Source organism: candidate division WOR-3 bacterium, from assembly GCA_039804025.1.
Classification (GTDB): Bacteria; Hydrothermota; Hydrothermia; order Hydrothermales; family JAJRUZ01; genus JBCNVI01.
In genome coordinates, this window is record JBDRZP010000013.1 from 1 (window position 1) to 57671 (window position 57671).

At 29.6% G+C, this 57671-nt stretch carries 58 protein-coding genes and 3 tRNA genes (1 of these 61 running past the window's edge); 15 read left to right on the forward strand and 46 right to left on the reverse strand.

Annotated elements, in window-relative coordinates:
* The 7 genes from ABIN73_05795 to ABIN73_05825 all read right to left on the reverse strand — a co-directional run.
* Positions 1–411, reverse strand: a 411-nt coding sequence (locus tag ABIN73_05795) for an OB-fold nucleic acid binding domain-containing protein (GenBank protein ID MEO0269235.1), incomplete at its 3' end; no start/stop codon positions are given.
* Positions 412–414: 3 nt separating this feature from the next.
* Positions 415–1281, reverse strand: a complete 867-nt coding sequence (locus ABIN73_05800) for a hypothetical protein (GenBank protein ID MEO0269236.1) — start codon at positions 1279–1281, stop codon at positions 415–417.
* On the reverse strand, positions 1257–2045 hold the full coding sequence (locus tag ABIN73_05805) for a purine-nucleoside phosphorylase (GenBank protein MEO0269237.1): 789 nt from the start codon (positions 2043–2045) through the stop codon (positions 1257–1259). Before ABIN73_05805 ends, ABIN73_05800 begins: the two co-directional genes overlap by 25 nt.
* Before the next feature lie 4 nt (positions 2046–2049).
* On the reverse strand, positions 2050–2523 hold the full coding sequence (locus ABIN73_05810) for a DivIVA domain-containing protein (protein MEO0269238.1): 474 nt from the start codon (positions 2521–2523) through the stop codon (positions 2050–2052).
* Between the two features lie 35 nt (positions 2524–2558).
* Positions 2559–3251, reverse strand: coding sequence for a YggS family pyridoxal phosphate-dependent enzyme (locus ABIN73_05815; GenBank protein MEO0269239.1), 693 nt, complete (start codon positions 3249–3251; stop codon positions 2559–2561).
* Positions 3211–3606, reverse strand: coding sequence for a hypothetical protein (locus tag ABIN73_05820; GenBank protein ID MEO0269240.1), 396 nt, complete (start codon positions 3604–3606; stop codon positions 3211–3213). The genes ABIN73_05815 and ABIN73_05820 overlap by 41 nt, the downstream gene beginning before the upstream one ends.
* 9 nt (positions 3607–3615) lie before the next feature.
* Positions 3616–4848 carry an aminotransferase class I/II-fold pyridoxal phosphate-dependent enzyme gene (locus ABIN73_05825; GenBank protein MEO0269241.1) on the reverse strand — a complete coding sequence of 411 codons (1233 nt, stop codon included), beginning with the start codon at positions 4846–4848 and terminating at the stop codon, positions 3616–3618.
* 61 nt (positions 4849–4909) lie between these two features.
* Between ABIN73_05825 and ABIN73_05830 the strand changes: the two genes are divergently transcribed.
* On the forward strand, positions 4910–5323 hold the full coding sequence (locus tag ABIN73_05830) for an EamA family transporter (GenBank protein MEO0269242.1): 414 nt from the start codon (positions 4910–4912) through the stop codon (positions 5321–5323).
* Here the strand turns inward: ABIN73_05830 and truD are convergent.
* The 3 genes from truD to ABIN73_05845 are packed head-to-tail and all read right to left on the reverse strand — an operon-like array spanning position 5303 to position 9494.
* The gene (gene truD, locus ABIN73_05835) at positions 5303–6454 is read right to left on the reverse strand and encodes a tRNA pseudouridine(13) synthase TruD (protein MEO0269243.1); all 1152 of its coding nucleotides are present in this window, start codon (positions 6452–6454) and stop codon (positions 5303–5305) included. The genes ABIN73_05830 and truD overlap by 21 nt on opposite strands.
* Positions 6454–8427 (reverse strand): T9SS type A sorting domain-containing protein, encoded by a 1974-nt coding sequence (locus ABIN73_05840; protein ID MEO0269244.1) that lies wholly within the window; start codon positions 8425–8427, stop codon positions 6454–6456. The genes truD and ABIN73_05840 overlap by 1 nt, the downstream gene beginning before the upstream one ends.
* Positions 8415–9494 (reverse strand): hypothetical protein, encoded by a 1080-nt coding sequence (locus tag ABIN73_05845; GenBank protein ID MEO0269245.1) that lies wholly within the window; start codon positions 9492–9494, stop codon positions 8415–8417. The genes ABIN73_05840 and ABIN73_05845 overlap by 13 nt, the downstream gene beginning before the upstream one ends.
* Before the next feature lie 38 nt (positions 9495–9532).
* Here ABIN73_05845 and ABIN73_05850 point away from each other — a divergent pair, with 38 nt between their 5' ends.
* On the forward strand, positions 9533–12190 hold the full coding sequence (locus ABIN73_05850) for a hypothetical protein (protein ID MEO0269246.1): 2658 nt from the start codon (positions 9533–9535) through the stop codon (positions 12188–12190).
* On the opposite strand, the gene ABIN73_05855 is transcribed toward ABIN73_05850, so the two are convergent.
* The 7 genes from ABIN73_05855 to ABIN73_05885 are packed head-to-tail and all read right to left on the reverse strand — an operon-like array spanning position 12161 to position 18557.
* The gene (locus ABIN73_05855; GenBank protein MEO0269247.1) at positions 12161–13084 is read right to left on the reverse strand and encodes a TIGR01212 family radical SAM protein; all 924 of its coding nucleotides are present in this window, start codon (positions 13082–13084) and stop codon (positions 12161–12163) included. The genes ABIN73_05850 and ABIN73_05855 overlap by 30 nt on opposite strands.
* Positions 13085–14374, reverse strand: a complete 1290-nt coding sequence (locus ABIN73_05860; GenBank protein ID MEO0269248.1) for a tetratricopeptide repeat protein — start codon at positions 14372–14374, stop codon at positions 13085–13087.
* The gene (locus tag ABIN73_05865) at positions 14371–15519 is read right to left on the reverse strand and encodes a GDP-mannose 4,6-dehydratase (GenBank protein MEO0269249.1); all 1149 of its coding nucleotides are present in this window, start codon (positions 15517–15519) and stop codon (positions 14371–14373) included. Before ABIN73_05865 ends, ABIN73_05860 begins: the two co-directional genes overlap by 4 nt.
* A complete protein-coding gene (locus ABIN73_05870) occupies positions 15516–16262 on the reverse strand; it encodes an ABC transporter ATP-binding protein (protein ID MEO0269250.1) in 747 nt (248 codons plus the stop codon). The genes ABIN73_05865 and ABIN73_05870 overlap by 4 nt, the downstream gene beginning before the upstream one ends.
* On the reverse strand, positions 16247–16546 hold the full coding sequence (locus ABIN73_05875; GenBank protein ID MEO0269251.1) for a hypothetical protein: 300 nt from the start codon (positions 16544–16546) through the stop codon (positions 16247–16249). The genes ABIN73_05870 and ABIN73_05875 overlap by 16 nt, the downstream gene beginning before the upstream one ends.
* On the reverse strand, positions 16543–17727 hold the full coding sequence (locus ABIN73_05880; GenBank protein ID MEO0269252.1) for a DUF4384 domain-containing protein: 1185 nt from the start codon (positions 17725–17727) through the stop codon (positions 16543–16545). The genes ABIN73_05875 and ABIN73_05880 overlap by 4 nt, the downstream gene beginning before the upstream one ends.
* Positions 17728–17738: 11 nt before the next feature.
* The gene (locus ABIN73_05885; GenBank protein ID MEO0269253.1) at positions 17739–18557 is read right to left on the reverse strand and encodes a hypothetical protein; all 819 of its coding nucleotides are present in this window, start codon (positions 18555–18557) and stop codon (positions 17739–17741) included.
* A gap of 108 nt (positions 18558–18665) precedes the next feature.
* Between ABIN73_05885 and ABIN73_05890 the strand changes: the two genes are divergently transcribed.
* Positions 18666–18749: transfer RNA gene (locus tag ABIN73_05890), tRNA-Leu, on the forward strand.
* 18 nt (positions 18750–18767) lie between these two features.
* Positions 18768–19037, forward strand: a complete 270-nt coding sequence (locus ABIN73_05895; protein MEO0269254.1) for a 4Fe-4S binding protein — start codon at positions 18768–18770, stop codon at positions 19035–19037.
* Between the two features lie 47 nt (positions 19038–19084).
* Here the strand turns inward: ABIN73_05895 and ABIN73_05900 are convergent, their stop codons facing one another.
* The 7 genes from ABIN73_05900 to ABIN73_05930 all read right to left on the reverse strand — a co-directional run bounded on the left by ABIN73_05900 (position 19085) and on the right by ABIN73_05930 (position 26098).
* Positions 19085–19975 carry a thiamine pyrophosphate-dependent enzyme gene (locus ABIN73_05900; protein ID MEO0269255.1) on the reverse strand — a complete coding sequence of 297 codons (891 nt, stop codon included), beginning with the start codon at positions 19973–19975 and terminating at the stop codon, positions 19085–19087.
* A 1-nt stretch (position 19976) separates the two neighbouring features.
* Positions 19977–21728 (reverse strand): 2-oxoacid:acceptor oxidoreductase subunit alpha, encoded by a 1752-nt coding sequence (locus ABIN73_05905; protein MEO0269256.1) that lies wholly within the window; start codon positions 21726–21728, stop codon positions 19977–19979.
* A gap of 262 nt (positions 21729–21990) precedes the next feature.
* The gene (locus ABIN73_05910) at positions 21991–23028 is read right to left on the reverse strand and encodes a DUF5700 domain-containing putative Zn-dependent protease (protein ID MEO0269257.1); all 1038 of its coding nucleotides are present in this window, start codon (positions 23026–23028) and stop codon (positions 21991–21993) included.
* A gap of 86 nt (positions 23029–23114) precedes the next feature.
* Positions 23115–24053, reverse strand: coding sequence for a thiamine pyrophosphate-dependent enzyme (locus ABIN73_05915; GenBank protein ID MEO0269258.1), 939 nt, complete (start codon positions 24051–24053; stop codon positions 23115–23117).
* 10 nt (positions 24054–24063) lie between these two features.
* Positions 24064–25254, reverse strand: coding sequence for a pyruvate ferredoxin oxidoreductase (porA, locus tag ABIN73_05920; GenBank protein MEO0269259.1), 1191 nt, complete (start codon positions 25252–25254; stop codon positions 24064–24066).
* Positions 25251–25532, reverse strand: a complete 282-nt coding sequence (locus tag ABIN73_05925) for a 4Fe-4S binding protein (GenBank protein MEO0269260.1) — start codon at positions 25530–25532, stop codon at positions 25251–25253. Before ABIN73_05925 ends, porA begins: the two co-directional genes overlap by 4 nt.
* Positions 25529–26098, reverse strand: coding sequence for a 2-oxoacid:acceptor oxidoreductase family protein (locus ABIN73_05930; protein MEO0269261.1), 570 nt, complete (start codon positions 26096–26098; stop codon positions 25529–25531). Before ABIN73_05930 ends, ABIN73_05925 begins: the two co-directional genes overlap by 4 nt.
* A gap of 132 nt (positions 26099–26230) precedes the next feature.
* Here ABIN73_05930 and ABIN73_05935 point away from each other — a divergent pair, with 132 nt between their 5' ends.
* Together ABIN73_05935 and ABIN73_05940 are read left to right on the forward strand one after the other, a co-directional pair.
* Positions 26231–26611 carry a response regulator gene (locus ABIN73_05935; protein MEO0269262.1) on the forward strand — a complete coding sequence of 127 codons (381 nt, stop codon included), beginning with the start codon at positions 26231–26233 and terminating at the stop codon, positions 26609–26611.
* Positions 26608–27804 carry an EAL domain-containing protein gene (locus tag ABIN73_05940; GenBank protein ID MEO0269263.1) on the forward strand — a complete coding sequence of 399 codons (1197 nt, stop codon included), beginning with the start codon at positions 26608–26610 and terminating at the stop codon, positions 27802–27804. The genes ABIN73_05935 and ABIN73_05940 overlap by 4 nt, the downstream gene beginning before the upstream one ends.
* A 30-nt stretch (positions 27805–27834) precedes the next feature.
* On the opposite strand, the gene ABIN73_05945 is transcribed toward ABIN73_05940, so the two are convergent.
* From ABIN73_05945 to rpsT, 5 genes are all read right to left on the reverse strand, one after another.
* Positions 27835–29733, reverse strand: coding sequence for an OmpA family protein (locus ABIN73_05945; GenBank protein ID MEO0269264.1), 1899 nt, complete (start codon positions 29731–29733; stop codon positions 27835–27837).
* A gap of 19 nt (positions 29734–29752) precedes the next feature.
* Positions 29753–29827, reverse strand: a tRNA-Glu gene (locus ABIN73_05950).
* Between the two features lie 45 nt (positions 29828–29872).
* Positions 29873–30379, reverse strand: coding sequence for a cyclic nucleotide-binding domain-containing protein (locus tag ABIN73_05955; protein ID MEO0269265.1), 507 nt, complete (start codon positions 30377–30379; stop codon positions 29873–29875).
* 21 nt (positions 30380–30400) lie between these two features.
* Positions 30401–30476 (reverse strand) — tRNA-Val (locus ABIN73_05960).
* Positions 30477–30520: 44 nt separating this feature from the next.
* On the reverse strand, positions 30521–30784 hold the full coding sequence (gene rpsT, locus ABIN73_05965) for a 30S ribosomal protein S20 (GenBank protein MEO0269266.1): 264 nt from the start codon (positions 30782–30784) through the stop codon (positions 30521–30523).
* 98 nt (positions 30785–30882) lie between these two features.
* On the opposite strand from rpsT, the gene ABIN73_05970 reads away from it, so the two are divergent.
* The 7 genes from ABIN73_05970 to ABIN73_06000 all read left to right on the forward strand — a co-directional run bounded on the left by ABIN73_05970 (position 30883) and on the right by ABIN73_06000 (position 37321).
* A complete protein-coding gene (locus tag ABIN73_05970) occupies positions 30883–31752 on the forward strand; it encodes a hypothetical protein (GenBank protein MEO0269267.1) in 870 nt (289 codons plus the stop codon).
* 190 nt (positions 31753–31942) lie between these two features.
* Positions 31943–32317 carry a phosphatidate cytidylyltransferase gene (locus tag ABIN73_05975; protein ID MEO0269268.1) on the forward strand — a complete coding sequence of 125 codons (375 nt, stop codon included), beginning with the start codon at positions 31943–31945 and terminating at the stop codon, positions 32315–32317.
* Positions 32318–32368: 51 nt separating this feature from the next.
* On the forward strand, positions 32369–33535 hold the full coding sequence (locus ABIN73_05980) for a peptidyl-prolyl cis-trans isomerase (GenBank protein ID MEO0269269.1): 1167 nt from the start codon (positions 32369–32371) through the stop codon (positions 33533–33535).
* Positions 33528–34688 carry a tyrosine--tRNA ligase gene (gene tyrS / locus ABIN73_05985; protein ID MEO0269270.1) on the forward strand — a complete coding sequence of 387 codons (1161 nt, stop codon included), beginning with the start codon at positions 33528–33530 and terminating at the stop codon, positions 34686–34688. Before ABIN73_05980 ends, tyrS begins: the two co-directional genes overlap by 8 nt.
* A gap of 1 nt (position 34689) precedes the next feature.
* Positions 34690–35784, forward strand: coding sequence for a 1-deoxy-D-xylulose-5-phosphate reductoisomerase (locus ABIN73_05990; GenBank protein MEO0269271.1), 1095 nt, complete (start codon positions 34690–34692; stop codon positions 35782–35784).
* Positions 35784–37040, forward strand: a complete 1257-nt coding sequence (gene rseP, locus ABIN73_05995; GenBank protein MEO0269272.1) for an RIP metalloprotease RseP — start codon at positions 35784–35786, stop codon at positions 37038–37040. Before ABIN73_05990 ends, rseP begins: the two co-directional genes overlap by 1 nt.
* Positions 37037–37321 (forward strand): hypothetical protein, encoded by a 285-nt coding sequence (locus tag ABIN73_06000; protein ID MEO0269273.1) that lies wholly within the window; start codon positions 37037–37039, stop codon positions 37319–37321. The genes rseP and ABIN73_06000 overlap by 4 nt, the downstream gene beginning before the upstream one ends.
* Here the strand turns inward: ABIN73_06000 and ABIN73_06005 are convergent.
* The 14 genes from ABIN73_06005 to ABIN73_06070 all read right to left on the reverse strand — a co-directional run bounded on the left by ABIN73_06005 (position 37307) and on the right by ABIN73_06070 (position 53783).
* Positions 37307–39451: an N-acetylmuramoyl-L-alanine amidase gene (locus tag ABIN73_06005; protein MEO0269274.1), complete on the reverse strand. Its 2145-nt coding sequence runs from the start codon at positions 39449–39451 to the stop codon at positions 37307–37309. The genes ABIN73_06000 and ABIN73_06005 overlap by 15 nt on opposite strands.
* A gap of 2 nt (positions 39452–39453) precedes the next feature.
* A complete protein-coding gene (locus ABIN73_06010) occupies positions 39454–39645 on the reverse strand; it encodes a hypothetical protein (protein MEO0269275.1) in 192 nt (63 codons plus the stop codon).
* A gap of 39 nt (positions 39646–39684) precedes the next feature.
* Positions 39685–40626: a DNA recombination protein RmuC gene (locus ABIN73_06015; GenBank protein ID MEO0269276.1), complete on the reverse strand. Its 942-nt coding sequence runs from the start codon at positions 40624–40626 to the stop codon at positions 39685–39687.
* Positions 40627–41056: 430 nt separating this feature from the next.
* Entirely contained in the window at positions 41057–43363 is a 2307-nt protein-coding gene (locus ABIN73_06020) for a T9SS type A sorting domain-containing protein (GenBank protein MEO0269277.1), read from the reverse strand.
* A gap of 100 nt (positions 43364–43463) precedes the next feature.
* Positions 43464–46529 (reverse strand): efflux RND transporter permease subunit, encoded by a 3066-nt coding sequence (locus tag ABIN73_06025; protein ID MEO0269278.1) that lies wholly within the window; start codon positions 46527–46529, stop codon positions 43464–43466.
* Entirely contained in the window at positions 46526–47398 is an 873-nt protein-coding gene (locus ABIN73_06030; GenBank protein MEO0269279.1) for an efflux RND transporter periplasmic adaptor subunit, read from the reverse strand. The genes ABIN73_06025 and ABIN73_06030 overlap by 4 nt, the downstream gene beginning before the upstream one ends.
* Complete coding sequence (locus tag ABIN73_06035; protein ID MEO0269280.1) at positions 47398–48696, reverse strand: TolC family protein; 1299 nt, start codon at positions 48694–48696, stop codon at positions 47398–47400. The genes ABIN73_06030 and ABIN73_06035 overlap by 1 nt, the downstream gene beginning before the upstream one ends.
* A gap of 1 nt (position 48697) precedes the next feature.
* Positions 48698–49291, reverse strand: coding sequence for a TetR/AcrR family transcriptional regulator (locus ABIN73_06040; protein MEO0269281.1), 594 nt, complete (start codon positions 49289–49291; stop codon positions 48698–48700).
* A 45-nt stretch (positions 49292–49336) separates the two neighbouring features.
* Entirely contained in the window at positions 49337–49993 is a 657-nt protein-coding gene (gene nth, locus ABIN73_06045) for an endonuclease III (GenBank protein MEO0269282.1), read from the reverse strand.
* The gene (locus ABIN73_06050; protein MEO0269283.1) at positions 49990–50478 is read right to left on the reverse strand and encodes a methylated-DNA--[protein]-cysteine S-methyltransferase; all 489 of its coding nucleotides are present in this window, start codon (positions 50476–50478) and stop codon (positions 49990–49992) included. The genes nth and ABIN73_06050 overlap by 4 nt, the downstream gene beginning before the upstream one ends.
* Positions 50459–52264, reverse strand: a complete 1806-nt coding sequence (gene uvrC, locus ABIN73_06055) for an excinuclease ABC subunit UvrC (GenBank protein ID MEO0269284.1) — start codon at positions 52262–52264, stop codon at positions 50459–50461. The genes ABIN73_06050 and uvrC overlap by 20 nt, the downstream gene beginning before the upstream one ends.
* A complete protein-coding gene (locus tag ABIN73_06060; protein MEO0269285.1) occupies positions 52264–52836 on the reverse strand; it encodes a hypothetical protein in 573 nt (190 codons plus the stop codon). Before ABIN73_06060 ends, uvrC begins: the two co-directional genes overlap by 1 nt.
* Positions 52833–53315: an RNA polymerase sigma factor gene (locus ABIN73_06065; GenBank protein ID MEO0269286.1), complete on the reverse strand. Its 483-nt coding sequence runs from the start codon at positions 53313–53315 to the stop codon at positions 52833–52835. Before ABIN73_06065 ends, ABIN73_06060 begins: the two co-directional genes overlap by 4 nt.
* 6 nt (positions 53316–53321) lie before the next feature.
* Positions 53322–53783, reverse strand: a complete 462-nt coding sequence (locus ABIN73_06070) for a periplasmic heavy metal sensor (protein MEO0269287.1) — start codon at positions 53781–53783, stop codon at positions 53322–53324.
* Between the two features lie 95 nt (positions 53784–53878).
* Between ABIN73_06070 and ABIN73_06075 the strand changes: the two genes are divergently transcribed.
* On the forward strand, positions 53879–54919 hold the full coding sequence (locus tag ABIN73_06075; GenBank protein MEO0269288.1) for a polysaccharide deacetylase family protein: 1041 nt from the start codon (positions 53879–53881) through the stop codon (positions 54917–54919).
* The gene (locus ABIN73_06080) at positions 54880–55443 is read left to right on the forward strand and encodes an orotate phosphoribosyltransferase (GenBank protein ID MEO0269289.1); all 564 of its coding nucleotides are present in this window, start codon (positions 54880–54882) and stop codon (positions 55441–55443) included. The genes ABIN73_06075 and ABIN73_06080 overlap by 40 nt, the downstream gene beginning before the upstream one ends.
* Here ABIN73_06080 and ABIN73_06085 read toward each other — a convergent pair.
* The 3 genes in view from ABIN73_06085 to ABIN73_06095 are tightly spaced (at most 52 nt apart) and all read right to left on the reverse strand, a layout consistent with a single transcriptional unit that may run on beyond the window.
* Positions 55436–56467 (reverse strand): kelch repeat-containing protein, encoded by a 1032-nt coding sequence (locus ABIN73_06085; GenBank protein MEO0269290.1) that lies wholly within the window; start codon positions 56465–56467, stop codon positions 55436–55438. The two genes, ABIN73_06080 and ABIN73_06085, sit on opposite strands and share 8 nt — an antisense overlap.
* 52 nt (positions 56468–56519) lie before the next feature.
* Entirely contained in the window at positions 56520–57524 is a 1005-nt protein-coding gene (locus ABIN73_06090) for a prenyltransferase (GenBank protein ID MEO0269291.1), read from the reverse strand.
* Between the two features lie 4 nt (positions 57525–57528).
* Positions 57529–57671, reverse strand: the 3' end of a protein-coding gene (locus ABIN73_06095) for a hypothetical protein (GenBank protein ID MEO0269292.1). It continues 544 nt past the right edge of the window; the window shows 143 of its 687 coding nt (coding positions 545–687); the start codon falls outside the window, past its right edge; the stop codon is at positions 57529–57531.

A 57671-nucleotide genomic window follows, 5' to 3' on the forward strand; every position in this document is an offset into this window, starting at 1 on the left:
TATCTCATGCCTTATTCTCATTATTGCCCACTGCTTTCTTGACCTCAACCATAAATGCCTTATTGGAAGTAAAAAGGAAACTCCGTGCTCCTTTTTCTGAACCGGGTAATCTTCAGATTTATGAACCAATTCTATATCCTTAATTAAAATTTCATAATTATAAGGAGATCTCCTATCCTCTCTAAGTATTCCACTTACTATAATTGAGGATTCCTGAGTAATTTCATCATACATTTCAAAAACTCTATCATCAACCTCTCCCTTTGCCACTACTCCCTGAATAAAACCTGTCCCATCTCTTATTATAAGAAAATGAATTTTACCTTTTGATCTTTTATTATAAAGCCAACCCTTTAACTTTACTTCCTTTCCAATATGTTTTGAAGCTTCTGATATCTCTATAATATCCATTTTTTAAAATCCTTTTAATTTTAATTCTTTTATAATTTCACGCGCTTCCTGAGCTATTCCAGAATTTTTAAATGGAAGTATTTCAAGAACTTTCCTGAAATCATAATAGGCAGACACTGTATCACCTTTTTCTAAATTGATCTTACCTCTTAAAAAATAAGCTTTTGGCAAATATATAGGAGGTTCTTTCATAGTTATATATTTTGAGAGATAAGTATATGAAGAATCAATTTTATGTTCTTCAAAATATTTTTTTCCGTATTCAAAATAAGTTAAACCTATATAAAATGTTATATTCAAATTTAATTTTGAAGCACTTATTTTCTCACTGAACTTTTTATAAAGATTTAAAATCTTTCTGTATTCATTTTTATCAAAAAGATTTTTTATATATTCAAGAAAAAGCTCATCATCAAACTTTTCCTCAAGAACTTTTTCTACAAAATTTTTTCCTTCTATTTGCTCTCTTTCAATAAAGTAAAGAGCAATAAACTTTTTTTCTTCAAAAGTTAAATTCTCGGGTTCAAGAAGATATATTAAAAAAAGCGAACGTCTTGCTATCTCAGGTCCTTTATTTTTTGTTTCTAAATAAATATCTCTTAAATTTTTTAATAATCTTTTTTTATATTTATTTTTATCAATAACCTTTTCAAAATAATAAAGGGCTGATAGATAAAATTTCTTTTTTATATTTATCTCTCCAAGCAAAAGATAAATTTCAGGTTCTTCTTTTCCCTTTTTTAAAGAATAAAGAAGTATACTCTCAGCCTCTTCATACATACCTTCCTCAATGTATTTTTTACTCCTTGAAATGGGATCTGAACAGTTATAAAGAATTAAAAAAATTAAAAATAATATTTTTTTATCCATTCTTTTAAAATCTCTCCTGCTTTTTTAGCACAATTCTCAGCTATTTTTAAAACTTCTTCATGACTTATATCTTTCACCTTTTCTCCGAGCCCCATATTTGTAATTGCAGAAAAACCCAAAACTTTTAAACCAAGAGCTTTTGCCATAATTACCTCTGGCACTGTTGACATACCCACAGCATCAGCACCTATTATTCTTAAAAATCTATATTCTGCCTTTGTTTCAAGGGAAGGACCCTGCCAGCCAACATAAACTCCCTTTTTTATCTTTATTCCCCTCTCCTTTGCTATCTCCTCTATTTCCTCTATAATTTTTTCATCATAGGCATCAAGCATGGACGGAAATTCTGTTTTTCCTCTTAAGGGATTTTCAGGAAATAAATTTATGTGATCAATTATTATCATAAGATCTCCAATATCAAAGGAAGGATTTAAACCACCGGCAGCATTTGTAACCACAAGAATTTTACCTCCTAACTCTTTAAGAATTCTTACAGGCAAGGTAACTTCTTTCATACTGTATCCTTCATAATAGTGAAATCTACCCGAAAAAATTAAAGCACTTTTATTTTCAAATATACCAAACAGAAGCTCACCTTTATGTCCTTTTACACCTGAAACAGGAAAACCTTCTATTTCAGAATACTTTATTCTCTTTTGAACATTAATAAATTCTTCAATTTTTGACCAACCTGAACCTGTAATAATACCTATTTCAGCAAAATCAATGCCTTTATCCTTTAAAAATTTAATTATTTTATCCATTAACTCAAATTCTTTTCTTCTGCTCTTCAAGTATTCTAAATTGACTGTTTAACCACTCCAATTGAGTTTCAAGAAGGGACTTTAATTCCCAGAGAAAACCTTCCTTTTTTGACTTTAATAGCTCTATTTCTTCTCTTAACTTCTGGAGTTCCCTTCGTGTATTTTCCAGAATTTTTTCTGATTCAATTTTTGCATTGGAAATTATAAGTTCTGCTTCCCTCTGAGCATTCTTTTTGAGTTCTTCTGTTGTCTTTTGTGTGGTAAGTAAGGCTTCTTTCATAATATTTTCCATTCTTCTGTAATCTTCAACCTTACTATCAAGATCCCTTATTCTTTCATTTAAAGTTAAATTTTCCCTTATAAGTTCTTCCATCTGCTCTGCCACTGTTTTTAAAAATTCCCTCACCTTTTCAGGATCATATCCTCTGAGCGACCTTGGAAAATCTGCGTTTCTTATTTCTATTGGTGCAATTTTCATAATTAATTAAAAAATTTATGGGATTTGAACCCTTTTTAAAATCTTTCTCCAAATAAAATTCTTCCAAGTCTTATAATACTTGCACCCTCTTTTATAGCATAAATAAAATCTTCACTCATTCCCATTGATAGTTCCTGTAATTTCAAATTATACTCTTTTTCTAAATAATCTCTCAACTCCCTTAATTCAGAAAAACTCTTTCTTGATTTTTTCTCTTCTGGTGGATAAGGACCTATGGTAAAAAGACCTTTTATTTCAATATTTTTTAAATCAAGAAATTTCTCAAAATTACTTAAAAGTTCTTCTCTTTTAAATCCATACTTTGTTTCTTCACCTGAGGTATTAACTTCTATAAGCACCTTGATTTTTTTGTTTAATTTGTTTCCAATTTTATCTAACTCCTTTCCAAGTTTTAAGGAATCAACACTTTCTATCATGGTAAATAGATAAGAAGCCTTTTTAACTTTATTTGTTTGCAAATGCCCTATCATATGCCATTCTGGTTTATCAAAAATTTTTATTTTACCTTCAGCTTCTTGAACCCTATTTTCACCAAAAAGCCTTATTCCATGTTCAAAGGCAATTTTAATTCTTTCAATATCAATACCCTTTGTAGCACCTAAAATTTTAATTTTTTCTGGATTTTCAGATTCCTTATAGATAATTTCCTTAATTTTTTCTATTCTTTCAGGTATTGTTAATTTTTCTAACTCTCTCAATAAATTCATAAACTTTTTCCCTTTCCTTTGTAAAAAGTGTTATTCCCCTTAAATTATCAAGAAAATTTTTTCTAAAATAAGGGGACACAAATAAACCTTGAGTTATTTTTTCAACTCTTTTTATATTCTTTACATCAATTTCCCTTTTCCAGAAAATTTTCTCAATAATAAGCTTTTTATCATCTATTTTATATTTAATCGGAAAAAGAAAATCATTAATTGAAAATAAAAGTATAAGGATAGATAAAAGAGAAAAAAAGGAACCATAAGAAATAAAAATAAGAAATGAAACTAAAAGTATTAAAAAGATTACAAAAAAGCCTTTTAATTTATTATCCTTTAAAAGCCAAACCTCCCATTCCATTAATAATTTTTAAAATTTTTCTCTTTTATATTTTTCAAGAACACTCAAAACATAATCAATATCATAATAGGTATGATCTGCATTTACTTGAAATCTTATAGTTTCATCCCCTCTTGGAACTATTGGATAGGTAAGACCTGTTGCTAAAATTCCATTTTCAATTAAATAATTAACAAGATCCCTTGTTTTCCATGTATCCCTTATTAAAAGAGGAACAATGGGATGGGAGCTTAAAATCGTCTCGTATCCAAGCTTTAAAAGGTTTTCCTTGAAATACTTTGTTAATTCTCTTAAGTATTCAAGCCTTTTCCTACCTTCTTTGCTATCAAGAAATTCGATAACTTTAAGAGCACAAGCTGCCTCAGCTGGTGTTATAGGATTTGAGTAAACATATGTTATAGCAACTTCCTTTAAGTAATTTATTATCACTTCATCAGATACAACATAACCACCATTTACTCCGAATGCCTTACCAAGTGTTCCTATCAAAATATCACATCTTGCACCTGTATATTCCTCAGTTCCTCTTCCAGTTTCACCAAAAGCACCAACTCCATGAGAATCATCTACAACTACTATTATGTTTTCTTCAAAATATTCATCATATTTATTTGAAATCTCTTCTATTTCCTTTAAAGGTGCAAAATCACCTCTCATACTGAAAACTCCATCAGTAACAATAATAAGTCTTTTTGCCTTTCCAAGAACACCTTTAACTTTTTCCTCAAGATCCTTCATATCAAGATGCTTATAAATAAGTCTTTCCTTGGGTCTTGATAACCTTATGGCATTTATAATACAGTTGTGATTTAACTCGTCACTTAAAACAATTGTTTCAGCATTTATAAGAGCAGCCAGAACACCAATAACCGTGACATAGGCTGCACTGTAAATCATACAGTCTTCCCTTTTATGAAATTCTGCCAGCTTTTTTTCAAGCAATCTATGGGGTTCAAAGGTTCCACTTATAAATCTCACTGCACCTGGACCAACACCAAATTTTCTTGCATATTCTTCTTCTATTTTTATTATATCTTCAAGAAGCGACATTCCAAGATATGAATTAGAATTCATTCTTATAAATTCCTTATTTCCAAAACCCTTCAAGAAATACCTTGGTCCTTTACCATTTTCCGGTTTTTTAATTCCTGTTATAATATATTCCTTTCCCTTTAATCTACCTTCTTCCTTGAGTTTTAATAATTCTTTTTTTAAAACTTCGTTTAATTTATTGGTAGCCACTTTTATCCTCCTTTTTAATTTTAAATATAATTATAAGAAAAACTTATCTTAAAATTTATAGATGAACTATTTAATTTTATCAATAATTACACTTATTGCTTGGGGATTTTGGGGATTTTTTTCAAAATTTTCTACATATTATTACAGGTGGTATGAATACTTCATTTTCTCAAGTATTATGTCGCTTTTTTTCTCAACATTTCTTTTTTTCCTTTATAGAAAAGATTTGAACTTTAGACCAGAAGGATTAGTTTACCTTTTACTTGCACTATTCTCAGGAACCATAGGAACGGTATTTTTTTATCTCGCACTTACAAAAGGAAAAGCATCCATAATAGTCCCTTTAACATCCCTTTATCCTGCTTTTACTCTTATACTTGCAAGGATATTTTTAAAAGAAGAATTAAGTCTACAAGGGTATATTGGAATAATACTTGCCATATTCGCTATTTTATTACTGTCGAGAAGTTCTTAAATTAAGCCTCCTCATTAAAATTTTTAATAAAATTGTAGCATAGGAACCAGGAGGTAAAGAAAAAGAAAGCAAAAGTTTTTCTCTGTCGTAATCAAAACTCAAATCCATAGGATATACCCATAATTTTCTTTTAAACCCTTTAAAGGAAAAATTTTCCAAAAATTCAGGGACTTTTAATGGATAACTGAGATTCTCTTTTTTTAATTCTGAAATTAAAATTTTTTCAAATTCAGGATGAGAGGGAATTCTTTCTGTTCCAGGAACAGGAAATATAGATTCACTCAAAATATCCTTTACCTCATCGTTAACAATCTCAGGAACAAAAAGGAAAAGATTTTTTATCTTAATAGCAAAACCCTTTTTAAAACTTATTTTACCTTTTTTAAGAAATTTACTGGCACATTTATCCCATATAAGGGATGAAAATTTTTCAAAATAAATTTTTAACAAATCTTCTTCTATCTCTTCTATAATTCCCCTATAATCACCCTTAATTAATTTTTTTATAGTTTCTCTATCCTTATCAGAAGGTGCATAGGGAAGAATTCTCTCTGGTTTATCAAAAAATCTTTTTACATATTTTTTGAACCTATTTAAATTCTTTCTTCCCTCAGGTGAAAGGGATAAAAGGTGAACCTTTATTGCCTCTTTAAGATTTCCTTTCATTAACAGCGAGAAAAAGAGAGAGGAAACATCTGAGGACAATCTCTGTATATCAAAATAATTGGGGAAACCATTTTTCTTAATATCCTCAAGAATTTGAAAAATTTTATTTAATTCCCTTTCCTTTATACCTCTTAAAGTTATTTTGAAATTATTCTTTTCAAGATCATAGGAGTTTAACTCTTTATCAGAAAAACCAACAAGTTCAGCAGAAAAGTTTTTAAATTTTATATAATTTGGAATATTTCCTTTTGCAGAAAAATAAAAAATGCTCAAAGACTTTTTATCCTTCAAACCTAAAAAACTTATTTTTGCATTAAAGGTTTTCTCAAGAAGACTCTTTAAATAAAAACTTTCAAGGTCTATTTTTCTTGCTTTAAAAACTTTATATAACCCTTTATCTTTTAAAACATCCTTCTTTAAAACCTCTTCCACCACAAAATCCTCTGGATAAGTTTTAAATTTCATCACTCACAAATTATTTTTTTTATCTTCATACCCTTATCAGACTTTATAACTAAAAGGTAAAAACCCCTTTCAAGGGCCAAAGCATCCACCCTGACTCTATCACCTGAACTTACAAAATTCAATTTTTTAATCCTGCCTGATGGTGAATAAACAAAAATCTCCTTTAAGGCATCTTTTGTTTTTATGTAAAAGAAACCTGTCTCCTTTTTAAAGGGATTGGGAAAAACAAGGGGTTCTTCTATTTCCTGGGGCCCAAAAACATTTATATTCATAATTGAGACTCCATCCTTTGTACCTATTATAATTTCATTATTTAAATTATCATAATATAAAAGGGAAGCAGAGCACTGTGAATTAAAATCAACATTTTCAGTCCTTGTAAGAGTATTATGGGAAGATTCAAAAATTTTTTCATCACCACTCCTTGAAATAAAAATTAACCCACTTCTTGTAATAGCATAAGTATTTCCATATTTATCATTTATTACTGAAACAGTATAAGAATCAAAAGTCCTATAATTTTTAATAAATTGAAAATCAGGCAATTTATATTCAAATAACCCTGAATTTGTTGCAAAAAAAATCTTATTTTCATAAATTGATATATCATAAACAGGATAACCTGCATTCATAACAAAATTGGCATTATAATTTTTATCAATTTTATAAATATTACCATCTGTATTGGAAACAAAATAAAAATCAGCACATTTTTCTATATCTGTTGCATAACCAAGGTTAAAAATTTCTTTAATTTTCTCATCCTTTAAATTCCTTATTTCTATTGAATTCTGTGCAGGCTTTAAAACAAAAAAGGTAGAATCATTAAAAAATTTTAAAAGCTGAATACAGGTAGAAAGATTTAAAGTATCATATATATTGAAAAGAGAATCAATCTTAAAAATTGGACCACACCAAGGGGAAGTGATTATAATTTTAGAATTTACATCAAGGGTTCTTATCCAACCACTTAATAATTTATTTAACCTTTCATATTTTTCATTAAAAATATCAAATCCTCTATCATGGGAAAAAAGGTAATATTTTCCAAATTTTTTAACAGAAGAAATGGAATTGGAAGTTAATTCTTTAAAATAATTTTTGAAATTTAAAAAAAGAGAATTTTTATAATCATAAATTACAATACCTTTTCCAAGGAGATAAATTTTATTTTTAACCTTAATCAAACTTTTTGTATTGAAATTACTGAATTTTAATTTTTGACCATTATAAAAAATATATGAACCACCTTCTGTCCCTACAAATAATGTGTCAGAATTCCCATTTAGAGAATTTATAATATATGGAAATTTAGCTAAAAGAGAATCAGGGTATAAATACAAAAAACTATCAGAAGAAACAAAAATTTTATTATTAAAGATAAAGATATCACCTATTTTCCCTGTCGCAATTCCAGAATGGAAAGTTGGGGGGATCCTTCCCAGTAAATCAATTTTAATTTTATAAAGACCTAATTTTGTTCCAACAAATAAGGTATCTTTTATTATTTCAAGAGAAATTACGGTATCCTTAGGAAAATAATTTTTTCTTTCAAAGAAAAGTGAATCATCAGAAGTATCAATTGTTTTATTTCTATATATCCCCTTTAAACCCCTATTACCTGCTAAAAAAACTGTATCACCTTTTATCTTTATTTCCCTGTAAATATCTCTTTCAAGAAAAAGAGGAGGATAAAAATACTTTTTGTTATTTTTTAAATTTATAACAATAAGATTTTCAGAATTTGTTAAATTTAAAAGGCTATCTTTTAAAAAAATAGCATAATAAGGGTATAGGGGAATTGAATCAGAATTTGTAAATTTGTAAAAAACTGAATCCTTATTAAAATCAACAAGATAAATACCGTGATCACCTGTTATAAAAATTGTATCATTCCTATTACAAACACTGTAAAAAGTATCTGAATGTGTAAAATTATTAAAAATTGAAAAAAATAAAATTAACTCAAACATCTTTCAATTACCTCCTTTATTTTTTTCATATCATTAATATTATAACGGTGATCGATAGGTAAAGAAAGTATTTTCTCAGGAATTTTGTGAATTTCTGGATAATTCTCCTTCTTTATTAAAGGGTGAATATCTGGCCATAGTGTTGGTGGGTATATCCTGTTTTTAATCAGAAAATCTTTTATTTTATGTTTATTGTTACTAAAAAATGGGAAATTCAAGGGACATATACCCTCTGGCAGGTCTGTGTAAAGTGGCTGTATTTTTTCAAAATTAAGGTTTTTTAAAAGATAAATAAAATTTTGCCTTCTTTTTTCTATTATAAATTCATATGGAATTCTTTTTAAAATGTAATTTGTTAAAAAAGAGAGTTTTTTGGAATCTTTATTATCTGTTAATTTTTTTTCATAATTTCTATCAAGAACATCATAGGCAAAGGAAAATAAAGGCTTTGTTAAATCAGGAAGAAAATTGTGAAAGTTTCTTATAAGATAAGCTGATAATTTAATTAAAAAAGTTTTATAATCAAAGTTTTTAACAGAATCCTTAATCTCTCCATCAAAAAAAAGAACACCTCCATCAGGTAAGGGTAAAATTTTCCTCAAAGAGCCAAAAATAAAGGATGGTTTTATTTTAAAATTTCTTTTTTTAAAGGTTAAAAGAGAATGACTTATATCAAGTATAAAGGGAATTTCAAGTTCATAATCTACTGGAAACCCAAAATATTCAATTATTATAACAATAGGATTTTTATACCTTGCTGCTTTTTTCTTTATATCATCAAAATCAATTTGGGGTTTTGGGTCAAAATAAACTCTATAAAAATCAAAATCAAGGGATAATTCCTCAAAAGGTCTTATAACTTCATAGCAGGTATAGCTTGGTAAAAGATAAAAATATTTTTCTTTTAAATTTTTAAGAAGAAAACGAAGAGCATCTCTTCCTGAAAAAAAGAGTTTAAAATTTTTCAAATAACTCTTCCAAAACTTAAAAATATTTTTCTTTTTTTTAAAAAGAAATGAAAATTCAAAATAGTAGTCAGAACCAATAGGATAATTTTTTGTTCTCATTATAGGATATTTTAAAGTTAATTATTTTAAAATAAAAAATGATTTTCTTTCTTTTATTTAACTTCCTTAATTATGAAGAAGAATCACTTATAAAAGATATTCTATCTTATAAATACCTTGAAATTAAAGACCTTTCCTTTGAAAAGGATAAAAGTATATTTACAAATTTAAAGGATTCTCTAACCCTCCTTTTTCTTAAAGAACCTTTTAAAATTCCTGAATACGCAGAAAAAATTTTTAAAGATTTTAACTCAGATGAAAGGGAAATTATTGAAAAAATTTTTAAATTAAAAATCAAAGAAGAAAATTTTGAGAATATCTTAGAAGAAACGATAAATAATTTAAAAAGGGCTAAAGAAATTATCAAAAATTCCTTTTCAAATATTGAAAAAGAAAAACTTGATACATTGATTTACAATATAACTCTTCTTTTTGAAGATGAAAATGATAAAAATGATGATACTTTATATGCTATTTTTGAAAGAGAAAAGGGAAATAAAATTAAGGCAAAAAAATGGAAGGAGAAGAAGATTGCAAAATATTTATTAAAAATAAATAGAGAAAAACTCTTTCAAGGTTTAAAAATTTCCTTTGAAAATTTAATTTTTTTAACCTATTCACTTATAAATGCAGAAAATTTAAGGGATACAGTAATAAAAACAGAGCTTGGATATATTGTGATAAACAGTAAAGAGGAAGATAACATATATAAAGGTGACAGTTTTTTTATTATTTTTGATTTAAAAGGTAATGACAAATATTTAGATAGGGTAGGTTCCTCAAATTTGTTTTATTCTATACCCTTTTCAATTTTAATCGATAAAGAAGGAAACGATTCTTATATTTCAGATAAAGCCCTTTCCATCTGCTCATCCTTTTTTGGAGTTTCAATTCAATTTGATTTAAAAGGTAATGATTTAAGAAGGGGAAAATTCTTTTCAATTTCTTCATCTATGTTTGGAATTAGTTTTCTTTTTGATAAGGAAGGGAATGATATCTATGAATCAGATTTTTTCTCACAATCTGCTTCCTTCTTTGGAAAATCCTTTTTATTTGATTTTGATGGCAATGATTTATATAAGGTAACAGAAAAGGGCCAAGCTTTTTCAGGAACATTGGGATTTTCAATTCTCTATGATAGAAAGGGTATGGATTCATATATAGCTTATGGTAAGAATTATCATATACCTCTTTTGCCTGATGAAACAAGGTCTTTTGCACAGGGGTTTTCTCTTGGCATAAGACCCTATCTTGGTGGTGGTGTTGCTCTTTTAATTGATGGAGAAGGAAATGATATATATTATTCAGAAGTATATGGACAGGGCTCTGCTTATTGGTATGGAACAGGAATTTTAATTGATGGTAAGGGAAATGATTTATATCACTTAGCAGAATACGGTCAGGGGGCAGGCATTCACTTGGCCTGTGGAGCACTTTTTGATTTAGAAGGTGATGATGAATATATTTCAAGATTCGGTCCTGCTCAGGGTGAAGGGCATGATTACTCTGTTGGTATACTTATTGACAAAAAAGGGCATGATACTTATAAAGTTTCAGGAGGTCAAGGAATAGGTTTAAATACCTCAGTTGGTATATTTATTGATTCAGAAGGAAATGATATCTATGTAACAACTGAGGAATTCGGTCAGGGTGGAGGAAAAATGTCAAGGGGGAAAATTGGAATAGGTATTTTTATTGATTTAAAAGGAAAGGATTTTTATAAGGGAGAAAATTTAAAAAAAGAACCCTTTTTAATTTCAAAGGGAGAATTTGGATTAAGTTATGATTCTGACACAGTTGAAACTCGCGAACCGGAAGAAGAAGGAGTAGATATGGAAATTCCCCTTGATTTAGATATTGATTCTTTATTTAAACTTGCTTCTGAATGGGAGGTAGGTAAGTATAAAAAGATTGTTCCAAAGGCAAGAAAGGTTTTAGCGCAGAGAAAAGAGGAGGCACTTATTTATATTTTTAATAATAAAATAAAAACACTTAACAGTTTAGAATTAAGGGCAATTAAGGAAGTTATAAAAGAAAATAAAGAGTTAAGTGCATTCTATATGAGGGAAGCTTTAAAAGAAAAAAATGATACATCAAAATTGAATATTATCTATCTAACAGGTGAAGCAGAAGTTAAAGATATGGAAAAAGAATTATGGAAATTGTTAAGAAAAGAAAAAAGAGATTTATTTAAGGCGAATATAATCTATTCATTATCAAAATTAAAAACGGAGAATTTTGAAGAGTTATTTAAATATTTAAATAAAAATAGTCCTGAAATAAAAATATCACTTATAAGAGCATGCGGAGAGATAAAAAGAAAAAAAATTTTAAAAAAAATAGTTCCCTTATTACAAGACAATGATGCTCTTGTTAGATTTGGTGCAGAAAAAATTTTAAGGGATAATGTGGATTCTGTAAGGTCTTATTTAATTGAGAAAATTAACCAAAAATTTAGCGATAGAACTTTATTTCATCTTTTAAGGGTTTTAAAAGGAATAAAAGAAATGGATTCTGAAGTAAAAGAAGTTTTTTTAAAATTCTGTGAAAATAAAAATAAAAAAATAAGGGCAGAGGCTATTGAATCACTATTAAATTTTAAAGATGATGAAGAAATAATAAAAAAATTAAAAGAAATAAAAGAAAAGGAAAAAGAACCTTATATTTTATGGATTTTTCAGAGTAAAGGTTTTTAAATCTTCAAGGTATTTACCCTGGAAACTCTCCCTTTTTTCCAGTTCCCTTTCAATTTTATTTAATACAATCATTTTATTTTTACACCAATCAGGTGCGACCAATAAATTGTCAGGGGCTTCTCCTGTTAATCTTGCGATTAAAATATTTTCTTTGAGTCTTTCAATAAAATCACATACAGCATTTATATACTCCTCAATTTCAAGGGGTTTATATTTTCCTTCTTTATACCATCTCTCAAGTTCAGTATATTTAACAATATGTAATGGATGAATTTTAACTCCGTCAATTTTCAATTTATTTAAAAAGAAAGCAGTATTCATCCAGTCATCGTATGTATCTCCAGGTAATCCTATAATAACATGAGCCATAACCCTAATATTATTTTCCTTTAATTTAAAAACAGCTTCCTCAAAATTTTTAACATTGTGCCCCCTTTTTGTTATTTCCATTGTTTTATCATTTGCTGATTGAAGACCCAGTTCAACCCATAAATAAGTTTTCTTATTAAGTTCAGAAAGAAGTTCCAAAACTTCATCTCCTACGGTATCACTTCTTGTTCCAATTGAAATTCCAACAATATCAGGATGGGTATTTAATGCTTCATAATAAACTTTTCTCATAAATTCTATATCACCATAAGTATTTGTAAATGCTTGAAAATAAACAATGAATTTATTAACCTTTCTTTTATTTCTAATTATTTCCATACCCTTTAAAATTTGCTCTTTTAAAGGAACTTTTCTTCTTGCTGTCTCAGGGACAAAAGATGGGTTATAGCAATAAATACACTTCGCCTGTGGTGGACATCTAAAACCTGCATCCACTGAAATTTTCCAAACTTTTTCTCCAAAAAGATTCTTAAGATGTTCTGAAAATTTATTATACCTTTTCATTTAAATAAAAAATCTTGAAAATCTTTTGATAATATCAATATGAGTCAAATCACTTTTAAATTTTCCCTTATCATTAAAAAAATCTTCAAAGACAGAAGGTAAATTTTGTTTGAGAGTTAGTTCTATAAAATTTTTATCACCTTTACTTAAAAGATAAAAAGAATAGATGAAATTAATTAGTTTTGAAATAAATGAAAATTCAGGTGCAATATAGGAAGCTTTTCTATAATACTCTTCTGCTTTTAAGAAGTCTTTTTTATAATAATAAAAAATAGCCGAATAAAGAAAATATTCCGATAGAAAAAGGTGATTATCTGATCCTTTAAAATTTGTTAAAAATTCCTGAACTTTTTCAAATTCTTCTTTTATTAAGAAATACTTAATGAGAGTTAAATCAATATTAGAATTGATATCCATGAAGCAATACTTATTTCTAAATTTGACTAATTTTTTTACATATTTTTCTGCTTCACGAAATTTATTTTTATTAATGAGGATATCAATATAATCTATATAAATAAAAATCTTATAGAATTCAGGACCTTTAAATTTTTCAATATTTTTAAGTGCTTCAATTATAAATTTCTCAGCTTTTTCAAAATCTCCAAGATTTAAAAAACTTGCACTAATTTTTCTAAAAATTCTGTAATCATAATTTCTTTCCTTTGTTTTTTTTAAAACATCCTCACATATTTTTATGCATTCTTCAAAATCACCTCTTACAAAGTGAATCATTGCAATATTTTCCATAATTCCCCTTCTGCTTGATTCAGAAATATTCATTTTTTCTGAAAGAATATAAGAAGTATTGAAGTGTTTTAAAGCATCTTCATAATTTGAAAAATGAAAGGATATTATACCTCTTAAATTCTCTATCTTTGATTTTATATAAATATCAGTTTCTTTTTCTCCCTTTTCTGTAAGTTCATAGCCATTTTCTAAAATTTTTAGAGCAATGTTAAATTTTTTTCTGTTAAAATAATATAGAGCAACGGTAAAATAATAAAAACTGTGATATTCCTTTTCAAGAGTATTTAAATCAAAATTCTTATACACCTCTTTGATTGATTCTTCTTCATGTTTAACACAATAAACTCTTGCAAGAAGAATTTTAAAAAGATTATCTTCAATATCTTTAATCTTATCAATTTCCTTTAAATAAGATTCAATTTCAATAAGAATATACACATTCTCATAAAGAAAAACAAAATTTTTTCTAATAAATTTAAAAATTTCTTTTAAATTTTTTTTCTTTAGATTATAATCAAAAAATTTAACAATATCTTTCATTTTCGCAATCTGCTGTACCACGTTTCCAAAAAATTCTTAACTTTTTTATTTAGAAGTAATTCTCTATAAAAATAAAAATTTTCCTTATAAAATTCAAAAGTTTTTTTAAGAGCATCTTTAAATTTCCATTCAGGCTTAAAACCGAGTTCAAATATTTTCTTGCCATCCATTGAATATCTCCTGTCATGAGCAGGTCTATCCTTAATAAACTCAATCCCTTCCTCCTTATTTAATCCTCCTAATTTACAGATAAGTTCAGCGAGCCTGATGTTTTTTACTTCGGTGCTACCAGGTATGTTATACTCCTCACCAATTTTACCCTTTTTATAAACAAGGTATATAGCCTTTACAGCATCTTCTATATAAATCCAGCTTCTTTTCTGATTTCCATCTCCATAAAGGGGAATTTTTTCTTTCATCAATACCTTCATAATAGAAAGGGGTATAAATTTTTCAGGAAACTGTCTTTCTCCAAAAACATTAGCAGGTCTTACTATGATTACAGGTATTCTGTAAGTTTTATAATAAGAATAAACAATCCTATCAGCACTTGCCTTACTTGCAGAATATGGACTTGAGGGATAAAAAGGGTGATTTTCTTTTGCTTTTCCTTTTAAAATTTCCCCATAAACTTCATCTGTTGATATATGAATAAACTTTCCCTTTTCTCCGTGAATTTCTCTGAAAGTATCAATTAAAAAATAAGTTCCCAGTATATCTGTAAAAATGAATCTATGTGGATAAAGAATTGACCTATCAACATGGGTTTCTGCAGCAAAATGAAAAATATTATTTGAGTATTTCATAACAAGTTTTAATGGCTTTACATTTGTAACGGAAGCTACAAGAAGAAAAATCTTTTCCTCACCTTCAAGAAATTTTTTTATTTCTTTTTCGAGATCTTTTTCTTTCAAAACTTTATAATTACTTTTTAGAAAATTTTTTTTACCCTTGTAAATATCCTTGCCAAAGCCAGCATAAAAGATATTTTCCTCATTCAGATAAGGATAAAGGTTAAAAGGGTGGCCTGAATATTCAAGAGAATCATAGACAATTATTTTTGCATCCTTTTCCTTTTTTATCAAATATCTCACAAAATTAGAACCAATAAAACCAGCTCCACCTGTTACAAGGTAAATATTCATCTATAAAAGATAAAATTTTCTCCTTGTAAATTAAAAATTTTAACATTAAAGCCAAGATATTCACTAATAATTTCTTTTTTCTCAAAAATTTTATTTTTTTCCACAAAAAGCGTATTTCCATTTTCTTTTAGAAAAAGAAAATAATCAGAAAATTTAAGAGCAATATTAATATCATGTATTACAAAAATTAAATTTTTATTTTCTCTTTTAACAATATTCTTCATAATATTAAAAATTAAAAAGGTATTTTCAAAATCAAGATGAAGACTTGGCTCATCAAGGAGAATAAGTTCAGGGTCCTTAACAAGAGATCTTGCAAGAAGAACCTTTTGTTTCTGACCACCTGAAAGTTCTGTAAATTTTTTATTTTTTAATTCATAAATATCAAAAATTCTTAAAAAATAATCTAACTTTTCTTTATCAACTTTTGTATAAGGATAAAAACCGAGTTCAACCATTTCATAAACTGTAAAAGGAACATCAGATTCATAAAACTGGGGCAAATAGGAAATTTTTTTTGCCCTTTCAAGAGGATCCATTTTAAAAATATCTTTTCCATCAAAATTAATCTCACCTTTTAAGGGTTTTAATACACCGGAAAGAACCCTTAAAAGTGTTGTTTTACCTGTTCCATTTTTACCGAGAATTGAAAGAATATCACCCTTTTTTAAATAAAAGGAGACCCCCCTTAATACAGGGGGGTCTTTATAACCGGCGTAAATAGATTTTACCTCGATCTTGATTTTGGTTTTATCCTTTGTATATCCCTTTGTCTTTCAGATTCCTTTTTATTATTTTCAGTTTTTTCCTTGTAAGGAGTGTAAAATTTTCCTTCCCTATCCCTTAATCTTTTAAAGAATTTATCAGTTATTCCGTCACCATCTCTATCAAGAGTATCTCTTTTAACTTTATAAATTATTTCACTTTTGAGCTCTACCCTTTTAGATTTTGATGATTCTGACTTTTTATTAATCTCTATTGAATGAAGTAGAAAAGGTGCAATAAGTAAGATTAAAATTTTTTTCATCTCCTTGTCCTTTTTGTTTCTGATTTATTTTGAGGCAAAACTCCACCTTTTTTCAAATCAGTTTCAACTTTTTCCCTGTGAATTCTGGCTCCTTGTTCTCTTTGAATTCTACTTTCTCTTTCCTTTCTTAACTCCTGGCTTTTTATAGGATTAGAAACTCTTTTTCTGTAATCTTCTGATTCTTCCTTTTCCATCTCTTTATTCTCTTTTACTTTTTTGATATCTGACTCATAAATATTTTTTCCTTCATATTCCTTATATTCCCTTTTCCTTTCAACTTCAGTTTCTCTGATTCTTTTTTGTTCATGTTCTGGTCGAGTCTTTATTTCTCCTTTAGATTCCCTTATTCTTTCTTTTTCCATGTCCTTCCTGATTTCTCTTTTTTCAATCATCTCCCTTACAGGTTTACCTTCCACAACCCCTTTTTCTCTTACTCTTATCCTTGTTTCCTTTTCTATTTCCTGGAGACGGGTTCTTTTTTCAGGTGTAATTTCTCTTGTAAATTCCCACCTTGTTCTTATTCTGTATCTGGGAGGTGCATATTTTACATACCTTGGAACATAAACATATCTATATTCATAAACTCTTATTTCATATAAGGGACAAAAATCAAAATAAAAATGAACAAAAACATGCGGATGATGGCAATCGTAGCAATACCATGGTGCCGGATGATATACATAATACCTTGGAATTACATAATAACTTGTCCATGCGCCAAAATAAACCCTTGGAAACCAGAAGGGTGGTCTGAAACTGAAAACGAGAGCAAATCTTATATCATCATAATCATAATATATATAAGATTCAGGAGGCAGAGGTTCAAAACAATCAAGGGGCATATCATAAATTGGATAGGGAACAACAACAGCATAAATATATTCAATACCTGGATCATAAGAAGAAGTCCATTCAATATCATCGTAAAAATCATCGGGTAAAACATAATGGACACCTGCATGTATATATACAGGTCTTCCGGCAGGAAATATTAATTTAGTTCTTCCATTGGGGTCAATATTATATAAGTAAAGATAACCATCTACTTTTGAAATAACATTAATTTTTAATCTTTCACCAGCTGTATATATAGACTTTGGACCACCTTCAACCCAGACATCCACCATCCCTGCCTTTAAGGCAAGGAATTGGAAAGCTAATATTAAAATTAACTTTTTCATTTCATACCTCCTTATTTAATTTTAAGGGGTTTGAACCCTTCAGAGGGTAAAGAAAGCTCCCTATTTCCCTCGTCTATTTGATAAGCCCACTCAAAAGCTAATTTATTACCTAAACTCAAAACTCTTATTTTTGCAAAATGATTATCTCTTGTCCAGAAAACATAAATATGACCTTCGATTGCTTCAAGAACACCTATCTTTGACCATCCGTATAAAGGTGCATAACTTATTTCATCAAAACTTTCAGCGTACCCCATATCCTGAATCCATGTAAGTGTATCTGGTACAATTATATAGCCTACTTTATCTGAGGTATCGTATTTATAATAAAAATCACAGTTTGGAGATAGATAGGAACATACAGACTGATTTGAAAAATCAAATCCAGAAAAATCAGGATAAATAAGATAACTCCATAAAACATCCTCACCATCAGGTCTTGGAGTATCAAACACTTCCTCAGGAGAAAGGTCTGACTCATTCCCTGCTGTATCATAAGCGGATACAGCATAATAGTAAGTTATTCCATTTTGTACATTATAATCAATAAAGCTTGTTTTAGAGGGGGGGAGATTTGCAATTTTTTCATAGGGTCCTTCATAGGAGAAACCCCTCCACACATAGTATCCTGCGAGGTCTTTTTCAGTATTAGGAATAAAGTAAAGATAAACTTTCTGATCACCAGTAACAGAATAAAGTCCTCTTGGTGCTGAAGGTGGTATAGTATCAACTTCAACAGGGTAATTAGTATAAATATTTTCTTCTTTTATTATGCATCCCCATAAAAGGGGAATCAGAGTAATTATACCGAGTATCTTTATTTTTCCCATTTCAAACCTCCTTTTTCAATTTACAAAAATGCAATTTCTATTCCAAATAAAAATAAGAAAAATTGCACATAATAAGTTCAAAAGGGTATAATTTTTATTCAAAAAATAGCCGGAGTGGCGGAACGGAAGACGCGGCGGACTCAAAATCCGCTCTCCGTTAAGGAGGTGAGGGTTCAAATCCCTCCTCCGGCATGAAATAAGGAGGGAATAATGGCATATATTATTTGCGAACCCTGTATTGGAGTTAAGGATACAGCTTGTGTAGAAGTTTGCCCGGTGGATTGCATACATCCAAGAAAAGATGAACCAGAATACGAAAGCTCAGATCAGCTTTATATAAATCCACAGGTTTGTATTGATTGCGGAGCCTGTGAATCAGTCTGTCCGGTTCAAGCGATCTATGCGGAAGATGCTGTTCCAGAAAAGTGGAAGAGCTTTATTAAAAAGAATTACGAACATTACGGTTTAACTGCTCCTTAAAATAGTATTTTTTTAAATTTTTAAAGGGGGGTAAAATCCCCCCTTTTTTATTTTTTGTTTTCTATCAACTTTAAAAGTTCTTCCTTTGAAAGCATTTTTTGTGTTTTAAATTCTTCCACTATTGAGTAATCTTCTTTTCCAAAGATATCCAATTCATAATGCTTTTTCTCTTCAACATAAAAAATTCCAACAGGAATCTTACCTTTTCTCCATGTTTCCATAATTTTAGCAATGGCCTCTTCTCTCCTTGCAAATGGTCCATTTAATAACTCTATATTTTCCCTGAAATAATCATAAGAATATTCTTCATTAAAAGTAACACAAGGAGAAAGTACATCAATATGGGAAAAGCCTTTATGTTTTATACCTTCTTTTAAATATTCCTTTAAATTTTTTGTATCACCTGAAAAACCCCTTGCTACAAATGTTGCACCTGCTGAAAGAGATATTAAACAGGGCTCTATAGGATTATCCTTTGAACCATAAGGAGTTGTCCCTTTTACAAAACCGTAAGGAGAGGTAGGTGCAACTTGGCCTTTAGTTAGAGCGTAAATTTCATTATTCATAACAATATAAGTAAGGTTTATATTCCTCCTTGCGGCATGCATAAAGTGGTTACCACCTATTCCGTAACCATCACCGTCTCCACCTGTAACTATTACATTTAATTTCTGATTTGCAAGTTTAACTCCGGTAGCAACAGGAAGAAGTCTTCCATGGATTGTATGGAAGGCATTGGTATTTATATAATCAGGAAATTTTGAAGAACAGCCAATTCCACTTATAACTGCTGCATCATAAGGTGAAATTCCAAGTTCAAAAAGTGCTTGTTTTAAAGCAGCAAGAACTCCAAAATCACCACAACCAGGGCACCAAGTACTCTTTTTACCCTCATAAGCCTTAACTGAAGTTATCTCAAAGTTTAAAAGTTTTTCCATCTTAATTCTCCTTTTTTAGAATTTTTTTAACTTCACTTATTATCTCAGAGGGTTTAAAAGGAAAACCTGAATATTTTTTAATTGAATAAACATTTTGCTTTCTCCCCCATATCCTTGAAAGATAGTTTTTTAGCTGTGAAAATGAATTTAATTCACATATAAAAACATTTTTGTTATAGGTTAAAGAGTAAATATAGTCTTCATGAAGTGGCATAAGGGTTCTTATTCTGAGATATGACATTTCTATACCTTCATTTTTAAGTCTAATAAGAGATTCTCTCATTGGTCCAAGTGATGAACCAATACCAATCAGTATATTTGGTGCGTTTTTATTGCCATAGAATTCAGGTTCAGGAACATCTTCAATAATTCTTTCAAGTTTTTTTAACCTTTTTTGAACCATTTGAACCCTGTATTCATTCTCCTCATCTATGAATCCATCAGGTGTTTTTTCATTGGAATTATATCTAACTATAACCCCTTTTGTTCCTGGAATAGCCCGTGGAGAAATCCCATCCTCAGTTAATTCGTATCTTTCATAAACTTTACCAGCTTTAACATACTCGAAAACTTCTTCTTCACTTAAAATTTTCCCTCTTTCCCACTTTAAATTACCATCATAGGGAATATCATCAATTGTCTGCTGATTCTGGGAAACTGCCTGTTCTGATAACACAATAACAGGAATTTGATATTTTTCTGCAATGTTAAAAGCCCTGAAAGTAAATTCAAAACTTTCTTCAGGAGTGGATGGAACAAGTACAGCTCTTGAGACATCACCGTGCCCTGCAAAAAGAATATGATTTATATCTTCCTGACCAGTTTTTGTTGGCAATCCTGTTGATGGACCTCCTCTCTGAGCATGATAAATAACAAGAGGAACTTCTGCCATTGAAGCAAGGGAAATCGCCTCAGTTTTGAGATCCATCCCTGGACCGCTTGTTGAAGTCATAGCTCTCAATCCAGCAAAGGATGCACCAATAGCCATATTAATTGAGGCTATTTCATCTTCACACTGAATTGTAATTCCTCCGAATTTTGGCATGTATTTTGCGAGAAATTCAAAAACCTCTGTAGAAGGAGTTATAGGGTATGCAGCAAAAAATCTGCATCCAGCAGCAATAGCACCAAGAGCTACTGCTTCATTTCCAGATAAATAATATCTTCCTGGATCAATAGATTTTTCAATTTCATATCTCTTTTTCAAAAGATTTTTAGCAAGGGAATAACCCTCTTCTAAGGCTTTCATATTATTTTCTATGATTTCACCACTTCTCCCTTTTAAATAGAACATAATAGAGTTTTTAATTTCCTCAGGTTCAATATTGAAAACATAACCCAGAAATCCAAGTGCTATTATATTCTTAAAAATTTCCTTTTTAAACATTTCCCTTGCTTTTTTTCTCAAAGGAAGAGGATATAAATAAACATCATCTCTTCCAAGATTTTCGGATTTAAACTCCTCATCTATTATAATAACACCTTCAATTCTTATATCTTTTAAGTGACTATATACTGCCTTTGGTTCGAGTGCAATAAGTGCGTCTATATAATCATTCCAGGAAAAAATTCTTTCCACATTTGCCCTTATAGTTAAACTTGTAGGTAAACCCCGTATGTTAGAAGGGAAATCTCTTACAGAAACTGTGTAAAGTCCCCTTCTTTTTAAAGCATAGGCAAGGACTTCCCCTGCTAAAAGGGAGCCATCACCTGCAAGTCCTGCAATTCTAACTGAAAAATCCTTTAATTTCATACATACCTCCTTTTAAATTTATTTTGCTTTTAAAAGAAAATATAACAGTAACTTAATAAAATTTCAAATAATTTTTAAAATTTATTCCAGTTTAATTTTAGAAAATTTCTGGTTCTAAAGTAGAACTTTCCTATTTTATTTAACTTTATATCTTTGATTTTATATTAAAAAAGGCACTTTAATCCTACTCATCAGCCTTTATTAGTATACTTAAAATTGTTAGTGATTTTGTAAAATACCATAACATTTCAGTCTATGAGGATTATTCAGGTTTTCTTATTTCCCACTTTAATTCCTTAATTTTCTTTACAGTCAATTCATCAAAAATATATACGATTTCAGGATTATTTATTTTTTTGGCCGCTTCCTGATATTTTAATAAAAACAATTTAGGTTTTCTCGCGCAATTTTTAAGTTCAGTTATTCCAAATTGTTCTTTAATAATGTGTGCCATTACTTTTCCAACATCGTGCGCCGTTGGATTATCTATAGTTTTCTTTAAATTATCAAATTTTTTCTTTTGATTACTTTTAAATGCGATCTTGAGAATAAAATCAAATCTCATTAAATAAGCGTTAGCAAACTCAATTTCCCGTTCATTTATAGATGGATCTGAAATAGCTGTTGCTATACCTTCATCAACTAAATAATAGAGTATTTTATTTAATGTTTCATAAGTTGAATCTACAATAGTTTCATAAGGTAGTCTTAAGGTGAAACAATGATATAATTCATGTGCAAGCCATAAATATGTAGATTCATTATTGGATGCATATAATATTTCAATTCCTGCATAGTTTCCTTTTACTACACCCTGAGCAAGACCAACAACAAAGTATATTGTTATATCTATATCTATATTTTCTTCCGGAATGTATTTTAAAGTAATTCGTTTAATTGAATCTACATCAAAGTTATTTTTTAATTCGATTATTTTTTGATGCAAAATTTCTGGATTTGATTTACCATTTTTAATACATTCAATCATATAAGAAATCATTTGTCCACAAAAATCATCAGTTTTATATTTTTTATCTAAATCGTAATTTAATAGTGCATGATAGAATATGTTTTTTAAATCAACCATATTAAGTCTTAAACCGGACTTAGTCCATTCACACATTTTTTGATATGGTTCTGTTGATAATAATCTGTTTATTTTCGAAGTATCAATAGAATCTGATTGAACCAATTTCAAAAATTCTTCAGCACCAGAAAAATTTAATCTTAATCTTATATTTTGCGATATAAGTATGTTTGGAATAAGGAAAATTAAAACAATAATAAACTTTGTATTCATAGTTTTAAATTTTATTCCACCATTTTGGATTAAGTCACACAATACGCAAGCCCCTGTTCAAAATTTTTCTATGAAACCTTATAATTTTAGAAAATTTTTTGTCCATCAAGTCTTAAAAGTCTCTCCCATTCTTCATCAACTCTTTTTTGAATTTCCTCAATTAAATCCTCTCTATTTTTCAAATGGCTGAATCTCTCTTGTTTTAAAAGCCATTCCTTAACAGGCAATTTTTCTTTAGGTTTATAATTTACTTTATAAACACCATGATCAATTTCATATAATGGCCAGAAACATGTTTCAACAGCTAAGAGGGCAAGTTCCACTGTTTCACTTTCATTATAACCCCAACCTGGCACACAGGGTGAAAGAACAGCAATAAATTTTGGACCCTCAATTTCAAAGGCTCTTCTCACTTTCCTTATCAAATCCCCAAAATGTGAAGGTGACGCCTGAGCCACATAGGGGATTTCATGGGAAGCAATAATTTCTATTATATCTTTTCTATGCTGCATTTTACCAGACATTTTCTTGCCTGGAGGAGAAGTGGTTGTATTTGCACCAAAGGGTGTTGCTGAAGACCTCTGAACACCAGTATTCATATAAGCCTGATTATCATATAGAACATAAAGAAAATTATGACCCCTTTCAATAGCCCCTGAAAGTGCCTGTAAACCTATATCATAAGTTCCACCATCCCCACCAAAAACAATAAAATTTATTTTTTCATCCTCAGGTATCAATCCTTTCCTTCTTAAAACCTTATAAGCAGATTCAACACCTGATATAACAGCAGCTGCATTTTCAAAGGCTACATGAATCCAGGGCACATTCCATGCTGAATATGGATATATTGTTGAAACAACCTCAAGACAGCCTGTAGCATTAGATATCACAACAGGATAATCAGATGAAGCAACAACCATTTTTATAATTGAAGGAAAGGCACAACCACTACATGCTCTGTGCCCTGAGGTTAAACCTGTATTCCTCTCAGAAAGCTCTTTTAAGGAAAGTATCTTTTTCATTTTTTTCCTCCTATTCCCTTAATCCTATGTATATAAACTCTTCCTCTATCTTGTTCTCTTTTTTTATCTTCTTCAAAATATCAAAAACTTTAAAGGCATCATCTAAGCTGAATTCCCTCCCACCGAGCCCAAACATAAAACTCTGAATTACAGGTTTTTTTATGGCAGGATACAATGCAGCTTTTACCTCTATTGAAACAGGACCTCCCATTGTACTGAAGGTCTCAGCTCTATCCATCACTCCAGCTACTTTTACATTTTCAAGCTTTTTTCTTAAAATTTCATAAGGGAAAGGTCTTGTAATCTTAAGTTTTAAAATACCTACCCTTTCACCTTTTTCTCTTAATAAATCCACTGCTTCTTTAAGTGTCCCAGCAGCTGAAGACATCGCAATTACTGCTATTTCAGCATCATCTAAAAAATACTCTTCAATAAAGGAAGGAATATTTAGTTCAAATTTTCTATTATATTCCTCAAACACTTCATCTATAATTTTCTTAGATTTTAAAATTGCCTCAAGTTGTGATCTTTTATGCTCCATATAATAATCATAAAGGGCAAGGGGGCCAACAGTAATTGGATTTTTCACATCTAAAATAGAATATAGAGGCTCTCTTTTTCCTAAAAATTCTCTAACTTCTTCATCTTCAAGAAGTAAAACATTTTCCATTCCATGAGTAACTATAAAACCATCCATCGTCACCATACATGGAAGATTTACCTTTTCAGAAATTTTTACAGCGTTAATAATAGTATGGTAAACTTCATTGGCATTCTCACAGTAAATCTGTATCCAGCCGGAATCTCTTGAACCCATAGTATCAGAATGATCACAATGGATATTTATGGGGCCAGAAAGAGCTCTATTACCAACTATCATAACAATAGGTAATCTTAAAGAAGAAGCTATATAAAGAATTTCATGCATCAGGGCAAGACCCTGGGAACTTGTTGCAGTCATTACCCTTGCACCCGACGCAGAAGCTCCTATACAAACAGAGATAGCAGAATGTTCTGATTCAACAGGAATAAATTCTGTGTCAACTTCCCCATCTGCTACATATTTTGAAAAAATCTGTATTATTTCTGTTGAAGGTGTAATTGGATAAGCGGCTACTACATCAGGATTTATCTGTTTCATTGCATAAGCAGCTGCTTCATTTCCAGTCTTTGCAACTATTTTTTTTGTTTCTGTTTTCATATTTTTTCCTCCTTCATTAAAATAGCTTCTTTGGGGCATACCTTTGCACATATACCACAACCTTTACAATAATCCAAATCAAACTTATAAATCTTTCCATCTTTTACTTTAATAACAAAATCAGGACAATAAAGCCAGCAAAGTAAGCAATGAGTACACTTCTCTGAATCATAGAGAGGAGATTCCCTTTTCCATTCACCTGTTTTATATTCAAGGGATGTAGGAACATTTCTTATAACAGCTCCTTCTTCAAGCTCCCTCCAGGTTTTAAGTTTCATCCCTTAACCTCCTTATAAGCCAATTTAATTGCCTCAATATTTTTATTTACTATACTCTCCTCATATTTATTTTTTAACCTTTCTCTTACAAAATTAATAAATTCCTCAAGAGTTAAAAAACCAGTAATCTTTAAAAGTGCACCTAAAAGAGGTGCATTGGGCATCTCCCTACCAAAAATTTTTTTTGAAATACCTGTCGCATCAACGGTTTTAATTTCAGATTTTAAATTTAAACTTCTTTTTAGGTCTTCAGGTCTAACATTTGTATTAATAAGAAGGATTGTATTATTTTTAATAAAATTTTTAAAATTTTCAGTCTTTAAAAGCCTTGGGTCAATTATAACAACAATATCAGGGTCCTTTATTCCATAATGACCCTTTATCTCATATTCACTGATTCTCGTAAAAGCAAAAAGAGGAGCACCCCTTCTTTCAGGTCCATATTCTGGAAAAGCCTGGACAAATTTACCTTTATGAACAAATGCTTCTCCAAAAAGCAAAGCAGCTGTTTTAACCCCCATTCCTCCTCTTCCAAACCAAACAATTTCAATTTTATTTTTTTTCATATTCCCTCCTCCTTATAAGATTTAAAATAAAATATAATCGCTCTTTTTATTAAAATTCAAATAATTTATTTCTTCTATTTTAATTGAATTTAAAAAAGAAAAAAATATAAAATAATACAAAGGAGGTTTTTAATGGATAAAAAAAGAATTTTAATAATTGATGATGAAGAAGATATGGTCTCTTTAGTGGAAGAGATCTTAAAGGATGAATATTCAGTGGAAAAAGCATATTCACCTTCTCAGGCAATTGAACTTTTGAATAAAGACAGTCAATTTGACCTTATTCTTCTTGATATAATATTACCTGAAAAAGATGGCTGGGAATTATTCCGTGATTTCAAAAATCTTTTAAAAGAAAAGGATAAAGAAATTCCTGTTGTAATTTTTTCAATTTTAAAAGAACCACAGGATATGCTTAAGGCAATTAAGGAAGGTGCTGTTGCTTATATTGTAAAACCTTTTGAACCTGAAGGTTTAAAGAATAGAATAAAAGAAATTTTTGAAAAATTATGAAAGATGAAATAACTGGACTTCCACTTTTAATTACTGTCCTTGATTCAATAAAAGACCGTATTGAAAAAGAAAAAGAAGTAAATATACTTATAGTTCAGATTCTTGAATCCTCAATTTACGAAGAGGAATTCGGGTTTGATGTATTTGATTCATGGATAAAAAACCTTTCAAATCTATCAAAAAAACTAATTTCAATGGAATTTACACCTTATGAAAATCCCATTATATTCACAACAGAACCTTATTCCAGTTTAATCTGTTTTGTTTTTCCGAAAAATCACGATGTAAAAAAATTTATAAACAAATTTAAAAATGAAATTGAAAAAATTATTCCTGCTCCAACAGCTATAACAGTAAAAGAAATTAGATTTGACCCTTTAAAAAGAACAGAAAGAACAATATTCCAGGTAATAAATGAGGTTAAAATTGAACATACAAAAACAGAAACAAAGATGAAATCCAACATAAAGTCTCTATTCAGAAAAATATTGAGAACTAATGAAATAAGAATGGTATTTCAACCCATATACAATATCGCAGAAAATAAAGTAACATACGGATATGAAGCCCTTGCAAGGGGTCCAAAAGAAACAGAATTGGAAATGCCAACTGCTTTATTTTCTGTAGCAGATGAGCTGAATGAACTTGAAAATTTAGAAAAACTCTGCAGATGGAAAGCTCTTTTAACATCAAAAAAATTACCTGACGATAGATATAAAATATTTTTAAATGTTTCATCAAAAATTCTCCAACATAAAAAAAATATTTATGTTGAAGAGCTATTTGAAAATATTAAAGAACTGGAAATAAATCCAGAAAGATTAGTAATTGAATTAACTGAAAGATTTGCTATAACTGATTTCAATGTTTTAAGGGAAAATATAAACTTTTTAAAAGAAAAAGGAATTGAACTCTCAATAGATGATGTAGGAGTCGGCTATTCCTCTTTGCAAACCTTAGCAGAATTAAATCCAGATTACCTTAAATATGATATGGTGCTCGTCAGAAATATCCATGAAGATATGGTTAAACAGAATTTACTTGAAATGGTATTAAATTTTGGTGAAAAAATAAAAGCAAAAGTTATTGCAGAAGGAATTGAAAAAGAAGAAGAACTTGAAACATTAAAGAAAATAGGTGTTAAATACGGACAGGGGTTTTACCTATCCTTACCTTTTGAAGTAGAGCTTTAATGCTTAATTTTTTGTATATAAAATAAATTTTTATTCCCCTGCACTTAAAACTTTAAACTCAACTCTTCTATTCATAGCTCTTCCTTCTCTTGTTGTATTATCACCTATTGGCATTGTCTCTCCGTATCCTTTTGCAATGAGCCTGGAAGGATCAATTTGATGGAAAGTTATAAGATAGTTCCTAACCGACTCTGCCCTCGCCTGAGAAAGAGCCATATTATAACTATCTGAACCAACGGAATCAGTGTGACCCTGAATTTCTACAACAGCTTTTGGATTTGATTTTAAAAATTCTGCTACTCTATCCAGAATTGGATAAGATTCAGGTTTTATTGTGGCTTTACCTGTATCAAAATAAATATTCTGCAATCTTATAGTTACACCCTTTTCTGCTTTCTTTTTAAGCCTAATATCCTTTACTAAAGGTTCACCCTCTTTAAGAACAATTGGTACATTTTCCACTAAATAACCTTCAGCTTCAACTCTTATAATATACGAACCTGGTGGTAATTTTAACTTGTAAATTCCTGTCTCCGGATCACTTATTGTGCCTTCAAATCCGGTCTCAGGGATTGTTATTTTGGCACCAAGGGGTGTCTCTGTGATATTATCAAGAATTTTTCCTGTGATAAGTATAAATTCTTTTCTCTTTAAAGGAAAATCAAGAACAAGTTCTGCACCCTCTTTTATAACAAAACTTTTTCTCATCCAGGCGTAACCTTCTTTTTCCACATATAAACTGTAATTTCCTGGTTCGAGCTCCACAGAATAAAACCCGTTTTCATCAGAGGAAATTGGGGGTTTATCAGTTCCTTCAAGAGTTATCTGTGCAACAAGGGGTTCTCCTGTAGATGCATCATAAATTTTACCACTTACTTTTGCAAGTTTTGGTGAGGGTGGAGGTGGTGGCGGAGGGGGTGGGGCTGCTTTCTTTGGAAGAACATTATAAACATTCGACATAACAAAAATAAATCTCCAATCCGGTATGTAAGTGAATAAGTTTCTATCATGAGAATATAAGGAAATCTGGGAATCATCTAAGGTTTTTAATCTTGCATCAACAGCAAAATCAAATATTACTCCACCTGGAGTTTTAAACCTAACTCCTGGAGTTATAGCAAGAAGATTATCTCTCAATTCAGTGAAATAAACACCATGTAAATCAGCTATGAAATCCACATAGGGTCCAGCAGAAAGTGTTATATTAAAACCAAAAGGCAATCTTGTAAAATCTTTGAAATCATCCTTTGTTCTATAAATCGTGTCAATCTGTGCAACTCCATTTTGATTATAGTTATACCAAAGAACAGGAAAAACATCCCTTTCTTTTGAAGGTTTACCTGTCTGAAAGAAACCCAAAAGACCATTAAACCTTATAACCTGAAGTTTGAGTCCAAGCATTAAACTTGACCAAAACTCTCCGCTTTGAGGTATATACATTGGAAAACCATACTGAACAAATTTGGGGTCTTTTCTTTCTATTCCCTGATTTGGCAAATAGTACCCAAGAGCTATGCCACCTGCAAATTCAATCCCAGTAACAGTGTCTGAGAAAAAGGGATATCCCAATTTTGTAAATATATCAAATCCCCTATATGCAAAATATCCATCATCACTCCTCTGAACAGGGTAATCCCCTCTTTCAAGCTGCCTCCCTTCAAAATCTCCTCTCAATCCAAACTCCCAATAATCAAAGGGAGCATAGGAAAGAGAGAGAGATGAGATAAGGAAATGTCTTCTATCATCCTGAGGGTTGTTCACAGAGTCAACTGAATTGTCCCAGTATTTAAAATCCTGAAAAGAATAACCACCAAATAAAGAAAAAGAAAAATCTCCTTTTTTATGAGGCATTGGGTAAAATAATCTAAAAGACCCGCTTGGTCCGAGAATTGAAGGGGCTGAAAATAAAATAAGAAAAATAAAATTCATAATGATTTAAATTCTTTCATGGCCCCAGGGGGATTTGAACCCCCGTCTCCACCTTGAAAGAGTGATGTCCTGGGCCTGGCTAGACGATGGGGCCATTAATTTCTAAAATTATAACATTTTAAAACGATAATTTTCAAATTTAAGGTGTTTTCCCCTTTGCTGCTATGTAAAGTTTTCTAAATTGTTCGTTATCTACAATTGCTTGATTAATTAAGAAATAAGTTTCAAGATTTTTGTTTGTTTCTCTTATTCTATCTGCAAGCTCCTCTGCTAAGTTTCTTAAAACAGTTACCCCAATTCTCGGGTCCTTCTCAACAATTTTCCAGAAATCTTCTCTTTTTAAAAGATAAAGAGTTGAATCTTTTAAAGCTGTACAAGTGGCACTCCTCGGTGCATCAGAAATAAGAGAAAGTTCTCCAAAAAAGGACCCATCTTCAAGCTCAGCAAGAACAAGCACAAGATCACCCCTCTTTAACCTCACTTCAACTTTACCCCTATTTATAATAAATAGATAATTTCCAGGAGAACCTTCCTCAAAAATAATTTCTCCTTTCTCATAATTTTTTTCCTCCAAGTATTCAACTATTTTTGAAAGCTGACTATCTTCCAATCCATGAAATAAACTTACTCTTTTTAAAATATCCACAATTTTCTCCTTATTTTTTAATGGGCGATGGAGGATTTGAACCTCCGACCTCCACGTTGTCAACGTGGCGCTCTCACCAACGCTGAGCTAATCGCCCATTAATTCTATTATAAAGGAAAGCAAAAAAAATTTCAATAAAAATTAACTCTGTGTCTTTAAAAGCTTTTTGAAAACTTTGGACTTTATTCTTGAACCCTTATTTTCATGTATAACACCTCTTTTTACAGCCTTATCAACTATACTCTGCAATTCAACAAATAAAGCTTTTCTCTCTTCCTCCTTTTCTGTTCTCCTTATTTTTTTTATGAGATTTTTTATTTTTAATTTATAAAGTCTATTTATCATTCTCCTTTTTTCATTTTGTCTTTCTCTTTTTAACACAGATAGGGATTTTTTTCTTGCCATTTAATTTTATTTTGTAATATCGGGATCGAACCGTGTATATTTAGTATTTTTAATTTAAGTATTTTTATTATACAAAAAATAAAGCTTAAAATAAAAAAATGCAAATAATTTTACTAATTTTTTCTTTTCAGGTAATCACCTATGGTAATGAAAGATGGAATTTTGCAAGAAATGCGAGAATATCATCCCTTGGTGAAGCTTCTTCAACTCTTAAAGACCCTGCTTCTTTCCTTTTTAACCCGGCAACACCTTTATTATTAAAAGAAAAAGTAATTCAGGGAACTTTTTCTAACTATTTTTCTGATATTTTTAAGTTCGGAGCTTTTAATCTTTTAACAGGTGACTCAATAAATAAATTTTTCCTTTCTCTTAATTACATATTTTCTGACAAAATCCTCTACACGATTTATAAAGACACAACACCGGCAGAGGACCCTTTAAATATAGAAAATAAAGGATTTATAAGTATAAATTCAATTCAGATTTTATCTGGGTTTTCAAAAAAAATAAAAAATATTTATACAGGAATTTCTTTAAAAATAATGAGGGAAAATTTATATGTGGGTAAGGGTTATGGAATGGGAATAGACATTGGATTTCTTTTTAAAAGAGATTTTAATTTTTCTTTTACTTTGAGAAACGCTTTTGGTAATATAAATATCTGGGATTCAGGCAGAAAAGAATTTATTCCTCCTTCAATTAGAATAGGAATTTCAAAAGAATTTTTAAAAAAGATTTTATTTACCTTTGATTTTGAAACTCTTTTAGAAGAAAAATTTAAATTCAAAACTTGTGCAGGAATTGAATTTATGGGAACGGAAAATTTCTTTTTAAGAGCCGGGTGGAGAGAAAATATTCCAACCTTTGGAACTGGTTTAAGAATAAAAAAAATAAATATAGATTACGCCCTTGGTGGTAATTTTGAATTATCTCTTTTTCATATAATTTCTGCTTCAATTGAGTTTTAATCTAAAAGGTTTTATCTTAAGAAAACTTTTACATTTAATTTCGGTTCTTTTTCCTGTTGCAATCCTTATTTTTGATAAAAAAATTTATTTACCTATTATTGCTTTTTTTCTTGGGGGATTTTTAACTGCAGATTATCTAAGATTCGAAATAAAATCTTTCAAAATATTTTTCAAGTGCTTTTTCGGGGAAATGATAAAAAAAGAAGAACAGAATTTTTTCACAGGTGCAACATGGGTATGTATATCTGCTTTTTTACTTGCACTCTTTTTCCCAAGAAAAGTAGCAGTTATCTCTCTTTTATTTCTCTCTATTTCAGACAATTTAGCAAGTATTGTGGGAAAACTATTCGGAAAAACAAAACTCTTTAAAAATAAAACTCTTGAAGGTTTTTTAGCTTTTCTTATTGTTTCTTTTATAATAACCCTTTTCTTTCAAGAACTTTCTATAAAGAAAAAAATTATTATATCTTTATTTGCTTCATTTGTAGAGCTATTTTCAGGAACCATTGATGATAACTTTACTGTTCCTTTATTAACTGCTATTTTATTATACTATGTCCTTTAATTTAAAATTAAAAATTTAAGGTTCAAATCCTAAAATTTTTATTAAACTAAAATGAAAACTTTAATTCTTATTAGTTTATTGATTACTTTTAATAAAAAAATTGAAGAAGCTGAAAAATTAATAAAAGCAGGAAAAACAAAAGAAGCGATAAGTTTGTATAGAGAAGGAATAAAAGATTTAAAGGGCAATAAAAAAATAAAAAAGGAAATAGAATTTTTTGACATACTTATAAGAGAAGAAAACTATGAAGAAGCTCTCAGTCTTATAATTGATTTAGAAAATAAAGTTTCAGAATTCAGCTCAATTTATCCTGAAATTTTATACAGAAAAGCTTTTTTATATGAAAAAATGGGTAATTTACAAGAAGCACAGAGAATTTATGAAAAAATTGTTTTGAACTATAAAAAATCAAGGGTTTATAAAATGGCGAGTGATAGAATGGAAAGTATTTTTGATCTTTTAAGCAAAGACTTTGTTGCAACTTTTGGACCTTTAAGTATAACTTATAAAGAATTTAATGAATTTTTAGAAAATATTCCTCCCTATGCAAGACCCTCTCCTTCTGATACCAATGCCATAAAAAGAACTCTTGAAAGACTCATTTATATAAAACTCCTCTATCTTGAAGCTTTAGCGGAAGGACTTGATTTAACAGAAGAATTTAGAAATAATTTGGAAAAAGCAAAAGAGAGAATACTTGCAGACCTTTATATGAAAAAGAAAAATGAAAATATAGAAGTTTCGGAAAAGGAAATTAGGGAGTATTATATTAAAAACAGAGAAAACTATAAAATCCCTGATAGATGGGATTTAAGGAGAATTGAGGTTAAAACAGAAAATGAGGCATCGGAAATTCTTAAAAAAATTAAAAGAGGAGAAAAATTTGAAGACCTGGCAAGAAATTTCTCCTTAGCACCTGATGCTTCAAACGGAGGTTTAATAACTAATTTTACTGAAAAAAGTTTTCCTGAAGAATTTGTAAAACCTTTAAAAACAATGAAAGAAGGAGATATAAAGGGTCCTATAAGATTAAAAAATGGAAACTTTGCTATAATAAAGCTGGAAAAAATAAAGAAGGGTGAATATAGAAAAATGGATGAAGTTAAGGGACAGATTGAAAGCAAACTAAAAAATGAGAAAATTAATAAATTCTGGACAAAATGGAAAGAAGAAATGTATAAAAAGTACGATGTAAAACTATATTTAAAAAATGAGTAAGGAGATAGAAATTTTACTTAAGGGGATAGCAGAAATTGTCACAAGAGAAGAGCTGGAGGAAAAAATTAATAAAAAAAAGGTTTTAACCATTAAATACGGAGCAGATCCTTCAAAACCAGACTTACATTTAGGTCATTACATATGTCTCAGAAAATTAAAAGAGTTTCAGGATTTGGGACATAAGGTAATTTTTATAATCGGTGATTTTACAGCAATGATAGGTGACCCTTCAGGAAGATCAAAAACAAGACCTATGCTAACAAGAAAAGAAGTTGAAGAAAATTCAAAAACCTACTTTGAACAGGTTTTTAAAATTCTTGATAGAGAGAAAACAGAAATAAGGTATAACAGTGAATGGCTTTCTAAACTTACCCCAGAAGATATAATAAGACTTTCTGCAAAGGCTACAGTAGCAAAATTGCTTGATAGAGACGATTTTTCTGAAAGGTATAAAAAGGGAATACCAATATCACTTCATGAATTCCTATACCCTGTTTTTCAGGCTTATGATTCAATTTATATTAAGGCAGATGTGGAAATAGGTGGAAGTGATCAGCATTTTAACTTTGCTTTAACAAGAGAAATTATGAAACAGATGGATTTAGAACCACAAGTTTTTATAACTCTTCCCCTGTTAGAAGGAACTGATGGAAAGCTTAAAATGAGTAAATCCTATGGAAACAGTATAAACTTTTTCGACGAACCGGAAGATATATTCGGAAAGGTAATGTCAATTCCTGATAGTTTAATTTTAAAATACTATAAACTTGTTCTTTTAAAGGAAGAAAAAGAGATAAAAGAATTTGTTGAAAAAAATCCACTTGAAGCAAAAGAAAAACTTGCTTTTGAAATAACAAAAATTTTTTATGATGAAGAAAAAGCAGAAAGAGCAAGATCATATTTTAATAAAACTTTTAGAAAAAGGGAAATACCAGAGGAAATTCCTGAATACAGAACAGGAAGTAAAAAACTTCTTGAGATTCTTTTTGAAAGCAGAGTTGTTTCAAGTAAAAGTGAGGCAAGGCGTCTTATAAGACAAAAAGCTATCGATATAAACGGTGAAAGTGTTATAGATGAAAATCTTGTGCTTGATAAAGGGGAATATAGGTTAAAAATAGGAAAGAGAAAATTTTTAAAAGTTATAGTTGAGTAATGTGAATATTTTTGTATTTGGAGCAACCGGTTCTATAGGGAAAAATTTTTTTTCCCTTTTAAAAAAATATCCTGAGCTTAAACCAGTTGGAATTCAGGCTCATAAGAATGAAAGAAAACTTTTAGAATTAAAGAAAAAATTTAACATTGATTTTGCTTTCATAACAGGAAAAATTGGAGAAAACAAAGAAATAATCTACGACAGGGAAAAATTAAAGGATTTTGTAAATTCTAATAGAGTAGAAAAGATACTTTTCGGTGCCGGTGGTATTGACCTGGCTGATATATTTTTAGAAATTTTAAATTCAGGAAAAAGAGTATGTATGGCTAATAAGGAGATTATAATTGCTTTTGGAGAAATAATAAAAAATAAAAATTTAACAAATTTAATTCCTGTAGATTCAGAACATTCTTCAATTTTCAGAATTTTAAAAAATATAAAAAAGGATGAATTAAAAAAAATTATAATAACCGCTTCAGGTGGTCCTTTTTACAACATTAAAAATTCAAAATTATCAAAAATAAGTGTAAGGGAAGCCCTTAGACATCCGAGGTGGAAAATGGGAAAAAAAATAACCATTGATTCTGCAACTCTTATAAATAAAGGTTTTGAAGTCATTGAAGCACATTACTTATTTGATATTGAACCTGAAAAAATTGATGTTCTTTATCATCCTGAAAGTAAGGTTCATGGAATGGTTTTATTAAAGGATGGAACATATATAGCTCATATAGGTGAAACTGATATGAGAATTCCAATTCTGTATGCTCTTTTTTATCCTGAAATTAAAGAATATAAAGGATTAAAAAAATTTTATGAAAAATTAAACTTTAAAAAATTAAAAAGGGAAAAAAGAAAATTGATTGATTTATGTTTTAAAGCTTTAAAAGAAAAAAGGGGAAAACCTGCATTTCTTATAGGAGCAGATGAAGAACTTGTTAATTTATTTTTAAAGGGCAAAATAAAATTTCCAGATATTGAAAGAATTCTTTTAAAGATTTATAAAAAAGCGCCCCATATAAATGATAGAAACTTTAATGAAATAATGAAAATTATTGAAATTTCAAAAAATTTAGTGTATAAAGAGATTAAATGATGTCTACAATTTTAATTACACTTTTGCTTCTATCTATATTAATATTTATTCACGAATTCGGACATTTTATTGTAAGTAAATCGCTTAAAGTTCCTGTGGAGGAGTTTTCTATTGGATTTGGTCCTAAAATTTTATCCTTTAAAATTAAAGAAACAACCTTTAAGGTTTCCTCTATACCTTTTGGTGGTTATGTAAAAATATTTGGTGAGGAAAGTGAAGGAGAAAATTCCTTCTGGGAAAGACCATTTATAATTAAATTTTTAATCCTTATAGCAGGTGTTGTTTTCAATTTCATTTTTGGTTTTTTGATAATTTTTTTATTATTTTTTATCTTTGGAATTGTCGAATCTCCTCCTTATATTGATGAACCTCCCCAAAAAAGTCCTGCCTTTTTAAGTGGTTTTAAATTTAAAGATAAAATATTAAAAGTTGATGGTAAAAATTTTATAAGATGGAAAGATTTTTATGCAGTTTTTCAGGATGGTGATACACACAGAGTAAAAGTATTGAGAAATAAAAAAGATACTTTCGAACTCAAACTCTGTGGAATCTGGGATGATACTCTTTCAAGGTATGATACTGGTTTAGAGCCTATTTTCTTTCCTGTTATTGGTGAAGTTTTAAAAGATTTTCCAGCTGAAAAAGCAGGTATTAAAAAAGGTGATACAGTTATAAAGATAAATAACACAGAAATAAGAAAATGGGATGAAATTCAAAAAATTATTGAAAACTCAAAAGGTGAAGAAGTTTCAATTTATGTTAAAAGGGGAAATGATACTTTAAAATTTTTAATAAAACCTGTTAAAGTTAACGATTCATATAAAATAGGTGTAAGAGCAGATATAAATTTAATAAAATTGCCTTTTTTTTCTGCTCTTTTATTTGCTTGGGAAGAAACATATTTTATAGTATATCAAACATTCAGAATTCTCTATTTACTGATAAAAAGAAAAGCTCCAATTAGTTCGGTTGGAGGTCCGGTTATGATAGGTAAAGTAATAGGAGAAACTAAAGATAAAGGACTTTCTTCTCTCTTATTTATTCTTGCCTTCATTTCAATCAATTTAGCTCTTATAAATCTCTTTCCTTTTCCAGCACTTGATGGAGGTCATTTATTAATAGTTATAATTGAAGCAATAGTAAGAAAAAGGCTTGCTTTTAAATTAAGAACTCTTATTCAGTTAATAGGTTTCGTTTTTCTAATTTCTCTCGCGATCCTCATAACAATATTTGACATTCACAGGTTACTCAAATGATTGAACTAAATACACTTGGAATAATATCAAAAGCAGGGATGGGAATTATAGGTATTGAAAATGTAAAAAAGTATCTTAAAAAATTGAAAATTAAAAAAGGATTTTTTATTTTAGCGAAGGATGCTTCTGAAACCACAAGGAAAAAAGCTTTGTTTTTAAAAGAAAAGTACAATTTACCCCTTATAGAACTTGGAACAAAAAAAGAACTTGCAAAATTTTTTAAAAAGGAGGAGGTTAGTTTTATATATGTAAAAACAAGGGGATTTTTAAAAATTATTTAAAACTATAAATTTCGCAATTCTTTTTTCCTTCCCCTTTAAAATTATAAAATATGTTCCTGAAGTCAATCTTAAATTAATTTCTTTTTTACCCTTTGAAAGCAAAAATTCTTTATAAACATTTCTTCCTGTTACATCGTAAATATTTAGAAAAGAATTATTATCTTTAAAACTTAAAATTAATTTACCATCTTTATAATTGAAAAATTTATCATTAAATTCTTTTTCCTCAACATATAAAGGAGAAATAAAGGAAAATTTAACTGCATCAGAAATAACAACATCACCAGTTTGTGCATTTGAATATAAAATTAGATAAAAGGGAGAAATTAAAGTAAAGGTATCACAGAAAATCCATCCAACTTGATTTACTCCTTGAGAATATTGATTTACATAAAAATCGAAGATTCCATTTTGAGCATATATCCTATAATGGGCATTCTGTGTTCTATTATATCCTTTTCTTACAAAAATTCTGACTTCGTAAACTCCGGAAATTAGTGATGAAAAGTCATATTTAACAGAATCATTTTGATTTGTATAAGCCCATCTATAATCTGATAAATATCCCGTGTAAGAAGATAAATTCCAGTTGCCATAAAAATAACAAAGAGGACTCCCGTCATCTATTAAATAGAAGGACAAATTATCAATAGAATTTAAAAATCTAAATTTAACTGCATCAAAAGCTATCTTTTTACCGGAAACATTTGAAGTATCTCCGAGTGTAACACATCCATTTATATAATTTCCACCTTTAGGCATTGGATAAACTCCAAGACTTTTCCAAATACCATTAGAATTTCCCTGATTAACCCAGTATGGAGTAGTTTCTATCAAGTTATAAATTTTATATCTTACATTTCCCTTAAAAGAAGTATCTGCTGGTATATATACAAATATTTCATAATCTCCTGTATCAGGTAAATTTGGTGTCCATCTTGCCCAGTTAGAAACAGGATTTGTCCATGTATAAGTCCAGAAAATATGTCCTCCGTAACCTTGTCCCACATTATCCTTGAACCACCATGAAGAATAAGGTCCACCTCGTTTAAAACCCTTTGAAAGGTCATCTACTAATGTGTCTGGAGAGGGTAAATATCCCACAAGTCTCATATAATATGTCCAGTCCCAGTAAGGTCCAGGATCTGTATGAGTTGAGCCAGGAACCTCATTATGTCCTATTATATGCTGTCTATCAAAAGGAACACTAAATAAATTTATAATTGACCTTGTTATGTAAGCAGATTTTTTATACATCTCGTCAGTATACCAACCATTCTGTTCAATCCAACCTTCGTGTTCAGTTCCTATGCTTAAAGTATTATATGTCCAGTTCCCAGCATGCCAGGCAATATCTTTGTGTAAAACCATCTGGGTTGAATGTCCATCATTTGATCTCAAAACATAATGGGCAGAAACATTGGAGTTTGGATTTTGGAACCAGGAAATTGTTCCCTCATAACTTCCCTGTGTTGTGTGAATTATAACATATTGAATTGGATAAGAAGAGGGTCTGTTAGAAGGTGTGTAATTTGAAGGGTCAGCTGGGATAAACCGGTTTATGCTATCAAGTTCAGGTGCTTGGAAAATTTTTTCATGAATTTTTATTTCTTTTCCTTCAATTTTTATATTGCCTTCTTCAAATCCCTTTTTATAAATTTCAAAAAATCTATTTAATTTAAGTTCATTTCCTTTAAAATATTTTAATAGAGCTTTTTCTATATTTCCCTTTTCTTCATTCAGATATTTTCTCAAAAGGTATGCTGCAAATCTGATATTGTTTTCAACATCAAGAACAATTAATTTTAATTTACCTTTATATTGAATCTGAGTTCTTCCTTTATCATGGGTTTCACATTCAACCCATTTATCAGGAACATAGTTTAGTTTAATATCATTAATATATATGGTATCTTCTTCAGGGATGCCCATCATCCCGTATTTTCTATCAATTGAAGGGCATAAGGGCTGGTGAAATTTTGTTTCCATATAACCTATTATTTTTAGTATATCAGGATCCACATTAAATTCCCTTGAGGCTTTTTCAATCATTTCATTATATTTTTCAAGTTCTTTAATTCTATCATTAGGAGGAGCAGATAATATAAGTACTATAAAAAATTTAAACATTTTTAAACCTCCTTCTTTTTTATTTTCTTCAATATTTCATCTTTAAATTTCTCCGGATGTGTTTCTTCAAAAGCAGGTTTACCTATTAAAAGTAAAAAGCAATCTTCACATATTAAAAAATCACCCATTTCTATAAACCTTTCTTTTTTATGCTTTTTATATTCCTTTCTACAATTTATGCATTTATCACTCATCTTGATAAAAATTTTAAAATTTCTTTATTAAAAAGTCAATCATTTTATCCGTGTAATGCTTTTTATGAGCTCATCAAGTATTTTATCTGCCTTATCAAGATTTTCAATTGAATTTTTTAATTGATTTTTTGCCCGTTCAAAAAAATCCCTTGTGGTTTTTATATCATTTTCAATTTTCTGTAACATACTGACAATTTCCTTTGCTTTTTCTTCAATCTTTAAACCTCTTAAACCATATAGAAGTGTGCTTAAATAAGCATAAAAAGTATTTGGGGAAACAGGTATAACTTTTTTCTCCATGCAATATTCAAAAATTTCTTTATCTTTTACAAAGGCTTCATAATAAACATTTTCAGCGGGAATATACATCAAAGCGAAATCAAAAGTTCCTTCTAAAGGTAAAATATATTTAGATGTTTCATCAATTCTATTTTTTACATCCCTAAGAAACTCGCCTCTATATTTTGAAAATTCTCTCTCATTCTCAGCACTTATCATTCTATTAAAACTATCTAAGGGAAATTTAGCATCAACTGGTATAATTTTGTCCCCGATTTTAATTATTGCGTCAACTTTTTTCCCACTTTTAAACTGATATTGAAATTCATAATTTTCTTTAGGAAGAATCTGGTTTAAAATATTTTCTAAAAGAAGTTCTCCAAGCTCTCCGCGAAGTTTTGGTGGTTTTAGAAGGTCTTCTAATTTTTTTACATCCTCGCTAAGTTCAATAACTCTTTTTGTCGCCTCATGTAAACCACCGAGTCTTTCCCTGACATCAGAGAAAATCTCATAAGTTTTGCTAATAGTTTGATTGATGTTTCCAGTTGCATTTTGTAGATTCTGATTTATTTCTATTCTTAACCCATTTATCTGCTCCTGTAATAATCTTATAGACTGATCTTTTTTAAGCTCTTCTATTTTTAAATAAAGAAAAATAAAAGAAATAATTACTAATAAAATCAAAATAATTCCTAAAATCATTTTCTCACCTCCTTTTGATTAATAAAAAATTCAAGAATATTTATTTTAAAGAAAAATTAATGAATTTTAAAATAATTATGAATATATTGAATTTTTCTGCCTATTTCTTGCGGGTGCTCCTAATTTAGAAATAAGATTTATTTAAACTTTGAGATTCCTTAAATTTCTTTTTATAAATATACCGCAATTCTTCTTAACTTTAAAAACTAACTTTTGTTGTATTATGAACTATTTTTCAAAAATTTGATAGTAAATCTCCCTCAATTTTTCTCCTCTATTCAAAAAGCTTTTTTAAATTTTTCCGTTAAATTACACTTTCAAATAATCCTTAACATTTCTATATTAAAAAATTTTTTCTTTTTTATACCTTTAAGTTAAAGAACCCTATTAAACCATTATCTTTGGAATTTATAAAAATTCAATAAACTTTTTAATCCATTATTAATATTTTCCTTGTTACTGTGCAATAATCTGTTTCAAGGCGTAAGAAATAAATTCCTTCAAGAATCTTTCTATCCCTCTCATTTTTCCTATCCCATCTTATTTCATAAATACCAGCATCTTGCTTTCCATTTACAAATGTCTTTAAACACCCTCCTTTAACATCATAAAGCTTAAGCATAACATTAGAAGATTTTGGAAGATAGTATCTAATTTTTGTAAAGTAATTTAACGGATTTGGCTGAATATAAAGAGAAATAAATACCTTTGGAATATTAATTTTCTCTCCAATCTCAACAAACGGATAAAATTTCCCCCATATTCTCATCGCATTTACTGGATGATTGTTAATATAACCAACATAACCAGAATAAGTAATAAAAACCTGATTTCCTGAACCATGTGCAAGGGCAGGTGAATACTGACTACCTGACTGAGTTGAAACAGAAAACTCCTCAATCACATTCCCATTTGGACTAACCTTTGCACCATAAATATCAGAAAAAGAACCACTACGATAATCCTCCCAAACAACAAAATAGTTTGTCCCATCAAAAGCAACTGAAGGAACAGACTGATTACCTGTTGCTGTTGATATCGCTATACCATTTGGATCAAGAACTGTTCCACCTGTATTAACACGAGCACCATAAATATCAGAAGAACCACTACGTTTATCCTCCCATACAACAAAATAGTTTGTCCCATCAAAAACAACTGAAGGAAAAAGTTGATAACCTGTCGCTGTTGATATTGCTACTCCATTTGGATCAATAACCGTTCCATCCAGAGCAACACGAGCACCATAAATATCAGAAGAACCACTACGCAAATCATGCCATACAACAAAATAGTTTGTCCCATCAAAAACAACTGAAGGACATCCTTGATAACCTGTTGCTGTTGATATCGCTATACCATTTGGATCTAAAACTGTTCCACCTTGCGAAACACGAGCACCGTAAATATCAGAAGAACCACTACGATAATCCTCCCATACAATAAGATAGTTTGTCCCATCAAAAGTAACTGAAGGATAAAGTTTAGCACCTGTTGCTGTTGATATCGCTATACCATTTGGATCAAGAACTGTTCCACCTGTATTAACACGAGCACCATAAATATCATAAGAACCATTACGAGTATCTACCCATACTACAAAATAATTTGTCCCATCAAAAGAAACTGAAGGATAATATTCATCACCCGGTAGTGTTGATACTGCTACACCAGTCGGATCAAAAACAAATCCACCTGGCGAAACACGAGCACCATAAATATCATAAGAGTTATTGCGATTATCCATCCATACTACAAAATAGTTTGTCCCATCAAAAGCAACCGAAGGAACATACTGACTATGTGTTATTATTGATATTAATATACCATCCGAATCAAGAACTGCTCCATTTTGAGTAACACGAGCACCATAAATATCTACCGAAGAAGCACTTTGATCATGCCATACAACAAGATAGTTCATTCCACTAAAAGCAACTGAAGGAGAAAATTGATGACTTGTTGATGTTGATATTGCTATACCATTTGGGTCAAGAACCGCTCCATCCGGCGAAACTCGAGCACCGTAAATATCAAAAGAAGAGAGACTGCGATCATCCTGCCACACAACAAGATAGTTTGTCCCGTCAAAAGAAACTGAAGGAACAAACTGATTACTTATTGCTGTTGATATTGCTATACCTTCCTGATCAATAACTGTTCCATCTGGTGAAACACGAGCACCATAAATATCAGAAGTAGAGCCACTGCGAGAATCTTCCCATACAACAAAATAGTTTGTCCCATCAAAAGCAACTGAAGGGTGTTCTTGATCATTTGTTGCTGTTGATATTGCTATACCATTTGGATCAAGAACTGTTCCATCCAGAGCAACACGAGCACCATAAATATCATAAGAACCACTGCGAAAATCCTCCCATACAACAAGATAGTTTGTCCCATCAAAAGCAACTGAAGGAATTCCTTGATAACCTGTTGCTGTTGATATTGCTATTCCATTTGGATCAAGAACTGTTCCATCTTGCGAAACACGAGCACCATAAATATCAGAAGTAGAGCCACTGCGAGAATCTTCCCATACAACAAAATAGTTTGTCCCATCAAAAGCAACTGAAGGATGAGTTTCATCATTTGGTACAGGCATATAAATAACACTTGTATCAATAAGAAATTCCCCTGCTTTTAAATCATAAATTTTTCCAATAGTAGGGACAGAATTTTTTCTCTCAGCATATAGATTCTGCAGCATAAATAGAAGGGCTAACTTACAGACCACTATGCCCCCCCACTTTTTTAAATAATACATGATACCTCCTTTCTTTAAATCTTGGAATTGAACCTTGATCTTAAATTTTAATATAAAAAAAAGAACTTGTCTACTCTCTTTTTAAAAATTTTTTCTGAACAAAGGCATACATTGAGGGAATAAATATTAAACTAACTAAAAGAGAAAAGAAAAGACCTCCAATTACAGAAACCGCAAGTGGTCTCCAAGTTTCAGAGCCTTCTCCTCTAAAAATAACAAGAGGCAAAAGACCCATAATTGTGGTTAAACTTGTAATCAGAATCGGTCTAAATCTCCTCAAAGCACCTTCTTCTGTGGATTCTAAAATACTCTTACCCTCAAGTCTTAACCTTTCAACATAATCAAGCATTACTATTGCATTATTAACCACTATTCCTATCATCATAACCATACCAACAAAGGAAGGAACAGAAAAAGGAATTCCTGTCAATAGATGTATCAAAGCAACTCCAGTAACTCCTGAGGGGACCGTAAACATTATTATAAAGGGCAAGAGAAATGACTCAAATTGAGCTGCCATAACAAGATAAACAAGAACTATTCCAAGGAGAAAAGCATAAAAGAGAACCTTAAAAGATTCTGTCTGCTCTTCTGTTAAACCACCAAATTCAACTCTATACTCTCCACGAGCTATAAATACATCTCTCAATTTTTTAAGAAGTTCCTTTTTAATCTCACCTATAGGTCTACCAGATGATTCAGCCTGAACCTTAATAACCCTCTCTTTCTTTTCTCTCTCTATTGATAAAGGCGAAAAACCTTTTTCAAGTTTAAAAATACTTCCCATATATAATTTCTGGTCACCAAAAGGAAAAGATATAAAAGGCAAAAATTCTTTATTTTTCCTGTAATTATCTTCAAGAACTATTTTTATATCAAGTTCCTTTTTACCAATTTTAAAGGTTCCTACTTTATCACCAAAATTTAAAGCCCTGAGATAAGCACCGAGTGAAGAAGAATAAAAACCAAATTTCGAAATTCTTTCTCTATCAGGAATTAAAAGATATTCTGGTAAACCCTTTTCCCTTGAAATTCTTACACTCCTTAAACCCTCTGTTTTCTCAAGAACATCTTTTATATATTCAGCAATTGAATCCGTAGCCCTGAAATTTTCCCCATATATTAAAATTTCAATTGGGGCACCAAAACCCTGAATTAAATTTTGAACATTACCAGAAGTCAAAACCTGAAAAGTCTTTATTCCAGGAATTTTCTTAATCTTTTTCTCTATCTCCTCTGCAATTTCAAAAACACTCCTTTTTCTTTTTGCAGGACTTCCTAAGTTAACATAAAAAAATCCTGTATTTTCTCCCTCAACAAAACCCATAACACTTGCAAAACCAGATTCTGTTCTTCCTACTCTTAAGGTAAAAGTCTTTACTTCTGGAATTTCTTTTAAAATATCTTCGATTTTATTTGCTACACTATCAGTAACAGAAAGTTTTGTTCCAGGTGGCAAAATAAAACTACCCCTTAATTCCCCTGAGTCTGCTTCAGGAAAGAATTCTGTCTTTACAAACCCAGCTAAAAATAAAAGTAATCCAAAAACAAAAAATAAAAATCCAGCTATAAGTGTAAAATAAAGCCTCCTTAAAGCAAAATTAAGTGTTTTTTTATAAAATTTTCTAAGTAAATCAAATAACTTAAAAAGAATGCCCTTTTCCTCTGGAATATTTCTGATTATAAGCCTTGATAAGGTTGGAGTTAAGGTTAAACTGACTAAAAGTGAGGTTAAAAGAACTGTCGTTACAGTCATTGCAAGTTGTCTGAACATAATTCCAACAAAACCTGTCCCTATAACAAGAGGACCAAATATAGCAATTGTAGTTAATGTAGAAGCAAGAATTGGGGAGAATACTTCCATTGCTCCTTTGAAAGAAGCATTTAAGGCATTCTCTCCTTTTTCTCTCCTGAAAAATATATTTTCAAGAACAACCACTGCATTATCAACAACCATACCAGCAGCAAGGGCAAGGGAAGAAAGAGAAATTATGTTTATTGACCCACCTGTTAATTTTAAAAGTATAAACCCCGCAAAAAGAGAAAATGGTATCGTAAGTGCTATAACAACACTTGAAGAAAAATGCCTTAAAAATATAAAGGTAACAAGGAAAATAAATAATAAAGCCCAGTATATCGTACTTGTTAAATTCTGAATTGAACTTTTTATAAACCTTGAAATATCATTAACAACTTTTAAATTTACTCCTGGATAATCTTTTAAAATCTTTTCAACTTCTTTTTTTACCCTTTCTGAAACAAGAACTGTATTTGCACCTGATTGTTTTAAAACTCCAAATATAAGAGAAGGAATTTTCTCTGTCCTTACCTTTGTTATAAAATCATCATAATCAAGTTTAACCTCAGCTACATCTTCCAGTTTAAAAACTCCTTTGCCTTTAACATAAATAGGAATCTTTTTTATTTCATCAAGAGAAGAAAACTTTGAATTCACTTTAGCTGTAATTGAATAGAAATTGTCCTCAAAACTTCCTATAGGAACATTTATGTTTTCCCTTAAAATTGCCTCCTTTATCATAAATGGAGTTATTCCATACTCCTCAAGATATCTTTTTTTAAGTTCAATTTTTACAATTTCCCTTCTACCACCACCCCAGAACTGAATATCTCCAACACCTGGAATTCTCTTTAGTCTTTCAACAATCTCATCCTCAAAAAATGTTCTTAAATCAAAAAGAGTATCCTTAACCTGAAAAGTTCCCACAAGAATAGGAATTTGAGAAAGGTCAAATTTAAAAACCTTAGGAATATCCGCATCCTCCGGTAGATAATATTTTGTTATTTCAAGCCTCGTTCTTATATCATCGGCTGCCTTATCAATATCAGTACCCCAGTCAAATTCCACTGTAACAACAGAAATATCCTGAAGTGAAAAAGACCTTATGTTAGTAACATTTGGTACTGTGGATACTGCATTCTCTATATATTTGGTCACCTCCTCCTCAATTTCCTCTGGTGAAGCACCGGGTCTTATGGTCACTATACTTACCATAGGAATTGATACATCTGGGAAGAAATCTATTGGTAATACCCGGATAGAAAAGATACCAAGTAATAAAAGTGCTGTATAAACTGAAAAAGTAAAAATTGGTCTTTTTACAAAGAACTCTGTCATTTCAAGTCTCCGTTTAATATTTTAACTTTCATACCCTCTCTTAAAATTTCTACTCCTTTTAAAACAACAAGATCATTCTGAGTAAGCCCATCAATTATCTCAACAAATCCACCTGACTCAATTCCTGTTATAACTGGCACCCTTTTACTTACACCATTTTCTACCACAAAAACTGACTTTTTAGCTGTGCCAAGCACACATTTTGAAGGAATTTTTAAAACATTCTCTTTTTTTAGAACAGGAATTTCAACTTCACAGGGTGTTCCAGGTAAAATCTTTTTGTTAGGGGTGAAAAAGGCTCTAAACTCAAAATTTCCTGTAAAAGGATCTGAAGTTACACTTATTTCTCTTATTACACCCTTAAATTCTTCTGAATTAACATAAATTTTAACCTGTTTTCCATAAGTAACATATTTTGAATATTCAGCTGGTAAATACAACTTTACTTTATATTCTCTATCTCCATAAATTCTTGCAAGAGGTCTCTGAGGCGAAACAAATTCACCCTTATCAAATTTAAAATAGGAAATTTTCCCAGAAACAGGAGCTTCAATTTTTACAGGCTCAAATTCCAAACCGTATTCCCTTCTTTCTAAAAGTAAAATAACTTCCCCTTTTTCTACATAATCACCTTCATTTTTAAGACTTTTAAGATAATAACCAGGAATAGGTCCGTAAACGAGAACATCAGGATTTCCCTCTATCTGCGATGAAAGTTTAATTTCAAGCTGAATTTCACCAATAACTGGCTTTATAACAGTAACAGGAATAAATGTCTCTTCATTTGATTTTACTCTTTCATTTTTTTTCTGACAGGATATATAAAATAAAGAGATTAATAACAAAAAGTTTATTAAACCTTTTTTCATCATTCACCTCCTTTTCCAAAGTCAAAATTTACACCATAAAGGGTGGATTCATATTTAATCTTTGCTTCTTTTAATTTAAAAAGGGAATTTAAATACATAACTTGAACTTCAAGATATTTCCTTAAAGCATCAAGAAAATCTGTATTGGAAATAAATCCTTTTTCATATTGACTTTTAGATATATCAAGGGATTTTTGAGTTAGTTCCAGTGATTTCTTTGAAAATTCAAAAGATTTTATCGCAGACTCAAATTCCTTTTTAGCAGAAATTATATCCTCTTCTATTTTTTTCTCTGTGAAATCAAGAAGATATTCAAGAGCTTTTTTATCAGCTTCCCTCTTTCTTATCTCATCAAGCCTTTTACTGAAATCAAATAAAGGAAAAGAAACATAAAGATTATACTGGAAATATCCGCCCCATTCATCCTTAAAAAATCCGTAAGGCTTGCCATAAATATAATTAATACTACCAAATATTTTAGGCATAAAATTTGAATAAGCTGATTTTTTGTTATAATCAAGCATTTCAATATTTTTACTCAGAATCATAAAATCAAGCCTTGAGGGACTCTTTTCTTCAAAAATTGTATCAGGAACTAAACTGTCAACAAGAATAACTTCATCTTTTGTATCAATATTACAAAATGTTTTAAGGGAGGAAATAACCCTAATATAGAATTTTTCAAAATCTGATAAGGTGGATTCAAGTTGCTTTTTCTCTGCTTCACTTCTTAAATAATCAAGTTCAATTGTAAATCCTGCCTCATATCTTTTTTTTGCTACCTTAATATGCTCATCAAGAATTTCAATAATTTTTTTATATTTATTCAAAGCATATTTTAAAAATAAACCCTGATTGTAAAGCATTCTAACAAGAAATTCCACCTCTTTTTCCTTCAGTTCCTTTTCCTTTAACTTGGAGTCCCTTAATGAATTCATCATCTTAAGCATATACAATCTTTGAAAACCCGAAAAAATTAAATATTCAAGAGTAACATTTAAAATTCTCCTTTCTGCTTTTCCAAAAGTTATCTCTACAGGCTGATAAATAGGCTGTAAAGTAACTGGATCTATCCCAACAAGAACATACTGTGTTATTTTATCTACAAATGTTGAATGAGTATAGGTAAATGAAGAGTTTAATTCCGGAAGAAAGGACTTTATAACCTGATTTCTGCTATAGTTTACAGAATTAATTTCCTCAATTTTTGATTTTATAAGGGGATTAGAAAGCGCTTTTTTTACTGCTTCTTCTTCAGTTAAATATACCTGAGAAATTAAAAAAATTAATTTTAACATTTTATCCTCCTTCTTTTATATCAAGAATTTTTTTTATATAATTCCATGCCTTTTCAAAGGATAACCTTTTACCAAAAAAATCTTCTGCCATTGAGGCAGCTCTTATAATTCCAAGAATCATAACAGAATCAGAATAAATATTCTGGTGAATTGAAAAAACCTTTAAATTTTCTCCTTCCTTTAAAACAGAACCTATTCCTTTTAAAATTCTCCTTAAATAAGGCAAAATTGTTTTTATTATTTCTTTTCCCAGTTCACCAGGCCATAATCTAATAGCACTTTCGTAATACTTCTTTCTTTCATAGAAATTACTGTATATAATAAAAAGTAAATTTTTTAGTTTTCTCTGTGGTTCAAGATTACCTTTAATAATATCCTCAATTTTAACATAAAACTTTTCAATCTCATATCTTATTGAGGAAAGAAATAAATCCCTCTTATCTTTGAAATAAAGATAAACTGTTCCTTTTGCAATACCAGCTTTTTCAGCAATATCCTCTATTCGGGCATTGTAAAAACCTTTTTCAAGAAATACCGATATTGCACTTTCAAGAATTTTATTCTTATTTTCCATTATGACTGACCGTTCAGTCATTATTATACAATTTTAAAAATAAAAATTCAAGTATCTATTTTGAATTTATTTTTTAGAATTTAAACCTATTTTTGGACAGAAAGGTTCAACAGGACAAATTTTGCAAAGAGGTTTTAAAGGTTTACATATTCCCTGTCCAAATGCTACAAGTGTTCTATTTATTCTACTCCAGTATTCCCTTGGGAAAATCTCTTTTAATTTTTCTTCGGTTTCTTCTCTCTTTTTTGTGCTTACCCAACCCAGCCTGTTTGAAATTCTGTGAACATGTGTATCAACACATATTTCATCCTTTTTAAAAATCTCTATCAAAATTAAATTCGCAACCTTTCTTCCAACTCCTGGTAATTTTACAAGTTCCTCAAATTTATCTGGAATTTTTCCACCATATTTTTCTATAATCTCTTTGGATAATCTCTTTAAAATTTTTGCCTTTACTTTATAAAAGCCAACAGGATAAATTAATTTCTCAATTTCCTTTACCTTTAATTTTTTTAAATCATTAAAATCCTTTACTTTTTTTAAAAAATTTTCCATCACCCTCCCTGTTACTTCATCCTTTGTTCTTGATGATAAAATAGCTGAAATGAGTATTGAAAAATCTGATCTTCTTTTAAGAGCTATAAGTGATACAAGGGGAACTTTAAGATTTTTTGAATACTCTTCAATTTTTAAAAATAAATCGCAAGGTGAAATTTCTTTCACTTAATATTTACTCCTTCAAGTTTAAGAAGTTTTTTCTTCCAATCAAGTCCACCACTAAAGCCTCCTAAATTATTTTTCCCTACAACCCTGTGACAGGGAATAATTATAGGATAAGGATTTTCTGAAAGAGCCCTACCCACTTTTCTCCTTAAATTTCTATTACCTAATTTTTCAGCAAGTTCAGAATAAGTAATTACCTCACCCCATTTAACTTTTAAAAGTTCCATAAAAACTTTCTTTTTAAAATCATCAATGAAATTTAAATCTATTAATTTATAGGAAAACTTAAAATCTTCCTTTTTGCCAACGAAATAATTTTTGAATTCTTCAATAACTTTAGAAAATTCTTCTTCAACTTTCCCTTCAACTTCAAAATTTTTATAATTTTTATTATCAAGAAAATTTATTTCTTTTATTTTCCCTTCTTTAAATTTAATTGAAATTTTTCCAAGAGGTGATTTTATTTTAACTGTGTAATCTCTCATAAATTATTTCTGCCAGTTTTCTTCCAATTCCTTTTACTTTTGCAATTTCATCAATACTTGCACCTTTTAATCTTTCTATTGAACCAAAAAACCTTAAAATTTCCATTTTCTTTTTTTCACCAATTCCAGGTATTCCATCAAGTTCTGAAATTTTAACTTTTTTCTCCATCTTCTTTCTATGGAAAGCTACAGCAAATCTGTGTGCCTCACTTCTAATATCCCTTAAAAGTCTTATTGCATAAGTTTTTTTGGGTATCATCACCTCTCTGCCATCAGGAAAATAAAGCTGGTCAAAGGTTTTAGCAAAAGCACAAACTTTAACATCTTTTATATCAAGTTCTTTGAGAGCATTTAAAGCTGCACTTAACTGTGGTTTTCCACCATCAATTATAAATAAATCTGGAAATTTTTCATTTTCTTCTTTCAATCTTTTAAATCTTCTCTTTACAACCTCATAAACCATCTGTGGATCAGATCTTGCTTCCTCTGTTTTAATTTTATATTTTCTATAAGATTTTTTATCCCTTTTACCATTTTTAAAAACAACAACCGCACCAACCCTTTCATCTCCAAAGGAATGGGAAATATCAAGGCACTCAATATGAAAAGGATAATCTTTAAGATTTAAATTTTCTTTTAGTTCAACAATTGCCTTAGATGGTAAAATTTTCCCCTTCTTTTCAATATAGTATTCCTCAAGTTTTATCCTCGCATTTTCCTCAGCCATTTTTAAAAGTTTTTCCTCGTCTTCACCTTCAGGTTCTCTAAATTTAATTGAAACATTTCTCTTAAGTTTTAAAGCCTCTTCTATCTCCTTATAATTTTCATCAACTTTAATTAAAATAATTTCCTCTGAACCAAGAATACCTGAAAGGTAATACTGGGAAGCAAAAGAAAATAAAACATCCTTTTCCTCATAATAGAAAGGAACATCAAGAATAAAGTTTTCCATATCAAGAAGTTTTCCTTTTCTAACTCTTAAAAGGGAAATGGATGCAAAGGGATGATGAATCTGACATGCTAAAACATCAAGGGATTTTTCTTCCTCTAAAACAGCAATCTGACTTCTTGAAAGTTCTCTTATTGAATATAAAGCATCCCTTAATCTTGCCGCTTTTTCAAATTCCATTTTTTCCTTACATTTCTCTATTTCCTTTAAAAGATAATCCTCCACACTTTCTGTTCTTCCTGTAAAAAATAAAACTGCTTTATTTACTACTTCTCTATACTCTTTAGGGTCTACAAACCCCTCTACACAGGGAGCAGGACACCTTTTAAGTTCGTATTCAAGACAGGGATTTATTTTCTTTTTTGAGGGTAATTTATATTTACAAGTTCTTATTGGAAAAATTCTTAAAGTCATTCTCAATGCTTTTCTAAGAGATTTAGCAGAATGAAATGGTCCTATAAGTAAAGAGCCATCATCCCTTAAATCTCTTGTCATGAAAATTCTTGGATACATTTCTCTTAAGGTTATTTTAAGATACGGATATTTTTTGTCATCCCTTAATCTTATATTGAATCTCGGCTTTTTACTTTTAATTAAATTATTTTCAAGAAGAAGTGCCTCAGGTTCAGATGAAGTAACAATAAACTCAAAATTTTTAACCTTTTCTATCATTAAGCTCAATCTTGGATTCTCATACTCTGCATTTAGGTGAGTTCTTATCCTTTCTTTTAAATTTCTTGCCTTACCTATGTAAAGAAGGTTACCTTTTTTATCATAAAAAAGATAAACTCCTGGTTTTTCAGGAACAAGTTCAAGATTTTCCTTATTAAATTCCATTATTTAAAAGAGAACTTAAAGGATGTTAAATAGAATTTATTTTTTTTATAAATTTTATTATCCTTAAAAACTGTCAAATAATGAGTACCCGGATTTAACTCTAAATCTTCTGCAAGATAATACAAAAGTTTATCAGTTTTCTTTAAGGAATCAGATATATCAACACTATCAATAAAAACTTTTAACCCCTTTATATTATTTACTTTAAGAACAAAAAGAACCTCTTCAGGTGTTAAAACCTCTTCCTCTGAAGGTGATATAATCATAATTTCCTTTTCAATTTTAACAATAAATTTAAAAAGAATAACGAAGATTAATGATAATGTAACAAGAGCAGGAACAAAAGTTTTAATTATTTTTTCCTTTCTCCTTCCCCTTTTTAAAACTTCTTTTCTTATTCTCAATTTCACATCAAGGGGGACTTCTATTTCAAAAGATTTAAAAAATTCCTTTACCTTTTCATAATTTTCTTTACACTCCTTACATTCCTTTATGTGATTTTCAAGTTCTGTTAAACTTTCACCTTTATTTTCAATTATTTCAAATATTTCATTTATTTCAAAGTGTTTCATTTTAATAGTTCAATTAAAAGTTCTCTTCCCCTTTTAAGTCTTGTTTTTACAGTTCCTTCAGGAATACCAAGAATTTCTGCAATTTCCTTAACCTTAAAGCTTGAAATGTAATAAAGTTCGAGGGTTTCTCTTATTTCTTCTGGTAACATTTTCATTTTTTCAAAAATTTTTTCTTTCTTTTCGTCCCTCTCATAAGAATAATGTTTTTCATCAACAAAATCAAGGGGTATAAATTTTATAAATTTTCTCTTTCTATAAAAGGAAATAACAGAATTCATAGCAATTTTAAAAATCCAGGTATAATAGGAACTTCTTCCTTCAAATTTATCAAGCCCCTTATAAACTTTGAAAAATATTTCCTGACATAGATCTTGAGCATCCTCTCTATTTGATACCTTGTAATAAACATATTTCCATATTCTGTCAAAATATTTATCATAAAGGATATTGAAGAGATTTTCTTTTTCATTTTTATCCATTTTAAATTAATTTTTCCACAACATCTTTCTTTCTCTATCTCTTTCTCTTCTCATTTCTCTTAATTTTTCTCTTATTTCATTAAATCTTTTATTGCCAAGTTTATCGTAAACTTTCTTAAAAGCTTCAATCTGTTTGATTCTAAGATTCTTGTTAAGTTCTGCCAGTTCTTCTATCAATTTTTCAGCTTTATTAAAATCAATTTTTTCAGATTGCATAACTTCTTCCAGTTCAATCTCTTTGATTCTTATTTCTGATTTTATTTTTTCAGTTTCCTTTTCTAAATTAAAATAGAGGTTTTTAAAAAGTTCCGCTTCTTCCTTTGAAAGCCCTATATTTTTCTGAACATAACTATCAAGTGCCAAAACTCTTATAATTATTTCAGGATTTCTTTTTAAAAACATCCTTTTTAAGAATTCACCCTGTTCTGGTTGAGATATCAAGATTATTAAAGGTATTAAAGATTTCATATAAATTCTCCTTTTTATTTTAAGGGGTTTGAACCCTGAATTAATATTTGACGCAATTTAATTAAAAGTGGTTCATTTTTTATAATTTATTTCTGATGAAAAAAGAAAGAAAAAGATGTGAAAAACATCCTGAAAGATTTCTTACAAGAAAGTGTTTTAGGTGTAAGAAAGAGATATGTTCTAAATGTTCCATTAAAAAATACAGACATTATTTTTGTTCTAAAAAATGTATTTATTTATTCCTTTTTGAAAATTTTAAAAAGAAAAGAATTTATAAAGAACCTCTCTCTTACCCTTATATTAAAATTATTTTTGTTTCCTTTATACTATTATTTTTTATTTCAATTTATTTTCTTTATAAAAAACCAGTCATTGAACATAAGGATTTCATTTTAAAAAAAATTTACATAGGAGAAAAATACTATCATCCTTTTTTTGATGGCTCAATTGTAAGATTCAAAACTCAAAAAAAGGAAATCTATATTACCTTTGATGGTGGAAGTTTTGCACAGAGGGCTGATGTGATACTTAATATTTTAAAAAAATATAAGATAAAAAGTTCCTTTTTCCTTACAGGTGAATTTATGGAAAAATTTAAAAATGTTGTCCAGAAAATTATTTCAGATTCCCATGAAGTTTTAAATCACACATACTCCCATCCACATTTTACTACCTATGAAATTAACAAAAAAAACCAAACAATTAAAGGTTTATCACCTGAAATGATATTTGGAGAGCTTTTCAAAACTGAGGAATTATTTGAAAAAATAACTGGAAAAAAGATGGAATTTATATGGAGATCCCCCTATGGTGAGGAAAACGCTGAAATAAGAAGATGGGCAAGCAGGCTCGGTTACATTCATGTAAGGTGGACCTATGATTTCCTTGACTGGAAAAGTGTAAGGGATTATAGGGAAAGGTTTGAAAATTTTAAAAAAATAGAAGATAAAAGAGGTTATATTTTACTTTTGCATCTTGGTTCCCCTGAAAATGACACCTTAGAATACAAAATTTTTCTTGAAAATTTAATTAAAGAATTAAAAAAGGAAGGTTATCAATTTAAAAAAATATCAGAAGGAATAAAGGAGGAAATTTTATGGAACCAAAAGATATCCTTGAAAAACTTGAGGTATTAAAAAGAGGGCATTTTCTTTTAACAAGTGGAAATCACTCCGATATTTATTTTGAAAAATACAGGATACTATCATATCCTTTTTACCTTCAAAAATTACTTGAATTTTCTCTTGATTTCTTAAAAAAAATTGAATTTGATGTGATACTCGGTCCTTTTACAGGTGGTGCTATAATTGCGGAGATTTTAGGTCTTATGTTAAATAAAAGAGCAATATTTGCAGAAAAGGAAAAGGAGGAATTTGTTATAAGAAGAGATTTTTCAATAAATTTTCCTGCAGACGGAATTATAGTTGATGATGTTATAACAACAGGAGGTTCCATTCAAAAAACACTTAAGGCAAGTGAAAAACTCTTAAATATTAAAGGTATTCTTGTTTTAATCGATAGAAGGGAGAAAGAAGAAGATTTTGGAATCCCCTTTTATGCAATTTATAAAGAAAAGGTAAAAATTTTTTCACCTCAGGATTGTCCCTTATGTAAAAAGGGAATCCCACTTGAAAGACCAGGAGGAAAAACTTCTATTTAATAACAATTATTTTTTTGGATTTATAACCTGATTTTAAAAAGTAAACACCACTTTTTTTAATTTCAATTCTTCCACCTGATATAGAGTATAACTTGCTATTTTCTTTTTTAGATAGATTTATATAATTATCTTCCCTTATGTCAACTGAAGGTGAAAATTCTTCATTTATATCAAGATAACCTGAATTATTTATCCCTCCAATTGCATAGAGTTTACCTCCTGAAAAATCACCTGAAAATTCACTTCTTGCTGTTGGCATAGCAAGACCAGTTTCCCAGGTATTTGTGAAAAAATTAAATTCTTCATTAATATTCAGGTATCCATTTCTATATCCACCTATTGCGTATATTTTAAAACCATCACACTTTGTCAAAAGGAAAGCCCGCGGTGTTGGCATATTTATTCCATTAGACCAGGTATTATTAGAGGGGTCATAAATTTCAATTTTGTTTAAATCACCTGTTCCATTTTTTCCTCCTATTACATAAATTTTTCCATTATATACACAGGCACCAAAATATGCTCTTGGTGTTGGCATTGGAGCTTTTATACTCCATGTGTTTGATGAAATTGAGTATTCTTCATTTATTGATAAATACTGGCTACCGTTGAATCCTCCAATTACATAAATTTTTCCATTTAGATAAACAGCAGCAGCACCTTCCCTTGCCTGGTTCATAGGAGCTTTTGTTGTCCATGTATTTGTTACTGGATTATATTCTTCGTTTATTTTTAAATAAGAGCCATTAAACCCACCTATTGCGTAAATTTTATTCCCGTCTGATACAAGAACAAATCTTTCCCTTGGTGTTGGCATAGAAGTTTTTGTTTCCCAGGAGTCTGTTACAGGGTCATAAACTTCATTAGTTCCAAGAAAACCCGTTGCATTTCTACCACCTATTACATAGATTTTTCCATTAAGTTCTACTGCACCATGACCTTTTCTATTAACTGTCATTTTCGTTTTTGTCTGCCAGATTTCAAAGAAAATTAGAAAACACAAAAAACCTTTTATTAAGCTCATAGAAGTATTATAATCAATTTAATAAAAAAATACAATACTACAAAAAAATATTTTAAAATTTAAGAACTTTAATAATAACTTCAAAAATTAAACCTAAAATAAAAAAGTAACCAAATTTTTTATTATGGTCAAAAGCAAAGGCAACAAACCATAATGGCCATACTGAGTCAGGATAAATTTCAGGTTTTGTTAAAGGTTTTGGCTTTAAATAAACTTTAAGGATTCTATCAAAAAACCATTTTAAAGAAAAAAGAACAATAAGCATTGTTAATCTGAAAAATCCAATTAATACAAGATAAATGGTTAATACATACTGTAAAGAAATTATTATAATATTTAAAATTCTCGCATTTTTTTCACCAATAATAACAGGTAATGTTTTTATACCTTTACTTTTGTCATCCTCATATTTATCAATATGCTTTCCAAATATAACACTCGTTGCTCCTAAACTGTATATAAAACTCATCAGAATAACTTTTATATCCCATTCTCCAGTGATTATATAATATCCACTCCCTATCATAAGTGGTCCCCATACTATTAAAACACTCAATTCTCCGAGTCCTATATATTTTAAAGGCCATGTATAAAATAGAATAAAAAAAGAACCTATTAAAACTAAAATTAATGCTTGAATTCCTTTTAAATATATAAAATAAATTCCCACTAAAAGCGAAAGTATACCTGTAACTATTACATATTTAAAAAATTCTTTTTTATCTAATAGATTATGTTCAAAGGGGTGAGGTCCGTATTGCGCCCTAAAGTAATTTTCCTTATCTACTCCTTTTATAAAATCTGTATAATCATTTAACATATTGTTTAAGGCATGGGCTAATACAAGTCCAATAGTTAATATAATCCAGTTTAATAAATCAAATTTATCATTTAAAAAAGTTAAAATGCCTACAATATAAGAAGGTATTAATGTAATAACAAAAACAGCTCCTCTTGTGAGAATTAACCATTTTGATATAACATCAAGTTTTTCCCATTCTTCTTTATCTATTCTCGGTATAACCCTCAGTGCTTTTATCCAGAAAGAAACATTCACGGGATTAAATCAAATGTATAAAATCATGAATTAAAAAGTAAAATCTACCAATCAAAAGAGCTATTCTTGCCATAACAGTATATCCAAAAGCTGCACCAAAACCTATCATTATGAATATAATCCCAATTTTTGAAAAAATCTTTAAAA

What these genes read in the sequence shown, in the direction of transcription:
- ABIN73_05930 (MEO0269261.1), bottom strand. Translation starts at nt 26,098, where the DNA reads ATGAAAAAAAATAAAATTGAAATTGTTTGGTTTGGAAGAGGAGGAATG.
- ABIN73_05815 (MEO0269239.1), bottom strand. Translation starts at nt 3,251, where the DNA reads ATGAATTTATTGAGAGAGTTAGAAAAATTAACAATACCTGAAAGAATA.
- ABIN73_06005 (MEO0269274.1), bottom strand. Translation starts at nt 39,451, where the DNA reads ATGTTTAAATTTTTTATAGTACTTATATTATCTGCTCCTCCTAATGAT.
- tyrS (MEO0269270.1), top strand. Translation starts at nt 33,528, where the DNA reads ATGAGTAAGGAGATAGAAATTTTACTTAAGGGGATAGCAGAAATTGTC.
- truD (MEO0269243.1), bottom strand. Translation starts at nt 6,454, where the DNA reads ATGAAATTTAAAACTTATCCAGAGGATTTTGTGGTGGAAGAGGTTTTA.
- ABIN73_05895 (MEO0269254.1), top strand. Translation starts at nt 18,768, where the DNA reads ATGGCATATATTATTTGCGAACCCTGTATTGGAGTTAAGGATACAGCT.
- ABIN73_05830 (MEO0269242.1), top strand. Translation starts at nt 4,910, where the DNA reads ATGAACTATTTAATTTTATCAATAATTACACTTATTGCTTGGGGATTT.
- ABIN73_05980 (MEO0269269.1), top strand. Translation starts at nt 32,369, where the DNA reads ATGAAAACTTTAATTCTTATTAGTTTATTGATTACTTTTAATAAAAAA.
- ABIN73_06075 (MEO0269288.1), top strand. Translation starts at nt 53,879, where the DNA reads ATGAAAAAAGAAAGAAAAAGATGTGAAAAACATCCTGAAAGATTTCTT.
- ABIN73_05860 (MEO0269248.1), bottom strand. Translation starts at nt 14,374, where the DNA reads ATGAAAGATATTGTTAAATTTTTTGATTATAATCTAAAGAAAAAAAAT.
- ABIN73_06070 (MEO0269287.1), bottom strand. Translation starts at nt 53,783, where the DNA reads ATGAAATCTTTAATACCTTTAATAATCTTGATATCTCAACCAGAACAG.
- ABIN73_05970 (MEO0269267.1), top strand. Translation starts at nt 30,883, where the DNA reads ATGCAAATAATTTTACTAATTTTTTCTTTTCAGGTAATCACCTATGGT.
- ABIN73_06060 (MEO0269285.1), bottom strand. Translation starts at nt 52,836, where the DNA reads ATGAAACACTTTGAAATAAATGAAATATTTGAAATAATTGAAAATAAA.
- ABIN73_06015 (MEO0269276.1), bottom strand. Translation starts at nt 40,626, where the DNA reads ATGATTTTAGGAATTATTTTGATTTTATTAGTAATTATTTCTTTTATT.
- ABIN73_05855 (MEO0269247.1), bottom strand. Translation starts at nt 13,084, where the DNA reads ATGAAAAGGTATAATAAATTTTCAGAACATCTTAAGAATCTTTTTGGA.
- porA (MEO0269259.1), bottom strand. Translation starts at nt 25,254, where the DNA reads ATGAAAACAGAAACAAAAAAAATAGTTGCAAAGACTGGAAATGAAGCA.
- ABIN73_05850 (MEO0269246.1), top strand. Translation starts at nt 9,533, where the DNA reads ATGATTTTCTTTCTTTTATTTAACTTCCTTAATTATGAAGAAGAATCA.
- ABIN73_06065 (MEO0269286.1), bottom strand. Translation starts at nt 53,315, where the DNA reads ATGGATAAAAATGAAAAAGAAAATCTCTTCAATATCCTTTATGATAAA.
- ABIN73_05910 (MEO0269257.1), bottom strand. Translation starts at nt 23,028, where the DNA reads ATGAATACAAAGTTTATTATTGTTTTAATTTTCCTTATTCCAAACATA.
- ABIN73_05975 (MEO0269268.1), top strand. Translation starts at nt 31,943, where the DNA reads ATGATAAAAAAAGAAGAACAGAATTTTTTCACAGGTGCAACATGGGTA.
- ABIN73_05885 (MEO0269253.1), bottom strand. Translation starts at nt 18,557, where the DNA reads ATGGGAAAAATAAAGATACTCGGTATAATTACTCTGATTCCCCTTTTA.
- ABIN73_05940 (MEO0269263.1), top strand. Translation starts at nt 26,608, where the DNA reads ATGAAAGATGAAATAACTGGACTTCCACTTTTAATTACTGTCCTTGAT.
- ABIN73_05810 (MEO0269238.1), bottom strand. Translation starts at nt 2,523, where the DNA reads ATGAAAATTGCACCAATAGAAATAAGAAACGCAGATTTTCCAAGGTCG.
- ABIN73_06030 (MEO0269279.1), bottom strand. Translation starts at nt 47,398, where the DNA reads ATGAAAAAAGGTTTAATAAACTTTTTGTTATTAATCTCTTTATTTTAT.
- ABIN73_06085 (MEO0269290.1), bottom strand. Translation starts at nt 56,467, where the DNA reads ATGAGCTTAATAAAAGGTTTTTTGTGTTTTCTAATTTTCTTTGAAATC.
- ABIN73_06010 (MEO0269275.1), bottom strand. Translation starts at nt 39,645, where the DNA reads ATGAGTGATAAATGCATAAATTGTAGAAAGGAATATAAAAAGCATAAA.
- ABIN73_05875 (MEO0269251.1), bottom strand. Translation starts at nt 16,546, where the DNA reads ATGAAAAAAATTTTAATCTTACTTATTGCACCTTTTCTACTTCATTCA.
- ABIN73_05805 (MEO0269237.1), bottom strand. Translation starts at nt 2,045, where the DNA reads ATGGATAAAATAATTAAATTTTTAAAGGATAAAGGCATTGATTTTGCT.
- ABIN73_05905 (MEO0269256.1), bottom strand. Translation starts at nt 21,728, where the DNA reads ATGAAATTAAAGGATTTTTCAGTTAGAATTGCAGGACTTGCAGGTGAT.
- ABIN73_06000 (MEO0269273.1), top strand. Translation starts at nt 37,037, where the DNA reads ATGATTGAACTAAATACACTTGGAATAATATCAAAAGCAGGGATGGGA.
- ABIN73_05845 (MEO0269245.1), bottom strand. Translation starts at nt 9,494, where the DNA reads ATGAGAACAAAAAATTATCCTATTGGTTCTGACTACTATTTTGAATTT.
- ABIN73_06080 (MEO0269289.1), top strand. Translation starts at nt 54,880, where the DNA reads ATGGAACCAAAAGATATCCTTGAAAAACTTGAGGTATTAAAAAGAGGG.
- ABIN73_05935 (MEO0269262.1), top strand. Translation starts at nt 26,231, where the DNA reads ATGGATAAAAAAAGAATTTTAATAATTGATGATGAAGAAGATATGGTC.
- ABIN73_05800 (MEO0269236.1), bottom strand. Translation starts at nt 1,281, where the DNA reads ATGGATAAAAAAATATTATTTTTAATTTTTTTAATTCTTTATAACTGT.
- ABIN73_05820 (MEO0269240.1), bottom strand. Translation starts at nt 3,606, where the DNA reads ATGGAATGGGAGGTTTGGCTTTTAAAGGATAATAAATTAAAAGGCTTT.
- rpsT (MEO0269266.1), bottom strand. Translation starts at nt 30,784, where the DNA reads ATGGCAAGAAAAAAATCCCTATCTGTGTTAAAAAGAGAAAGACAAAAT.
- ABIN73_05880 (MEO0269252.1), bottom strand. Translation starts at nt 17,727, where the DNA reads ATGAAAAAGTTAATTTTAATATTAGCTTTCCAATTCCTTGCCTTAAAG.
- ABIN73_05865 (MEO0269249.1), bottom strand. Translation starts at nt 15,519, where the DNA reads ATGAATATTTACCTTGTAACAGGTGGAGCTGGTTTTATTGGTTCTAAT.
- ABIN73_06025 (MEO0269278.1), bottom strand. Translation starts at nt 46,529, where the DNA reads ATGACAGAGTTCTTTGTAAAAAGACCAATTTTTACTTTTTCAGTTTAT.
- ABIN73_05915 (MEO0269258.1), bottom strand. Translation starts at nt 24,053, where the DNA reads ATGAAAAAGATACTTTCCTTAAAAGAGCTTTCTGAGAGGAATACAGGT.
- ABIN73_06050 (MEO0269283.1), bottom strand. Translation starts at nt 50,478, where the DNA reads ATGAGAGATTACACAGTTAAAATAAAATCACCTCTTGGAAAAATTTCA.
- ABIN73_06035 (MEO0269280.1), bottom strand. Translation starts at nt 48,696, where the DNA reads ATGTTAAAATTAATTTTTTTAATTTCTCAGGTATATTTAACTGAAGAA.
- rseP (MEO0269272.1), top strand. Translation starts at nt 35,784, where the DNA reads ATGTCTACAATTTTAATTACACTTTTGCTTCTATCTATATTAATATTT.
- ABIN73_05900 (MEO0269255.1), bottom strand. Translation starts at nt 19,975, where the DNA reads ATGGAAAAACTTTTAAACTTTGAGATAACTTCAGTTAAGGCTTATGAG.
- ABIN73_05925 (MEO0269260.1), bottom strand. Translation starts at nt 25,532, where the DNA reads ATGAAACTTAAAACCTGGAGGGAGCTTGAAGAAGGAGCTGTTATAAGA.
- uvrC (MEO0269284.1), bottom strand. Translation starts at nt 52,264, where the DNA reads ATGGAATTTAATAAGGAAAATCTTGAACTTGTTCCTGAAAAACCAGGA.
- ABIN73_05840 (MEO0269244.1), bottom strand. Translation starts at nt 8,427, where the DNA reads ATGTTTGAGTTAATTTTATTTTTTTCAATTTTTAATAATTTTACACAT.
- ABIN73_06040 (MEO0269281.1), bottom strand. Translation starts at nt 49,291, where the DNA reads ATGACTGAACGGTCAGTCATAATGGAAAATAAGAATAAAATTCTTGAA.
- ABIN73_05945 (MEO0269264.1), bottom strand. Translation starts at nt 29,733, where the DNA reads ATGAATTTTATTTTTCTTATTTTATTTTCAGCCCCTTCAATTCTCGGA.